50 protein-coding genes are annotated in these 48,087 nt (G+C 42.3%); 31 read left to right on the top strand and 19 right to left on the bottom strand.

Annotated elements, in window-relative coordinates:
• Positions 1 to 81: 81 nt before the first annotated feature.
• A complete protein-coding gene (locus L4C32_RS11530) occupies positions 82 to 732 on the bottom strand; it encodes a LuxR C-terminal-related transcriptional regulator (RefSeq protein WP_428197031.1) in 651 nt (216 codons plus the stop codon).
• A 222-nt stretch (positions 733 to 954) separates the two neighbouring features.
• Here L4C32_RS11530 and L4C32_RS11525 point away from each other — a divergent pair, with 222 nt between their 5' ends.
• The 21 genes from L4C32_RS11525 (at position 955) to tldD (ending at position 26,365) form a co-directional block, all read left to right on the top strand.
• On the top strand, positions 955 to 2,118 hold the full coding sequence (locus L4C32_RS11525; RefSeq protein WP_428197030.1) for an MFS transporter: 1,164 nt from the start codon (positions 955 to 957) through the stop codon (positions 2,116 to 2,118).
• A 156-nt stretch (positions 2,119 to 2,274) separates the two neighbouring features.
• Complete coding sequence (locus L4C32_RS11520) at positions 2,275 to 2,829, top strand: single-stranded DNA-binding protein (protein WP_428197029.1); 555 nt, start codon at positions 2,275 to 2,277, stop codon at positions 2,827 to 2,829.
• Positions 2,830 to 3,016: 187 nt separating this feature from the next.
• Positions 3,017 to 4,984 carry an RNase E specificity factor CsrD gene (gene csrD / locus L4C32_RS11515; RefSeq protein ID WP_428197028.1) on the top strand — a complete coding sequence of 656 codons (1,968 nt, stop codon included), beginning with the start codon at positions 3,017 to 3,019 and terminating at the stop codon, positions 4,982 to 4,984.
• Between the two features lie 158 nt (positions 4,985 to 5,142).
• A complete protein-coding gene (locus L4C32_RS11510) occupies positions 5,143 to 6,606 on the top strand; it encodes an MSHA biogenesis protein MshI (protein WP_428197027.1) in 1,464 nt (487 codons plus the stop codon).
• Positions 6,603 to 7,244, top strand: coding sequence for a type II secretion system protein GspM (locus L4C32_RS11505; RefSeq protein ID WP_428197026.1), 642 nt, complete (start codon positions 6,603 to 6,605; stop codon positions 7,242 to 7,244). The genes L4C32_RS11510 and L4C32_RS11505 overlap by 4 nt, the downstream gene beginning before the upstream one ends.
• The gene (locus L4C32_RS11500) at positions 7,237 to 7,584 is read left to right on the top strand and encodes an MSHA biogenesis protein MshK (RefSeq protein ID WP_428197025.1); all 348 of its coding nucleotides are present in this window, start codon (positions 7,237 to 7,239) and stop codon (positions 7,582 to 7,584) included. Before L4C32_RS11505 ends, L4C32_RS11500 begins: the two co-directional genes overlap by 8 nt.
• Before the next feature lie 12 nt (positions 7,585 to 7,596).
• Complete coding sequence (gene mshL / locus L4C32_RS11495; RefSeq protein WP_428197024.1) at positions 7,597 to 9,252, top strand: pilus (MSHA type) biogenesis protein MshL; 1,656 nt, start codon at positions 7,597 to 7,599, stop codon at positions 9,250 to 9,252.
• A 12-nt stretch (positions 9,253 to 9,264) separates the two neighbouring features.
• Positions 9,265 to 10,107, top strand: a complete 843-nt coding sequence (locus L4C32_RS11490) for an ExeA family protein (protein WP_428197023.1) — start codon at positions 9,265 to 9,267, stop codon at positions 10,105 to 10,107.
• Between the two features lie 2 nt (positions 10,108 to 10,109).
• Positions 10,110 to 11,231 carry a tetratricopeptide repeat protein gene (locus L4C32_RS11485; RefSeq protein WP_428197022.1) on the top strand — a complete coding sequence of 374 codons (1,122 nt, stop codon included), beginning with the start codon at positions 10,110 to 10,112 and terminating at the stop codon, positions 11,229 to 11,231.
• Positions 11,231 to 12,961 carry a GspE/PulE family protein gene (locus L4C32_RS11480; protein WP_428197021.1) on the top strand — a complete coding sequence of 577 codons (1,731 nt, stop codon included), beginning with the start codon at positions 11,231 to 11,233 and terminating at the stop codon, positions 12,959 to 12,961. The genes L4C32_RS11485 and L4C32_RS11480 overlap by 1 nt, the downstream gene beginning before the upstream one ends.
• Positions 12,962 to 12,973: 12 nt before the next feature.
• A complete protein-coding gene (locus L4C32_RS11475; RefSeq protein WP_428197020.1) occupies positions 12,974 to 14,197 on the top strand; it encodes a type II secretion system F family protein in 1,224 nt (407 codons plus the stop codon).
• Between the two features lie 167 nt (positions 14,198 to 14,364).
• Positions 14,365 to 14,808 (top strand): prepilin-type N-terminal cleavage/methylation domain-containing protein, encoded by a 444-nt coding sequence (locus L4C32_RS11470; RefSeq protein WP_428197019.1) that lies wholly within the window; start codon positions 14,365 to 14,367, stop codon positions 14,806 to 14,808.
• Positions 14,809 to 14,961: 153 nt separating this feature from the next.
• Positions 14,962 to 15,390 carry a prepilin-type N-terminal cleavage/methylation domain-containing protein gene (locus tag L4C32_RS11465; RefSeq protein WP_428197018.1) on the top strand — a complete coding sequence of 143 codons (429 nt, stop codon included), beginning with the start codon at positions 14,962 to 14,964 and terminating at the stop codon, positions 15,388 to 15,390.
• Between the two features lie 248 nt (positions 15,391 to 15,638).
• A complete protein-coding gene (locus tag L4C32_RS11460; RefSeq protein WP_428197017.1) occupies positions 15,639 to 16,682 on the top strand; it encodes a rod shape-determining protein in 1,044 nt (347 codons plus the stop codon).
• 30 nt (positions 16,683 to 16,712) lie between these two features.
• Positions 16,713 to 17,615 carry a rod shape-determining protein MreC gene (gene mreC, locus L4C32_RS11455; protein WP_428197016.1) on the top strand — a complete coding sequence of 301 codons (903 nt, stop codon included), beginning with the start codon at positions 16,713 to 16,715 and terminating at the stop codon, positions 17,613 to 17,615.
• Positions 17,605 to 18,093 carry a rod shape-determining protein MreD gene (gene mreD, locus L4C32_RS11450; protein ID WP_428197015.1) on the top strand — a complete coding sequence of 163 codons (489 nt, stop codon included), beginning with the start codon at positions 17,605 to 17,607 and terminating at the stop codon, positions 18,091 to 18,093. Before mreC ends, mreD begins: the two co-directional genes overlap by 11 nt.
• A 10-nt stretch (positions 18,094 to 18,103) precedes the next feature.
• Positions 18,104 to 18,676 (top strand): Maf family protein, encoded by a 573-nt coding sequence (locus tag L4C32_RS11445; protein ID WP_428197014.1) that lies wholly within the window; start codon positions 18,104 to 18,106, stop codon positions 18,674 to 18,676.
• Positions 18,677 to 18,687: 11 nt separating this feature from the next.
• Entirely contained in the window at positions 18,688 to 20,157 is a 1,470-nt protein-coding gene (gene rng / locus L4C32_RS11440) for a ribonuclease G (protein ID WP_428197013.1), read from the top strand.
• Between the two features lie 13 nt (positions 20,158 to 20,170).
• Positions 20,171 to 24,022 (top strand): YhdP family protein, encoded by a 3,852-nt coding sequence (locus L4C32_RS11435; protein WP_428197012.1) that lies wholly within the window; start codon positions 20,171 to 20,173, stop codon positions 24,020 to 24,022.
• 53 nt (positions 24,023 to 24,075) lie between these two features.
• Complete coding sequence (locus tag L4C32_RS11430) at positions 24,076 to 24,909, top strand: carbon-nitrogen hydrolase family protein (RefSeq protein ID WP_428197011.1); 834 nt, start codon at positions 24,076 to 24,078, stop codon at positions 24,907 to 24,909.
• 10 nt (positions 24,910 to 24,919) lie between these two features.
• A complete protein-coding gene (gene tldD, locus L4C32_RS11425; protein WP_428197010.1) occupies positions 24,920 to 26,365 on the top strand; it encodes a metalloprotease TldD in 1,446 nt (481 codons plus the stop codon).
• Positions 26,366 to 26,455: 90 nt separating this feature from the next.
• Here the strand turns inward: tldD and yjgA are convergent, their stop codons facing one another.
• On the bottom strand, positions 26,456 to 26,977 hold the full coding sequence (gene yjgA / locus L4C32_RS11420) for a ribosome biogenesis factor YjgA (RefSeq protein WP_428197009.1): 522 nt from the start codon (positions 26,975 to 26,977) through the stop codon (positions 26,456 to 26,458).
• Between the two features lie 137 nt (positions 26,978 to 27,114).
• Between yjgA and pmbA the strand changes: the two genes are divergently transcribed.
• Positions 27,115 to 28,458 carry a metalloprotease PmbA gene (gene pmbA, locus L4C32_RS11415; RefSeq protein WP_428197008.1) on the top strand — a complete coding sequence of 448 codons (1,344 nt, stop codon included), beginning with the start codon at positions 27,115 to 27,117 and terminating at the stop codon, positions 28,456 to 28,458.
• A gap of 88 nt (positions 28,459 to 28,546) precedes the next feature.
• Here the strand turns inward: pmbA and mgtE are convergent, their stop codons facing one another.
• From mgtE to L4C32_RS11355, 12 genes are all read right to left on the bottom strand, one after another.
• Complete coding sequence (mgtE, locus tag L4C32_RS11410) at positions 28,547 to 29,902, bottom strand: magnesium transporter (RefSeq protein ID WP_428197007.1); 1,356 nt, start codon at positions 29,900 to 29,902, stop codon at positions 28,547 to 28,549.
• Positions 29,903 to 30,008: 106 nt separating this feature from the next.
• A complete protein-coding gene (locus L4C32_RS11405) occupies positions 30,009 to 30,287 on the bottom strand; it encodes an HPr family phosphocarrier protein (RefSeq protein WP_428197006.1) in 279 nt (92 codons plus the stop codon).
• A 19-nt stretch (positions 30,288 to 30,306) separates the two neighbouring features.
• Positions 30,307 to 31,167, bottom strand: coding sequence for an RNase adapter RapZ (gene rapZ / locus L4C32_RS11400; RefSeq protein WP_428197005.1), 861 nt, complete (start codon positions 31,165 to 31,167; stop codon positions 30,307 to 30,309).
• Between the two features lie 5 nt (positions 31,168 to 31,172).
• A complete protein-coding gene (gene ptsN / locus L4C32_RS11395) occupies positions 31,173 to 31,670 on the bottom strand; it encodes a PTS IIA-like nitrogen regulatory protein PtsN (protein ID WP_428197004.1) in 498 nt (165 codons plus the stop codon).
• 2 nt (positions 31,671 to 31,672) lie between these two features.
• Positions 31,673 to 31,960: a ribosome hibernation promoting factor gene (gene hpf / locus L4C32_RS11390; protein WP_428197003.1), complete on the bottom strand. Its 288-nt coding sequence runs from the start codon at positions 31,958 to 31,960 to the stop codon at positions 31,673 to 31,675.
• Positions 31,961 to 31,985: 25 nt separating this feature from the next.
• Positions 31,986 to 33,473, bottom strand: a complete 1,488-nt coding sequence (locus tag L4C32_RS11385) for an RNA polymerase factor sigma-54 (protein ID WP_428197002.1) — start codon at positions 33,471 to 33,473, stop codon at positions 31,986 to 31,988.
• A gap of 90 nt (positions 33,474 to 33,563) precedes the next feature.
• Positions 33,564 to 34,289, bottom strand: coding sequence for an LPS export ABC transporter ATP-binding protein (gene lptB / locus L4C32_RS11380; RefSeq protein ID WP_428197001.1), 726 nt, complete (start codon positions 34,287 to 34,289; stop codon positions 33,564 to 33,566).
• Between the two features lie 9 nt (positions 34,290 to 34,298).
• Entirely contained in the window at positions 34,299 to 34,796 is a 498-nt protein-coding gene (gene lptA, locus L4C32_RS11375; protein WP_428197000.1) for a lipopolysaccharide transport periplasmic protein LptA, read from the bottom strand.
• The gene (gene lptC, locus L4C32_RS11370; RefSeq protein WP_428196999.1) at positions 34,777 to 35,340 is read right to left on the bottom strand and encodes an LPS export ABC transporter periplasmic protein LptC; all 564 of its coding nucleotides are present in this window, start codon (positions 35,338 to 35,340) and stop codon (positions 34,777 to 34,779) included. The genes lptA and lptC overlap by 20 nt, the downstream gene beginning before the upstream one ends.
• Entirely contained in the window at positions 35,337 to 35,912 is a 576-nt protein-coding gene (gene kdsC / locus L4C32_RS11365) for a 3-deoxy-manno-octulosonate-8-phosphatase KdsC (protein WP_428196998.1), read from the bottom strand. Before kdsC ends, lptC begins: the two co-directional genes overlap by 4 nt.
• Positions 35,912 to 36,883 (bottom strand): arabinose-5-phosphate isomerase KdsD, encoded by a 972-nt coding sequence (gene kdsD, locus L4C32_RS11360; protein ID WP_428196997.1) that lies wholly within the window; start codon positions 36,881 to 36,883, stop codon positions 35,912 to 35,914. The genes kdsC and kdsD overlap by 1 nt, the downstream gene beginning before the upstream one ends.
• A 20-nt stretch (positions 36,884 to 36,903) precedes the next feature.
• Positions 36,904 to 37,869, bottom strand: a complete 966-nt coding sequence (locus L4C32_RS11355) for a calcium/sodium antiporter (protein WP_428196996.1) — start codon at positions 37,867 to 37,869, stop codon at positions 36,904 to 36,906.
• 304 nt (positions 37,870 to 38,173) lie between these two features.
• Between L4C32_RS11355 and mlaF the strand changes: the two genes are divergently transcribed.
• From mlaF to idi, 9 genes are all read left to right on the top strand, one after another.
• The gene (gene mlaF, locus L4C32_RS11350; protein WP_428196995.1) at positions 38,174 to 38,980 is read left to right on the top strand and encodes a phospholipid ABC transporter ATP-binding protein MlaF; all 807 of its coding nucleotides are present in this window, start codon (positions 38,174 to 38,176) and stop codon (positions 38,978 to 38,980) included.
• A 13-nt stretch (positions 38,981 to 38,993) separates the two neighbouring features.
• The gene (mlaE, locus tag L4C32_RS11345; protein ID WP_428197032.1) at positions 38,994 to 39,764 is read left to right on the top strand and encodes a lipid asymmetry maintenance ABC transporter permease subunit MlaE; all 771 of its coding nucleotides are present in this window, start codon (positions 38,994 to 38,996) and stop codon (positions 39,762 to 39,764) included.
• Positions 39,765 to 39,766: 2 nt separating this feature from the next.
• Positions 39,767 to 40,264, top strand: a complete 498-nt coding sequence (gene mlaD, locus L4C32_RS11340; protein WP_428196994.1) for an outer membrane lipid asymmetry maintenance protein MlaD — start codon at positions 39,767 to 39,769, stop codon at positions 40,262 to 40,264.
• Complete coding sequence (mlaC, locus tag L4C32_RS11335; protein WP_428196993.1) at positions 40,254 to 40,901, top strand: phospholipid-binding protein MlaC; 648 nt, start codon at positions 40,254 to 40,256, stop codon at positions 40,899 to 40,901. Before mlaD ends, mlaC begins: the two co-directional genes overlap by 11 nt.
• Positions 40,898 to 41,200 carry an STAS domain-containing protein gene (locus L4C32_RS11330; RefSeq protein WP_428196992.1) on the top strand — a complete coding sequence of 101 codons (303 nt, stop codon included), beginning with the start codon at positions 40,898 to 40,900 and terminating at the stop codon, positions 41,198 to 41,200. Before mlaC ends, L4C32_RS11330 begins: the two co-directional genes overlap by 4 nt.
• Before the next feature lie 25 nt (positions 41,201 to 41,225).
• Positions 41,226 to 41,483 (top strand): BolA family iron metabolism protein IbaG, encoded by a 258-nt coding sequence (ibaG, locus tag L4C32_RS11325; protein WP_428196991.1) that lies wholly within the window; start codon positions 41,226 to 41,228, stop codon positions 41,481 to 41,483.
• A gap of 11 nt (positions 41,484 to 41,494) precedes the next feature.
• Positions 41,495 to 42,760: a UDP-N-acetylglucosamine 1-carboxyvinyltransferase gene (gene murA, locus L4C32_RS11320; protein ID WP_428196990.1), complete on the top strand. Its 1,266-nt coding sequence runs from the start codon at positions 41,495 to 41,497 to the stop codon at positions 42,758 to 42,760.
• A gap of 109 nt (positions 42,761 to 42,869) precedes the next feature.
• Positions 42,870 to 43,601 (top strand): 1-acylglycerol-3-phosphate O-acyltransferase, encoded by a 732-nt coding sequence (locus L4C32_RS11315; RefSeq protein WP_428196989.1) that lies wholly within the window; start codon positions 42,870 to 42,872, stop codon positions 43,599 to 43,601.
• The gene (gene idi / locus L4C32_RS11310; RefSeq protein ID WP_428196988.1) at positions 43,602 to 44,138 is read left to right on the top strand and encodes an isopentenyl-diphosphate Delta-isomerase; all 537 of its coding nucleotides are present in this window, start codon (positions 43,602 to 43,604) and stop codon (positions 44,136 to 44,138) included.
• Between the two features lie 10 nt (positions 44,139 to 44,148).
• On the opposite strand, the gene L4C32_RS11305 is transcribed toward idi, so the two are convergent.
• From L4C32_RS11305 to argF, 5 genes are all read right to left on the bottom strand, one after another.
• The gene (locus tag L4C32_RS11305; RefSeq protein WP_428196987.1) at positions 44,149 to 44,535 is read right to left on the bottom strand and encodes a RidA family protein; all 387 of its coding nucleotides are present in this window, start codon (positions 44,533 to 44,535) and stop codon (positions 44,149 to 44,151) included.
• 84 nt (positions 44,536 to 44,619) lie between these two features.
• Entirely contained in the window at positions 44,620 to 45,108 is a 489-nt protein-coding gene (locus L4C32_RS11300) for an arginine repressor (protein ID WP_428196986.1), read from the bottom strand.
• Positions 45,109 to 45,270: 162 nt separating this feature from the next.
• The gene (pyrI, locus tag L4C32_RS11295) at positions 45,271 to 45,735 is read right to left on the bottom strand and encodes an aspartate carbamoyltransferase regulatory subunit (protein ID WP_428196985.1); all 465 of its coding nucleotides are present in this window, start codon (positions 45,733 to 45,735) and stop codon (positions 45,271 to 45,273) included.
• Between the two features lie 16 nt (positions 45,736 to 45,751).
• Positions 45,752 to 46,681 (bottom strand): aspartate carbamoyltransferase, encoded by a 930-nt coding sequence (gene pyrB, locus L4C32_RS11290; protein ID WP_428196984.1) that lies wholly within the window; start codon positions 46,679 to 46,681, stop codon positions 45,752 to 45,754.
• A gap of 313 nt (positions 46,682 to 46,994) precedes the next feature.
• Positions 46,995 to 48,005, bottom strand: coding sequence for an ornithine carbamoyltransferase (argF, locus tag L4C32_RS11285; protein ID WP_428196983.1), 1,011 nt, complete (start codon positions 48,003 to 48,005; stop codon positions 46,995 to 46,997).
• Positions 48,006 to 48,087: the final 82 nt, after the last annotated feature.

The following is a 48,087-nucleotide window of genomic DNA, read 5'->3' as shown; positions in this document are numbered from 1 at the left end:
CAGAATATCTTATCAATTAGTCGTAACTAAGTATTAGACTTTCTGCAAGGAAAAGTATGAGTAAGGAATTAGTTATCTCTTTCAGCATAGGTGCTGCTTTGCCCATGCCATCGCTTGGAGGCGATTTCTGACCTCTAATTTCTTAAATATATTGTAGAGATGTGACTTAATCGTATGCTCACTAATAAAAAGGCGGTCTGCAATTTCAAGGTTAGAGGCGCCCTCTTTCAGGGTTTGAAGAATCTCAGTCTCTCTGCGTGTCAATTCAATATCCGTTGGCGGGTGGTAACTTTGAATACGAGATTCATTTTGATAGTAAGCGAGTAGTTGACCTAACACTTTGCGAGATAGCCAGTTTTCACCTAATAATATCTTCTCTAATCCGGCTGCTACTGTTTCAATTCGGTCAGAGCTTTGAAAGATACCGACAAGGTTTGGCCAGCTAGTTAATTCTTCTGTTTCAAGAGGTTGATCAGAGTTAAGGAGTACTGTCTGTTTGTGGTTAATGTGAGCAAAAATTAATGAATCCATCTCACTAATACTTTTGATAGCAGAAAGGTCAATCAAAAATATGATACGATCTTTGTCTAGGTTCAAAACAGTATGTTGATCATTTGAGATATCAAACAGCGAAATAGCCACGCCAACTTTAGAGTGTAGGTAGTGAAGTAGGGTGGACGATTGTAAATTGGCATTGGATACCAAGACTAGCTGCGCTGAAGGTGTTTTCATAATCTAAGCTATACCATTACATCTGATTAATGTTTGAACATCATACTAAAGTTGTGAAAATTTGAATACGAAATTAGTTTTTTTATGAGAAATAACTCATTACAATTGTGTTAATTTTGTAAAATTTATCAAAAGAGTTTGGCGTAATACACACTTTTTTGCAATTAAATCCAGTGTTCTATTTAGAATATAGATTCAATGCTATGAACGAGAAAATTATTAGTGAATAAAGTTGAAAGAACAACGGCGATATCATTGGCACTCGTCTTTGTATTTAGAATGCTAGGTTTATTTATGTTGATGCCAGTGTTGGCATTGTATGCGAATGATCTTAATGGTTATAGTTTAGCTTGGGTGGGCATTGCGATTGGGGCATATGGCTGCACCCAGGCGCTATTACAGATCCCTGCTGGTTGGTTATCTGATAAGTATGGTCGGAAGCCGATTATTATTATCGGTCTCTTGTTATTTGTTGTCGGCTCTATTGTGGCTGCAGAATCCTCATCCATTTACGGTGTTGCCTTAGGTCGTGCTATTCAGGGGATGGGGGCTATTGCAGCTGCGGTGTTGGCTTTAGCGTCTGATTTAACCAGGGCAGAGCAGCGAACCAAAGTGATGGCTGTTATTGGTATATCGATTGGTCTTTCATTTGCCGTTTCAATGATTCTTGGGCCTTTTCTCGCTGCGCACCTAGGTTTGTCTGGTCTATTTTATGTCATCGCTATCATGGCCATTATTGCGATCCTATTGGTTCTATTTGTAGTACCAACACCTATTAAAAAAAGTGATAAGAAAGCCGCTGACGTTAAACTATCAGGCATAAAAAAAGTGTTCTTGAATCCTAACTTATTAAAGCTGGATTTTGGTGTTTTTGTAATTCACTGCATTATGACGTCACTCTTTATTGCATTACCCCTCCAACTAGCAGCCCATCATTTGGCAGCAGATGAACACTGGCACTTCTATCTTCCTGTTTTTCTGTTGTCATTTCTCTCTTTAGGCCTACTAATGCGATTTGGTAAGCGTAATCAAAAAATCGCTAATTTACTTTCTCTAAGTTGCTTGATTGTTGGGGTCACAATTATTGGGTTTAACCCTAGCTCACTTTGGTTCATCGGCTTTGGTGCTTGGCTCTATTTTTCAGGTTTTAATTATCTTGAAGCCTCCATGCCTTCATTATTGAGTCAAATTGCTCCAGACAGTTATCGGGGCAGCGCATCCGGGGTCTACAGTACCAGTCAATTTTTAGGAGCATTTATTGGTGGTGTCGTCGGAGGGGGGATTATGCAGCTTTATGGTGCTCAAGCCATTTATGGGATGGCAGTTGCTCTTCTGATGTTTTTATTTGTTCTTTGGTATCGTGGATTTCAATCGATTGAAATATAAAGCTAAAAATGCATAGTTGTGTTAATTAATCTAAATTGCGATGGATGTTTCTGTTTTACTCTTTCTTGAGTAATAGCGATTATGCTAAAATGTCAGACCGTTTTAGATTTGTAACAGTGCAACTGCACATCATTTATTATTATTCAGGAGCTCGTTATGGCCAGCCGTGGCATCAATAAAGTAATTTTAGTTGGCAATTTGGGTAATGACCCTGAAATACGCTATATGCCAAGTGGCGGAGCGGTTGCCAATATTACGATTGCAACCTCCGAATCTTGGAGAGACAAAAGCAGTGGCGAGCAACGTGAAAAAACGGAGTGGCACCGAGTTGCTCTTTTTGGCAAGTTAGCAGAAGTTGCAGGTGAATATTTACGAAAAGGATCTCAAGTGTATATTGAGGGCCAACTGCAAACTCGTAAATGGCAAGACCAAAATGGACAAGAGCGCTATACTACAGAAGTCGTTGTTCAAGGCTTTAATGGTGTGATGCAGATGCTTGGTGGTCGTCAAGGTCAAGGTGCCCCTGCTGGTGGACAGCAACAAGGTAACTGGGGACAACCTCAGCAACCTGCAGCTCAGCAGAAGAATTTTGCTCCAAAACAGCAAGCTCCACAACAGCAACAGCCTAAAGTACAGCAGCAAGCGCCTCAACCGGCTCAGCAGCAGTACAATGAACCACCAATGGACTTTGATGACGATATTCCATTTTAATCAATCCGTTTTAATGGTATGAATTCCCTTAAAAACCCTCGTTTATCGAGGGTTTTTCTTTGCTTCCATTACAGCATGTATTCAAGAAACAGCGTGTTGGCTCACTAAGCTGGCTTTAGAGTGTTTAAAAACACATTTAAACGACTATTATTAGAATTATTAAATTATATGGCGGGTACTTAATAGAATGCGAAGCACTCCAAGTTTACGATTAAGTACGCGTTTGATCTCTTTTGTCACACTTACCGTTGTCGCTGCAACATTTATCCTTTTTATTGGAGGGGCGATCAGCTTTAAGCAGTTAGGCAATAACTACCTTAATCACTATCTGCTCAATATCGTAGAGATGATTGGGGAGGAGTTGGAAGATCTCGATGCTACGGAAAACAAAGAGAGTTGGTTGCCAAAACTGCTAAAGGCAAGCAATGTCGTTGAAGCCTCGATTATTAAAGACAAACAGCTTCTTTACTCCTTTAAAGACGAGGGGGTATATAACAGTGCTGCGTTATTCAGACAAACTTACCCATTAAAACAGCATCCAGGGTATTCCATTTCTTTTGCTGCCATTGCTCCCTACACCTCTGTGGCATACTCGATAGGGCCTCTTTTTTCCATTACTATTGCTATTAGTATTATTATTTTAGGATTGATATGGGGGGTAAACTGGCTCCGTCAACAACTATTAGGTTCTGAGCTTCTTGAAGAACGAGGCAGAATGATCCTCGCTGGTAAAGTCGATAAGTTTTCTATTGGTGATGATCTGGAGTGGCCTGCAACGGCGAGCTTTGCGTTAGATAAGTTAATCTCTGAATTGAAAGATGCCAGGCAAGAGCGGAGTCGTTTCGATACCTTTATTCGTACCCAAACCTTTTTAGATCAACTGACCGGATCGGCCAATAGAGTGCTGTTTGACAGTAAATTAGAGTCAATTTTACAAGATAAAGATAGCCAAGGTGCAGTCTTGGTATGTCGGCTGAGTCATTGGGGGGAGTTTAGAGATGAGGCTGGTAAGCAAGAAGGTGACGAGTTAATTGTGGAAGTTGGGGGAGTACTAACAAATCTGATTCAAAAATTTCCTGATGCTGTGTTATCAAGGTATTACAAGTCTGATTTTGCCATTCTTATTCCTCATCAGCGGGTTAAAGAGATCAAAGAGTTCGCGAATCAATGCATTAATATTTTAGAGAAAACATCCCCTCCTGAATTTTTTAATCAAGATGATTGGTTTCATATTGGTATCACTATGTTTAATGGTGGGGAAGAACGAAGTAAGATCCTAGAAGAGCTTGAAACTTCAGTGAAGACATCAGAGTTACAACTATGTAACGGTTGGACACTCTATAAAAAGAGCAATAAAGAGGAAGCGAGAAGTAATGTTCGTTGGAGAACGCTGCTCGATAAAACTTTTGACAATAAAACGTTATTTTTTCAGCGGCAAGCTGTGTATGAAATTGAAGGAAAAAATAGAACCCGAATACATGATGAACTGCTCACTCGTATTTATGATGAAAATGGAGTAGAAATAACGGCTGCACGTTTTTTGCCTGCTGTTGCACAAGTAGGGTATCAAGTCAGAATGGATAAGGTTGTGATTCAACATGCTCTATCCTCATTAAAGGAAAGCCAGTTCACTGAGAATATATCAATTAATTTGCACTCAGTGTCGCTGGGCAACCGTTCGTTTTCTCAGTGGTTAAGTTACGAATTATTGCAACTGCCTAGAGAGAGCCTGAGTCATTTATCTTTTGAATTTTCTGAAGGGCAGCTTTTGGCAAATTACGATGCTGCGAGGCCTGTGATTAAGAGATTATTGGGTTTTGGTTGCAGTATTATTGTTGATCAAGTTGGTCGAACGATAGTCAGTACTCACTATATTAAAGATATTAGAGTCTCATTTTTAAAGTTACATCGAAACCTGATTACTGATATCGATAAGCGTCAAGAGAATCAACTATTTGTTAGGAGCCTCATTGGGTCCTGTGCTAATACTGATACTAAAGTCTTAGCGGTTGGTGTCGACAACCAAGATGAGTTGGATATTTTACAACAATTGGGTGTTGCTGGGGCACAAGGGGAACTTTTTCATGTTGAGGATAAACCTAAAGAGCGTTTTATGAAATTTAGGTTGCCAAAAAGACGAAGTCGATGGGGATAAGTGAGTTTATATTTTTTAATATTCAATTAATGTAGTATCAATTATAACGTTAATACGTCAATTATAGTAAAGTGTTACAATATAATCATACTATTCAAATAGTTATATGTGTAAGTTATGAATCGAGTTTTCATTATGTTTTGGGTCAATGGCTGTTTATGAGTAATTCATCTTTTTTTAGTAAGTTTAACTTTTCTAAGCAAGCGCAAAGTAGACTCTCAATAGTCATACTCTCTGATGGTATTTATGCCGCGACGAGCAATGTCAGTAATCAATTTGAGCAAAGTTACTTTGTGCCCATCTCAGATCCTAGTCATTGGATGAATTCTCTAGTTTCATTAATCCATCAAAATGCTCTCGAGCATCGTCAAGCCAACATCATTTTAGGCTCTCACCTCTACCAAGCTTTCCAGATAGACACGCCCGATATACCCAGAAGTGAATATCAGGGGGCGTTGCCTTTTTTAGTTAAAGACTTGGTCACTGAACGACTTGGCGATATTGTGGCTGATGGTTTCCCACTATCACCGTTAGGTAAGTTGCAGACGTATGTAACTAAAAGACAAGTTATCGAGTCAGTGAGCAAAATTTGCCATGAGAATGATATATCTCTACAGCGAATTGTTCCTGAAGATATGGCTTGGGGGGTAGTGAATAAAGAGTCAGAAAGTTACATGCTTTTGTATCGTGATATTAAGTCTGACTTTAAACTATCCGCTTATAAAGAGAGTAATATCTGCTTCAATCGTTCGTTGAGGGGAGTAACTCCCCCCTTAACAGGCGCTAATTTGAATAGCTTACAGCTAGATGCATTAGCACTAGAGTTGCAGCGTTCATTAGACTATTTAACCTCTCAGCTGCAAAGTGTTGCGATTAACAACCTCTACTTTATGTGTGATGGCGAGGAGCCACTTCAATTAACAGAGGAGTTACAAGCGAGATTAGGGGTAAGTGTTAAGCAATTGCCTTTAGCCGAAGATGCATTAAAGAGTTGTGGTGATACGCTTGCATGGTCTGGTTTACAACTCACCGATGACGGTGTCAATTTATATCCAGAGCACCTGAAACCAACATTTGATCACTTTACGTTTAAAAATGTTGTGATTGGCTGGGTTATTCTTGGTTTTGTTATGGCTATTGTTTCCTCCGTCATTCTCTTTAATCACTCTGAAGAGTCAAAAAAACTCACTCATTTGACCGCGGAAAGCCAGCAGCAGATGCTAGAGTTAGAGCAATTAAATAAGAAATTAGCATTACATAAACCATCGGCTTCCAAAATAGCGGCGGTGGAACGGTTAAAGAAAGATATTAAAGCTAAAGAGGCGTCATTTAGGGCAATAGATCAGTTGGATAATAGTTCTCAAATCGGGTTCTCCGGAGTGATGAAAAGTTTAACGACGATTGGAAAAAACGATATATCACTGTCAAAAATATTTATCCAAGGTGAGAGTATGAGTTTTTCCGGATTAGCTCGAAATGCCACGGTAGTTCCAAAGTGGATTCAAGCCTTTAAATCTGAAATGCATTTAGTCGGAAGAACCTTTGGCAAACTCTCAATTCTTCATGATGAAAATGGGCGTGTTACTTTCACATTAACCACTAAAGATGGAGGTGAGAAATGAACAGTCCATGGCACGGTCTCAATGAAAAATTCAGTCAATTAAATCGCAGGGAAAAAATACTCATTCTAATTGTGGGCTGGGTATTAACACTATTTATGGCCTTCACCTTTATTCTTGAGCCTCAGTTAACGTCTTTAACTGAAGTGAAAAGAGAGGTGGAGAGTGAGAAACAAACAATTAATATCAATAAGCAGCAGATTGATTTGGCCTTGTTGCAACTAAAACAGGATCCGAATAAGAGTATTGATACAGAGTACCAACAGCTGACTATAAAAAGCCAAACTCTCTCTTTTGAGTTGTCTGAGGTTGTGGCTAGCCTTGTGTCTCCCAGCCAAATGGCAGTGTTATTAGAAACCGTTTTGCAAGGCTCAACGAACTTACAACTGGTATCTTTAGAGTCCTTGCCTGCTGAGCAGCTCATTGATGGGGAGAATAATGCTGGATATTTTGTGCATCCGGTAAAAATTGTCTTACAAGGTAAGTTTTTTGATATTGATGCTTATTTATCACAGTTGGAGACACTACCTGTGAACTACTATTGGCGGACTTTTGATTATGAAGTTGAGAAGTATCCAATCGCAGCGTTAACACTGGTTGTTTATACGTTAGGCTCAGATGAGGACTTTATTGGTGGTTAAGTATAAATATCTATTATTGATGATCTGTGGAGTAAGTGTTGTTGCTCAAGCGGAAACGACAGTGAAAACGCAACATGATCCCACTGAACCATTAGGGTGGATGACTCCGAAACAGGTCGTCACAAAGAAAGCAACACCGAGAGAAAAAGTACCAACGCTGCAGTTGTTAACCTGCATTAATGAACAACCTTGCAGTGCCGTCATAAACAGTAAGATGGTTCATAAAGGTGATAATGTTTCTGGGTATAAAGTCGTTAATATTGATGACAAACGTGTGACTATAAAAAAAGGCTCCAGAACATGGAAGTTAGAACTTTTTTCATCAGATATCAAACAGTAAGGTTTAAAGAAGATGCGTAAATTCGTGGTAGGAATTGTGATAGTTTCATTGACAGCATGTTCAATGGGGCATCGAGAACCAGAAGAGATTAAACAGGCTTTAGACCAGTCAATTAATGATGCTAACAAACGCTCATTACAAGAGTTACCCGCTTCTGTTCAAGCGGACTTAATGCCTTCACTACATGCAGAGTCTAGTGATAGCCAAAAACTGCTTACTCGTTTTCGTATTCAAGCGAATGGCATTAGCGCAAAATCGTTCTTCGGCAGTTTAGTTAAAGGTACTGAGTACAGTGCGGTAATTCATCCAAAAGTGAGCGGTAACATTACGTTAAATTTAAATGATGTCACCATGGATGAAGCCTTGAATACCATTCAAGATATCTATGGGTATGAAATCAATAAGAAAGATAAAGTTATTCAGATATTCCCGGCGGGTCTAACTACGGTCTCCTTACCTGTTGATTATTTGCAGATGAAGCGAAAAGGGCGCTCTTTAACCTCTATTCGTACTGGTTCGATTACCAACAGTGATGATAACAACTACAGTAGTTCATCTGACAGTGATTCTGATAGTGATAATTCTTCAAGCAGTAGCTCATCAAACAGCAGCACTGGAAACTCTAATACTACCGATGGCGGAACTGAAATAGAGACCGTGAGCGAAAGTGATTTTTGGACTCAGATTGAAAAGTCGATAGGCACGATGATTGGCTCAGGTAAAGGACGCAATGTGGTGGTAATGCCTCAAGCGAGTGTCATTACGGTTACTGCTTATCCTGATGAATTAAGAAAAGTGAAAGCGTTTTTAGGGCTGTCTCAACAACGTATGCAGCGCCAAGTGGTGCTTGAAGCTAAGTTATTAGAAGTGACGTTAAGTGATGGTTATCAACAAGGGATTAACTGGTCAAACATAAGCAGTTCAATTGGTGGTACTACCATCGGTATTTCACAGGATCTTGTGAGCTCAACGTTACCAGGTATGGATGCGATTGGCACTTTACTGGGCGGCCAAACTAACATTACGGTTTCTGATGGTAACTTTTCTGCAGTCATGAGTTTTATGGATACTCAAGGTGACTTGAATGTGTTATCCAGCCCAAGAGTGACTGCAATTAATAACCAAAAAGCGGTGATTAAGGTTGGTACTGATGAGTATTATGTTACTGATGTATCAAGTGTTACTGGCAGCAGTGATAATTCAAATGCCTCTCCAGATGTTGAACTTACACCATTCTTTTCTGGTATCTCTTTAGATGTGACACCGCAAATTAGTGATGATGGCCAGGTTCTTTTGCATGTACACCCAGCGGTTATTGATGTCGAGACAGAGATCAAAGAGATTAATCTTGGAGATGTTGGCGGTATTTTACAGCTCCCTCTAGCCAAAAGCTCGATTCGAGAGTCTGATTCCATCATTCGTGCAAAAGATGGAGATGTTGTGGTGATAGGTGGCTTGATGAAGTCGCAAACGGTTGACCAAGTGTCGAAGGTACCTTTATTTGGGGATATTCCTGGATTAGGACATTTATTTAGAAATGTAACAAAACTAACCGTAAAAACCGAGTTGGTGATTCTGTTAAAACCCACCATTGTTGGCGTAGATACGTGGCAGCAAGAGATTGAGAAGTCTCGCGATATGCTACAAGAGTGGTTCCCGGATGAGTAAAGAGTAGTTTGTATGTATGAAGCACATTATGGGCTGAGCCAACTTCCTTTTACGTTGACACCTAATACGTCACTGTTTCATGGCCTTATACCACATTATGAAGCGATTCAAACCGTTCTTGCTGCCATAAAAATGGGAGAGGGCGTAATGAAGGTAACGGGTGAAGTCGGTACAGGAAAGACCTTAGTGTGCAGAATGCTTATCAATCAACTGCCTGCTGATATTGAACTCATATATCTACCCAATCCAGTTATGGATGGCCATGAACTTCGGCAAGCGATGGCAAAAGAGTTATGGCTGGATACGAGTGGCGATGGTTATGCATTGCTGGATCGAATCCACGAAAAGCTGATTGATCTTCAAGCGAAAGGTAAATCAATTGTTGTGCTAATCGATGAAGCACAAGCATTGAGTGATGAGACTTTAGAGACGCTTAGATTATTTGGAAATCTAGAGACGGATTACAAAAAACTGTTACAGATTGTTCTATTTGGTCAACCAGAATTGAATGACAGGTTAATGCAGCATAATTTAAGGCAATTTAGACAAAGAATCACATTCTCAGCAGATTTGAGAGCGCTCTCGTTATCTGAAACGGTGGCTTATATTGACTTTCGTATCGAACAGTCAGGTGGAGGAAAGAGTCTATTCCCACTCTCCTATAAAAAAGCGGTTTGGATTGCCAGCGGTGGAATACCAAGGGTCGTTAATAAAATATGTCATAAAGCGCTGCTATTAGGCTTTACTCATCACCGTTCAGCATTAATTCGTGATGATATTTATCATGCGATTGTTGATACTTCAGATACTTTGAAACCTAAATACCGATTCCCATTATTGTGGGGGTGGAGCTAATAATGAGTGCAATTAATCAAGCCTTATCAGATTTAGATAAGCAGCCTCAAAGCGATGACATGAAGCAGCCATTAATTAAGGCTGAAGTGAAAGAGGTTCGTCGAACCGGTAAAATTAGCGCGTTATTAAGTGCTGCCATTTTATCACTGCTACTAGGAGGCTGGGCAGTAAGTAGTACGCTTAAGCAGCCAAAGGAAGCGCAGATTACACCATTGAAAGGTGACACGGAGATAGCCAGTGTCGCTTCACAATCGGTTGAATTAGTAGAAAATGAGCCGTCAACGAAGCCCTCTCCAACACATAGACAGGTTAATTCAGAAATAGAGATCTATGACAAACCAGATTTGATACTGATTAAGCAGACAGTGATAGACAAAAAAGAGACCATTAAACAACGTGACTCTACTGTTGTGAAACCGGCGTTAATAGAGCCCATTTCGATTGCTGCGGTTGAGTCACCGAAAAAAAGAGCCATGCCGGCAATAATGCTGAAAGAGAGTATGAGTGTACAGCAGGTAGAGTTAACGCCTTCTGAACTGGCTAAGAAAGCGGTTGCTCTAGCTGAAAAAGCGCTTGAGGCGAATGACTCTGTAGCGGCAATCAAAGCATACAATGAAGCGCTCGGATATGTACCTAGTGATGAACGCTCAAGAATGAAAATGTCAGCATTGCTGTATGGTAAGAAGCAGTTGCAAGAGTCAGTTAAAGTGTTGCAGCAAGGGATCAAAAGAGATAATGACAGTATCAAACTTCGTTATGCTTTGGCTCAGTTACTGGTTAAAGAGGAACAACCTGAAGCGGCTTTATCGGTGCTTGAATATGTTCCACTCAATGTCACCATTGAATATATTGCATTAAGAGGGGCTCTGGCTCAGCAGATCAAACACAATGATTTAGCGATTGAAAGTTACCGTATGTTGGTAGAGAATGAGCCCGAAAATGGCCGCTGGTGGTTAGGTTTGGCGATTACCTTAGAACGAAATGGGGAACTATCCCAGGCACTGGCTGCTTATCAGAAGTCCATGCTCAATGCCGGGTTATCATCAAGCTCTCAAGCATTTGCAAGAGATAGAGTCGCGATCTTATCTGAGCCTGATACAACAACTAACGAGGGAGTAGAGTAATGCAAATCAAGCTACGAAAAAGACTTGGTGACCTTTTAGTTGAAGAGGGAATTGTTTCAGAAGAGCAAGTATCACAAGCGCTAGTGGCCCAAAAAAGTAGTGGCCGAAAACTAGGTGCAACCTTAATTCAGCTAGGTTTTTTAACCGAAAAGAAGATGCTAGATTTCCTATCTCAGCAGCTCTCCATTCCGCTTATCGATCTTAATCGTGCTGAAATTGATGCCTCTGTGGTGCAGTTATTACCTGAAGTGCATGCTCGTCGTTTAAGAGCGCTAGTGATCAGCCAAAATGGAAATACATTACGTGTTGCGATGAGTGATCCCGCGGATCTTTCTGCCCAAGAAGCGGTATTAGGTCAATTGCAGCAATACCGTATTGAGTTGATTATTGCTTCAGAAAAACAGCTCGTTGACAGTTTTGATCGCTATTATCGTCGGACTAAACTGATCGCCTCATTTGCGGAACAGCTTCAGGCTGAGCATGATGATGACGCGGGCGAAGAGTTTGATTTTTCGTTTAGCAGTGAAGAGAGCGAAGAAGTTACGGTTGTTAAACTGATCAATTCTCTATTTGAAGATGCGGTTCAAGTGGGGGCATCGGATATTCATATCGAGCCAGATTCTAATGTGTTGCGTATTAGGCAGCGTGTGGACGGTGTCTTATCTGAAACTCTGCTCAACGAAGTAAATATCGTCTCAGCGTTGGTTCTGCGTTTAAAGTTGATGGCCAACCTCGATATTTCTGAGAAGCGATTACCACAAGATGGGCGTTTTAATATCAAGGTTCGTGGACAGTCTGTCGATATTCGTATGTCAACCATGCCAGTCCAACATGGCGAGTCGGTGGTGATGCGTCTGTTAAACCAATCTTCCGGTATTCGACCACTTGAAGAGTCAGGTATTCCTGCTGAGATGTTAGTGTCGTTAAGAAAACAACTTCGCAGACCCTATGGCATGATTTTAGTGACAGGGCCTACGGGGTCCGGTAAAACGACCACACTTTATGGTGCGCTGAATGAACTCAACCAGCCTGGTAAAAAGATCATTACCGCAGAGGATCCTGTCGAATACCGTCTCTCACGTATTAACCAAGTACAGATCAATCCTAAGATTAATTTGGATTTCTCAACGGTCCTTCGAACCTTCTTACGTCAAGACCCCGATATTATTCTGATCGGTGAGATGCGTGACCAAGAGACGGTTGATATTGGACTAAGGGCGGCATTAACTGGTCACTTAGTCTTGTCGACACTGCATACCAATGATGCCGTAGACAGTGCCATCAGAATGATCGACATGGGGGCCCCGGGTTATTTAGTCGCCAGTGCAGTTAGAGCGGTTCTGGCTCAACGATTAGTGCGCAAAGTATGTCCGGAGTGTGCGCAAGTAGATCCGCTTGATGAAGCGCGTAAAAGTTGGCTTGAAACCCGGTTTCCTCGGCAAGTTAATGCCATTTTTAAACGTGGTGCAGGTTGTCAAAACTGTAATTTAACTGGATATCGTGGCCGAGTTGGTGTTTTTGAACTGCTGGAGTTCGATCAAGATATGATGGACTGCTTAAAAAGTAATGATGCAGTGAGTTTTAATAAAAAGGCTCGTGAAAACAAAGATTATAAACCACTGCTCGTGTCTGCGATGGAACATGCGTTAACCGGTTTGGTCAGTTTAGATGAAGTGATGGCACTCGGAGAAGCAAACTCTGCCAGTGCGATTGAACCCATCATGATGTGATTGAGATAAAGAATGGCCAGTTTTAAATATCAAGGGCGAAATGCCAAAGGTGCGGTGGTAAAAGGGGTGCTGGAATCAGCATCGCAAGAGTCCGCGGTCGAAAAGTTAATGAATGATGGCATTATTCCGACCGCTATTGATGAGCATGTCGAGTCTGCTGCTTTCTCATCGATTGATTTTTCGAACCTGCTTAAAACCCCAATGCCTTTAGATGTGTTGGTTATCTTTTGTCGTCAGTTGTACAGCTTAACGAAAGCGGGCGTACCTCTTCTGCGTTCGATGAGAGGTTTATCTCAAAGTACAACGAATAAAGAGTTAAAAAACACGTTAGAAGCCGTGACTGCCGATTTAACTAACGGGCGTAGCTTGTCATCATCAATGCAACAGCACCCATTGGTTTTTGGCCCTCTATTTGTCTCTATGATTCATGTTGGTGAAAATACCGGTCGCTTGGATCTCTCCTTAAAGCAGCTTGCCGATTATTTTGAGCAAGAGATGGAGACCCGGAAAAGAATTAAATCGGCAATGCGTTATCCGTCGTTTGTCATTATTGCTTTAGTGATAGCGATGGTGATTCTTAATTTAGAAGTGATTCCGCAGTTTGCCACGATGTTTGCTCGTTTTGAGGTAGAGTTGCCGTTGCCAACTCGATTCCTAATAGGGATGTCCAATTTCTTTGTCAACTATTGGCCAATGATGTTAGCTGCAACTTTTGGTGCAGGCTTTGCATTTAAAGCTTGGATACGAGGTGCTCAGGGCAGAGAGACTTGGGACAAAATACAGTTAAGGATACCGATTGTAGGGGATATTACCAATCGTGCTCAAATGTCACGTTTTGCACGTACGTTTGCTTTGATGTTGAAATCGGGGGTGCCACTGAATCAATCAATTACACTTTCCGCTGAGTCTCTAGGTAACAAATATTTAGAGAACCGTCTAGATGAGATGCGAAGAGGCATCGAAGCGGGTAACAGTGTTGCTGTCACCGCAGCGCAGACCAATATCTTTACGCCTTTGGTTCTGCAGATGATATCGGTCGGTGAAGAGACGGGACAGATTGATGACCTGCTGTTTGAAGTGTCTGATTTTTATGACAGAGAAGTGGACTATGATCTGAAAACATTAACCGCTCGTATTGAACCACTGTTGTTAGTCGTAGTGGCTGGAATGGTCTTAGTGCTTGCTTTGGGTATATTCCTACCGATGTGGAATTTACTGGACGTTGTCAAAGGTTAGCTAGCTTCATCACACTGAATAATAAACAAAGTATACATAAATATTAGAACGGAGTAGTGTGTGATATTGTTTCAATTTTTACATGGCTCTGACGAAGTGCTGTGTTAAAAGCGTAGCATTATTGCATTGAGAACGTTTCAACCGTTAGTTAATTAAAGAGAGATAAAATGAAAAAACAAGCTGGTTTTACCCTAATTGAATTAGTGGTTGTGATTGTTATTCTAGGTATTCTTGCCGTGACTGCAGCACCTAAGTTTTTAAATTTACAAACCGATGCACGATCTTCTGCTCTGCAAGGTTTGAAGGGAGCGATGCAGGGGGCTTCTAGTATTGTTTATGCTAAGTCAGCCATTGAAGGCGAAGAGACTAAAAACAGTGGTCTAGCGGGTGATATTACAACAGCTTATGGCTACCCTACTGGTGACGATAGCGGTATTGGTAAAGCTGTGACTGGTCTGAGTGATTGGGATAAATTAACCACTGCTGTCAGTGGTGCTGATATCTCATACAGCTTTGATGGTAACTCAAAAGCGGACTGTAGTGTCTCATATACTGCCGTTTCGACTAGTGGTGGCGTGCCAACCATTGAAGTTGCTGAGAGTGGCTGTTAAAACATAAACCCATTAACTATTATTTAGCCAGCTTGATTGCTGGCTTTTTTATGCGAATTGTGAATATAGATTGTTGTATTGGTACGCCGTTTTGTATTACTATTATAATTCAGACAAAGTATTATTAATGAAACAGCTTACAAGGTGATGGTAATGAAGAAACAAAGTGGTTTTACTCTAATTGAGTTAGTAGTAGTTATTGTTATTTTAGGTATTTTAGCTGTGACAGCCGCACCTAAGTTTCTTAATCTACAGAGTGATGCACGTAAATCGGCACTGCAAGGTCTAAAAGGTGCGATGCAAGGCGCTGGTACCATCGTATACGCCAAAGCGGCGATTGATGGCAAAGAAACATCAACAACAGCAGTTGATGTTGCGGGTATTATGGCTATTTATGGATACCCTACAGCAACTTCTGCAGGTATTGGCGCTGCAGTTCCTGGCCTTTATACTGATTGGACAGAACTTACTTCTGGTGTGTTTACTTTTAAAGACGCCACTGAAACTGAATGTGCAGTGACCTATGTCGCCCCGACTGCAGTAGGTGTTCCAACAATCACTATTGATGATGACAAATGCTAACTAAATTTAAATGATGATTAGGCCTGCTTTTTAGCAGGCCTTTTTTATGCCTGAATAATATTGAAATGACTGCAATGAATGGTAGGCATAAGTATTCATTATGGCTATTTGTGGCAGTTCTCACTAAAAAAACGATAATTTTATTGATTTAGTTCAGGATTGGACTTTAAGCTCTTGCTGTAACGGCTTGGCATTGGTACATTTAGCAGAGTATTGATATTAACCCGCTTTTAGGATTTACGAAGATTATGTTTAAAAAACTTCGTGGCATGTTTTCAAATGATCTCTCTATTGATCTAGGTACTGCCAACACACTGATTTATGTAAAAGGACAAGGTATTGTTCTTGATGAGCCATCTGTAGTAGCCATTCGACAGGATCGTTCAGGTTCTACTAAGAGTGTTGCAGCTGTTGGGCATGAAGCGAAGCAGATGCTAGGTAGAACGCCTGGAAATATCTCCGCGATTCGTCCAATGAAAGATGGCGTTATTGCTGATTTTTATGTCACTGAAAAGATGCTCCAGCACTTTATTAAACAGGTACATGACAACAGCATTTTACGACCTAGTCCTCGCGTTTTGGTCTGTGTTCCTTGCGGTTCCACCCAAGTTGAGCGTCGAGCAATTCGCGAATCAGCGCAAGGTGCTGGTGCGCGCGAAGTCCACTTGATTGATGAGCCTATGGCGGCGGCTATTGGTGCTGGCCTTCCGGTTTCGGAAGCGACGGGGTCTATGGTGGTTGATATCGGTGGTGGTACCACTGAAGTAGCCGTTATCTCACTGAATGGCGTGGTCTATTCCTCTTCAGTACGAATCGGTGGTGATCGCTTTGATGAAGCGGTGATTAACTATGTTCGTCGTAATTACGGCAGTTTGATCGGTGAAGCAACCGCTGAACGTATTAAACATGAAATTGGGTCGGCTTACCCAGGTGATGAAGTAGGTGAAATAGAAGTTCGTGGTCGTAACCTTGCTGAAGGTGTACCTCGTAGCTTTACCTTGAACTCCAATGAGATCCTAGAAGCATTACAAGAGCCTCTAACCGGTATTGTTTCTGCTGTTATGGTTGCTCTTGAGCAGTGTCCACCAGAGTTAGCGTCTGATATTTCAGAGCATGGAATGGTACTAACAGGCGGTGGTGCGCTGCTGAGAGATCTTGACCGTCTATTGACCGAAGAGACTGGAATTCCGGTTGTGGTTGCTGAAGATCCACTTACTTGTGTTGCTCGTGGTGGCGGTAAAGCTCTCGAAATGATTGATATGCACGGTGGTGATCTCTTCAGTGAAGAGTAAGTTCCAAACTTACCAATTAGGTTATATGCAATGAAGCCAATTTTTGGTAGAGGACCCTCTCTACAATTACGCTTGTTTATTGCGGTAATTATATCGGCCAGCTTAATGCTGGCCGATAGTCGTTTAAATACATTCTCAGATGTACGATATTTCCTCAATAGCTTAGTCGCCCCGCTGCAATATGCTGCAAATCTACCACGAACCATGTTTGATGGTATGTATGATCGTTTTAGCAGTCATCAGCAGTTAATGGATCGCAACGTCAGCATGCAACGAGAGATGTTGGTGTTAAAAAGTGATCTTATTTTGCTAAAACAGCTGCAGCAAGAGAATGGCCGATTGCGAGACCTGCTCGGTTCTCCATTTATTCGTGATGAGCGAAAGATGGTTGCTGAAGTGATGGCGGTAGATTCTGACCCTTATAAACACCAAGTGATGATCGATAAAGGGTTAATAGATGGTGTCTATTTAGGCCAACCTGTCATCAATGACAAAGGGATCGTTGGCCAAGTTATCTATGTTGGAGCTCACAACAGTCGTGTGCTGTTACTGATCGATGCAAACAACGCCATTCCTGTGCAAGTCGTGAGAAATGATATTCGAGTGATAGCCTCAGGTAGTGGTCAGATGGAAGAGTTGCACCTGGAACATATCCCCACCAGTACCGACATCCGAATTGGTGACATGTTAGTCAGTTCGGGTTTAGGGGGGCGGTATCCAGAAGGGTATCCGGTCAGTTATGTCACCAACGTAGAGTTGGATAATAAACGCCCGTTTGCAAGAGTAACGACTGAACCTGCCGTCGAGTTTGATCGCCTTCGGTACCTTCTTCTTGTTTGGCCGACAGAACCCGAGGTCGATTTAGCCCTCCCCGAGGAAGAAGAGACATCTTTGCCTGACACTGCGAAAGAGGTAAAAGAGAGTGGCGAATAGATATACCAAAGGCCGATTGGTTATTTGGACCTCAATTTTGATTGCGCTGATATTTCAAGCAGCACCATGGCCTGGAACCTTAGAGGTTCTGCGTCCTTCATGGGTATTACTAGTGATGTTCTATTGGGTATTGGCACTGCCACATCGAGTGAATGTTGGCACCGCAATGATCATTGGATTGCTGTGGGATCTTATTTTGGGTTCCACCTTAGGTGTGCGCGGAATGATGATCGCTATTGTGGTGTACATTGTCGCATTGAACTTTCAAGTGTTGCGTAATATGGCGTTATGGCAGCAAGGGGTTCTGTTTGGTGGACTTACCATGGTCGCCAAAATTCTGGAGTTCTTTGGTGAGTATTTAGTCAGTGATGTTGTATTTAACCCACACCTTTTATGGTCGGGTGTGATTAACGCAATATTGTGGCCTTGGATGTTCTTATTAATGCGCCGAATCCGTCGTCATTGGTCAATTCGATAGTAGGTAAAATATGGAAACCTTGGATCTCTATCTCGCTTCAGGCTCACCTCGTCGAAAAGAGCTACTGCAACAACTGGGTTATCAGTTTGATATCCTTAAAGTGGATGTCGAAGAGAAACAACAACAGGGCGAAACTGCCTCAGACTATGTGGAACGCCTAGCTCAAGATAAAGCGCAAGCGGGCGTGAATGCGATTCAAACCTTAACTCCTGTACTTGGGGCCGATACGATTGTTGTGGTGGACAGTCGAGTATTAGAAAAACCCCGCGACCTAGATGATGCGAAAGAGATGTTGATGCTGTTGTCAGGAAGAGAGCATCAGGTGATGACGGCGGTTTGTATTGCCAATAAACATAAAACAGCCACGGTTTTAGTTACGACCTCAGTCTGGTTTAAGCCTCTTTCAGAACAAGAGATTATTAGCTATTGGCACAGTGGAGAACCCTGTGACAAAGCGGGCGGTTACGGTATTCAAGGGGTAGGCGGCAAGTTCGTCACTCGTATTGAAGGTAGTTATTACGCCGTGGTTGGATTGCCCTTAATGGAAACTGACCAGCTATTGACAGAATTTAAACATATTTAGGAAGGTTCACTATGAGTACAGAGTTATTGATCAATGTGACACCGAGTGAAACACGCGTCGCGATGATTGAGAGTGGCGTTCTTCAAGAAATCCATGTCGAGAGAGAATCAAAACGAGGCATTGTCGGCAATATTTATAAAGGAAAAGTCAGTCGAGTACTACCTGGCATGCAGGCGGCTTTTATTGACATCGGTTTAGAAAAAGCCGCATTTTTGCACGCTTCAGATATTGTTCCTCATACCGAATGTGTTGCTGAAAATGAGAAGCGTCAGTTTCAAGTTAGAGATATCTCTGAGCTAGTCCGTCAAGGTCAGGATATCGTCGTGCAAGTGGTTAAAGATCCACTTGGTACAAAAGGGGCACGTTTAACCACCGATATCACTCTGCCATCGCGTTATTTAGTCTTTATGCCAGGGGCAAGCCATGTGGGAGTTTCTCAGCGAATTGATAGTGAAAAAGAGCGAGAACGACTAAAGAAAACAGTCTCATCTTACTGTGATGCCACAGGGGGCTTTATTATCCGCACAGCGGCAGAAGGTGCGTTAGAAGCTGAGATGTCTCAGGATGCTAAATTCTTGAAAAGATTGTGGCAGAAGATCATCGAACGAAGAAAAAAATACAAAACTAAGTCAATGCTTTATGGTGAATTAGGTCTGGATCAACGTATCTTACGTGATTTTGTAGGAACTGAACTGGACAACATTCTGGTTGATTCAAAAATGGCTTTTGAGAAGCTGTCTGAGTTTACCTCTGAATTTGTGCCTGAATTAACGGAGAAATTGCAATATTACTCAGGTAATAAGCCAATTTTTGATATGTATGAAACTGAGAATGAGATCCAACGGGCGCTTGATCGTAAAGTTGAATTGAAATCAGGCGGATACTTAATCATTGATCAGACAGAAGCGATGACAACGGTTGATATTAATACTGGTGCCTTTGTTGGACGAAGAAACCTAGAAGAGACTATATTTAATACTAATATCGAAGCGACACAAGCGATTGCAAGACAGCTTCGCCTTAGAAATTTAGGTGGCATTATCATCATCGATTTCATTGACATGATTTCCGATGAACATCGTAGTCGAGTGTTAAACTCACTGGATGTCGCATTAAGTTATGACCGAGTAAAAACCAATATTAATGGTTTCTCTCAGTTAGGCTTGGTCGAGATGACCCGTAAAAGAACCCGTGAGAGTATTGAACATGTTTTATGTTCTCAGTGTCCGACCTGTGAAGGACGCGGTGCAGTTAAAACCATAGAAAGTGTCTGTTATGAAGTCTTGAGGGAGATCACCCGGGTAAACCGAGCTTATGACGCCGATAAATTTGTCGTTTACGCCTCATCCTCAGTGGCTGACGCCTTAGAGGGGGATGAGTCCCATGCTCTTGCTGAATTAGAGGTCTTTATTGGTAAGCAGGTTAAAGTCCAAGCAGAGCCGCTTTATATCCAAGAACAGTTTGATGTAGTGATGATGTAAGAGAGAACAATAGGTGCTTTCAACGACGATCCGAATAGAACGCTTTGTAATGTGGCTGCTGCTCACTATTTTTGTAGTGGCAGCACTCTCTATTACCGCTTTAAGAGTGGCGTTGCCGAAACTTAACCAGTATCAAGTCGAGATTCAAACTTGGCTATCGGATCGAACTGGCTTTGAAGTGACTATTGATTCTGTACAGGGGCGCTGGCGCAATACCAACCCCTCTTTAAATTTATCGGGTCTAAAAGTCGTTGTTCCAGGCAGTGATAAGCTTTTATTGGATATCGATAATATTGAAGTTCAAGCTAACCTCTTATCATCACTGCTTATTTGGAAACCGCAGCTTGCCGATTTGAGGCTTTCAGGGGTAAAGGCGGACTTCACTGAACTGCCAGGTCAGAATGCATCGTCCTCCACCTCTGCCGGAAACTCACTTTTTGACAATATTGAACAGATATTTTTAGTTCAACTCGTTCATTTCTCTCTGTCTGACTCGCAAGTTACCTTTACCTCATTAAGTGGTGAAGAGCGCTCATTGGATATCAACTCGCTAAAGTGGAAAAATGCAGAGAGAACGCACCTCGTTGAGGCGACGTTAAGCATTGCTGATAGTGAATTGAATCGATTAAAAGTGATCGCTAATTTCAGCGAAAAAGGGACCATAGATTCACTGGACGGTGATTTTTACCTACAAGCTAATGATATTCAAGTTACCCCCTGGCTAAACCGCTATCTACAAGATGAAACGGGTATTACTACGGGAGATCTAAGCATAGAAGCTTGGGCAAGTTTGCAAGGTGGGCAACCGATAGATGCCATGGTTCAAGTGTCACCTTCGTTGATTGAGTGGAAGGATGGCAAGCGCGAACACTCATTGGCTATTCAAAATGGCTTGCTACAGCTGTTTCCGACCGAAGCGGGTTGGGATGTTTACGCTTCAAAGCTGAATATTGAAAGCGATAAGAACAGATGGCCTGAACTGTCCGCCGCATTCTCTTGGAGTCACGATCAGTGGTTGCTTAACATCAATGAGCTGTCGTTGGATAGGATCAAGCCCCTCATTTCACTTATTCCTGAATCAGCATCGATAGATAACTGGATTAAAACATTAGGACCACAAGGCCAAGTTGGTGATGTGCGCATTGCAAAAAGAGATCAGGAAGAGCCCTATTTTTCTGCGTCTATCACTCAGTTTGGTATTCAACAGTGGGAGTTATTACCAGAAGTTCATAAACTGAATATTCAACTGGCAGGCAACACTGAAAAAGGTGAAGCGAAGGTGACACTGCTGGATGATAAACTTCCTTATGGTGAGGTGTTCCAAGCCCCTTTGAACATTAAATATGGGGAGGTCATGGCTTACTGGACTCTCAGCAACGATGGCTGGCAGTTGTGGTCAGATAAAATTGATGTGACAACCCCCGATTTGCAAGCGATAGGTGAGTTTAGGCTGGATTTTCCCTATGAGAGCTCAGCGGTCCTCTCTTTTTATGGTGAAGTGGATGCTTATAACGCAGGGGAAACATGGCGTTACCTACCGACGTTAGCTCTCGGCCAATCACTGACTGATTACCTATCCACTGCAATTCAAGGGGGAAAAGCAAAAACAGCTCAACTGCTATGGTATGGCGAGTTAGCGGATTTTCCATATGAAAAAAATGATGGAATTTTTCAAATTGAAGTGCCCCTGCAAGAGGCGAAATTTAGTTTTGATACGGCGTGGCCAACCATAGAGGATCTTCAGCTTGATCTTACCTTTAAAAATGCCGGCATGTATTTTGATTCCCGCTCCGCCAAATTGATGGATGTGGAAGCGACCCGAGTTATTGGTGTAGTGGAAGAACTAGGTGAAGAGGGGCGCTTGATGATCACGGCCAATGCCAAGTCTTCAGGGGAGTCCGTGAGAAATTACATGACGGCCAGCCCGTTAGTTGATTCCGTTGGTGTGGCGTTAACCACCTTTCAAGTGGAGGGTGATGTCACCACAGAATTTCAGCTTGATATTCCATTTGATGGTTCGGTAGTACGTTCTTGGGGATACGCTGATCTGAATAATAATCAAGTAGATATCCCTTTTCTTTCTATGGCGCTGTCATCGGTGACTGGACGGGTCAATTTTGATGATGATGTCATTAATGGGAAAGGACTAGAAGCTCTGCTACTTAAACAACCGATCTCTGTTGATTTTAATGGAGAAGATCGATCGAAAGGGTATGCGGTTGATATTAATGCTTCAGGACGTTGGAAAGTAGAACCGTTAAAACCCTATATTGATCATCAGGTTATGGCTCGTGTGAGTGGTGATATTGACTGGAACAGTAGCATCGATGTTCAGGTAGAAGATATTGGTTTCACTTATCAGGTCGATCTGCTAGCCAACCTACTTGACGTTGAAAGTTTCCTTCCTTATCCACTGAATAAATCACTCTCTGACAGTGGAAAGGCAAGAGTTCAAGTATCTGGTAATAAACAGGCTCTATCTGGACGAGTGACTTTGCCTCAAGCAAAATATCAAGCTGAGATCGATATCAGTGATCAAAAACCAGTGATTGATGCGAGTAATGTCGTCATTGGTAAGGGAAATTTTAAAGTCAGTCCTGTGGTGGGGCATTATGCATCAGTGAATGCGCCGCAGTTTAATATGGATGCGTGGTTTGATCTGTTCCCCCTCTTTTCTGATGTAACACCGTCGGCCTCTGCTGAGGGTAAATTACCAGTTATTCCTATGCCAGAGAAGATTGCTGTTAACGTTGAAGAGCTGACTCTAGCCAGTTTGCAATGGCATGATGTTGAGAGTGAAGCACGAAAAAAATCGTTAGGATGGTATGTTGCTCTTGATAGTCGAGAGGCAAAAGGTGAGTTGCGTTATCGTGAGGGCTCACCTTTAGTTGTTCAATTAGATAGCATGCATCTCTATCTGCCAGCATTAGATTCGGAGGGTGACGATAAGATACATCATGCTAAAAATGAGCAGCCGTTGATCTCTAAACTGGATAGTCAGTTGCATCAGTATATTCCGAGTTTAGATTTTTCGATTAAAGATGCATGGTTACAAGGGTATAAACTTGGCCAAGTAAATTTGCAATTGAGACGAGAGAAAGAGAAGTTGATCTGGCAAGAGTTTTCGGTGACCAGTGGTAAAAATCTCTTTCATTTGCAGGGGCAGTGGAGTTTAAATGAGCAGAAAAATTACTCACATTCAGATTTTAACCTAACCATTAAAGGTGAAAATAACTCTGAACTCTCCGAACGTTTCGGTATTAGCTCGGGCATCCAAAAAGCCCCATTCTCTGCAACGGCTAATCTGGATTGGGATGGTACGCTGTGGTCGATGCGAGTGGATACGTTAAATGGTAATGTCAAAACGAAATTTGGCAGTGGGACGATTACCGATGTCAAAGGTGCGGCAAGATTATTAGGACTATTTAGTTTAGATTCGATCATTCGTAAAATGAAATTAGATTTCACCGATGTGTTTGATGAGGGAATGGCGTTTAACTCGATTACTGGTGATGGAAAGATGCATAAAGGGGTGTTTGTCAGTAATAATTTAATCATGGATGCTGTGGCTGGCGAGATGGTCATTAAAGGCAGAGCCGATTTGAATACACGATTGGTTGATGCCGAAGTGAAATTCACGCCCGATTTAACATCAGGGATTCCGATTTTAACTGCATTTGCCGTCACTCCCGTAACAGCCCTGTATGTCTTAGCGGTTACGACTGCTTTATCTCCAGTTATTGATGTCATTACTCAAGTTCAATATGAAGTAAAGGGGCCTTTAGATGCTCCTACCGTTAAAGAGTTATCAAGAAGCAAAGGCGAATACCGTTTGTCTGAAGATGAGTTGAAATCAGGTCAGTAGTATCTGGTGCTGGTTAAATTGTCTTGCGACGATGAATTATAGGGATTGGAATAATGGCAAAAGTAGGTGTGGTCCAAATGTGCTCAGGCGCGGATCCTGACAGAAATTTACAACAACTCAGACGCAGTTTAAATGGACTTCATTTGCAAGGTGCTGAGCTGGTGGTCACGCCAGAAAATTCCATTGTATTTGGGTCATCTGGAGAGTATGAACGCTATGCTGAGCCGTTAGATAATGGACCGATTCAATCTGAACTTAAAGAGATGGCGAGCCATTTTGAACTCTGGTTAATTGTGGGCTCGTTACCCATTCGGAAAAGTAACGGTAAGATCGCGACCACCTGTTTGGTGATTGATGATAGCGGTGAAATAAGAGCTTCATATGAAAAGCTTCATATGTTTGACGTGGACGTGGAAGACAAGCATCACAGCTACCGAGAATCGGATACCTTTGAAGCGGGAGAGGCCATTAAACTGGTCGATACCCCAATTGGTAGAGTAGGATTATCGATCTGTTATGATGTGAGGTTCCCACACTTATACAGTGAATTAAGACGTCAAGGCGCAGATATTATCGTGGTGCCAGCAGCTTTTACTAAAGTGACTGGTAGGGCGCATTGGGATGTGCTGTTGCGAGCGAGAGCGATTGAAACGCAGTGCTGGGTTATTGCTGCTGCTCAATGGGGGGAACACAATGCTGAGCGTGAGACTTGGGGTCATTCCATGATTATTGACCCGTGGGGAAGCATTGATAAAGAACAAAAAGAGGGGACCGGTGTGTTGGTTTCCGATATAGATATTGAGATGAGTAATACTATTAGGCAACGAATGCCAATTACTGATCATGTCCGCTTTGAAAGTAGCATTAAGTTAATCAAAAAAAATTAAGAGAATCTCAATGAGTTCATACAGTGTAGAGCAAACGTTATTAGAACAGTCAGGGCTTGGCCAAGAAGAGCTAAGTCAAACGTTAAGTATAATTACATCTCGACAAGTTGATTACGCGGATATCTTCTTTCAGTCTTGCTGGCACGAATCTTTAGTACTTGAAGAGAGTATTATTAAAGATGGATCCTTTAATATTGATAGAGGGTTAGGTGTTAGAGCCGTTGCGGGTGAAAAAACAGGTTTTGCCTATTCCGATCAGATTAACTTAGCATCTTTACAACAGAGTGCTAAAGCGGCACGAGGTATTGTGCATCAAGGGGCCGATGGCAAAGTGAAAACCTTTGCACCATCAACATCAAGTGGTATCTATGCGCCAATGGATCCTCTCAAAAGTTTAGACAAACAGGCGAAAATAGCTCTGCTTGAGGAGATAGATCGTTACATCAGAACGAAAGAGCCTTTAATTCAAGAGGTCTCCGCCAGTATTAACGGCGTTTATGAAGAGGTGCTAGTAGCAGCAACGGATGGCACATTTGCGTCAGACGTTAGGCCTTTGGTTCGTTTATCTATCAGTGTATTGATACAGAAAGGTGATAAGCGAGAGAGAGGCAGTGCTGGCGGTGGTGGACGCTACGGTTATGATCACTTCCTTAATGTGGAAGGAGACAAAACGGTTGCACTGCATTTTGCTGATGAAGCGATACGTCAAGCATTAGTTAATTTAGAAGCCGATGCGGCACCTGCTGGAACCATGCCGGTCGTATTGGGTTCTGGTTGGCCAGGTGTGTTGCTGCATGAAGCCGTTGGACATGGACTTGAAGGCGATTTTAACCGCAAAGAGTCATCAGTATTCTCGGGTAAAGTGGGAGATAAGGTTACTTCTTCACTGTGTACTATTGTGGATGATGGAACGCTTGTTAATCGTCGAGGTTCATTGAATATTGATGATGAGGGCACGCCGTCGCAATACAACACACTGATCGAGAATGGTGTGCTGAAAGGGTATATGCAGGATAAACTGAACGCACGTTTAATGGGGGTTAACCCTACGGGGAATGGACGCCGTGAATCTTACGCTCACCTTCCTATGCCACGTATGACCAATACTTATATGTTACCAGGTGAACATACACCTGAAGAGATCATCTCAACGGTTGAGAAAGGGATCTACGCTCCGAATTTTGGTGGCGGACAGGTGGATATTACCTCTGGTAAGTTTGTCTTTTCAGCCTCTGAGGCTTATTTGATTGAAAATGGTAAGATCACCAGACCTATTAAAGGAGCGACATTAGTCGGCTCGGGCATTGAAGCGATGCAACAGGTCTCTATGGTTGGTAATGACTTGTCATTAGATCGCGGTGTTGGTGTGTGTGGCAAAGCAGGACAAAGCGTCCCTGTTGGTGTCGGCCAGCCGACACTGAAATTGGATGCATTGACTGTGGGTGGAACTGAATAGTTAATAGCCACTCTAGTTTCAGCAAAAAATGGTAATAAAAAAGAGCGATTAATCGCTCTTTTTTTGTATAAGACCTAGCCTAAATACGCTTTATTTAGTCGATAGCTCTTTTAATACCTGAAATATTTCACGAAATGCTTTAGGCGCCTTATTCTGAGTCTTCTCTTTCACAGCTTGACGAGCAAGCTGTCTAAAGCGTTGACGATCAGCATCTGGGTGCTGGTTCATCACCTCTTCAATTGCCGCATCACCTTCTGCAATAATTCGGTCTCGCATTGCTTCCATCTTATGCAGCTCAACAGTCGCTTGAGAGTGTTTATTGTGGTGTTTATCTAAGGCGGCTTGAATCGGCTCAGGGTCTTCAGAACGCATCAGTTTTCCAATACGTTGAAGTTGACGTCGTTTCGCTTCATTTTTAAAACGTTGTGCATCAACTACGGCATCAAAAAGGGTTTCAGATAGTGGAAAGTTAGCCAAAATACTGGGCTTGAGTTCAACCAGTTGTTCACCTAGCTTTTGCAAATCGTTCATGTCCTGCTTCATCTCGGTTTTACTGACCCAAATGATCTCTTCTTCCTCTTCCCAAGGCGCTTTTTGATTTTTACGGCTCATAGTTGCTCTTCTCGTAACAGTTTGATACCCATAAAAGGGTCTATGGCACTATTTTAGCAAGTTTCATGACTAAATGGGCGCTATTTCGTTAAATAGGGTGTTATCCTTATTATATCTGAAATAATTGAAGTGGTTTTATGAACGCAATAGAGCAAGTAACACGTCAACGAGCTGAATTAGAAACAGCAGTAGCCAAAGCGTTAGAGATGGCGGGGGCCAAATCAGATGCAGCTGAAGTCGCTATCACTAAAACAACAGGCATTAGTGTATCAACGCATGACTGTGAAGTGGAAAATGTCGAGTTTAATAGCGATGGTGCGTTAGGCATTACGGTCTATTGTGATCAAAGAAAAGGAAGCGCTTCTACCTCAGACTTAAGCGATGAAGCGATCAAACAAACCGTCAATGCAGCGTTAGATATCGCACAATTTACTTCTCAAGACCCGTTCGCAGGTCCTGCCCCAAAAGAGTTGATGGCTTTTGAATACCCAGATCTAGACCTATTTCACCCTGATGAGCCCGAGCCTGATTATGCGGCGAGAATTGCCATTGAAACTGAGCAAGCTGCTTTAGCATACAGTGATAAAATTAAGCAGAGCGATGGGGCAAGTTATGACAGCCACTACGGCGTGAAAGTATATGGCAATAGTCATGGCATGTTAGGCAGTTATGCGTCGAGTCGTCATAGCGTGAGCTGTTGTGTTATTGCAGCAGATAAAAATGGCAATATGGAGCGTGATTATAGTTACTCTGTGGCACGCCATCGTGATGACCTATGGAAACCTCAAGTGGTAGGCAGTGAAGCGGCTAAAAGAACCATCAGTCGCCTAGATGCTAAAAAACTCAGTACGATGGAAGTTCCTGTGATGTTTTCAGCAGATGTAGCTACCGGATTATTAGGTCATCTTGTGATGGGGATCAGTGGCGCCAATTTATACCGAAAATCGACGTTTTTATTGGATAAGCTAAATGAGAAAATATTTCCTGATTGGTTCAATGTTAGTGAACGTCCTCATATCCATAAAAGCCTAGCTAGTAGCCCCTTTGATAGTGAAGGGTTAATAACCCAAGATCGAGAGATCATCACGGATGGTGTATTGGCGACCTATCTGATGACGAGTTACGCGGCGCGTAAATTAAAGATGGAACCAACAGGTCATGCTGGTGGTATCCATAATTGGTTTGTGAAATCAACAGGACAGAATTTTGAACAGATGCTAAAGCTGATGGACAAAGGGTTATTGGTGACAGAGCTAATGGGTCAAGGTGTGAATACTGTGACTGGTGATTACTCTCGTGGGGCTGCGGGATTCTGGGTTGAAAATGGTGAAATCCAATATCCAGTGACCGAAATTACCATTGCTGGAAACTTAACGAATATGTTTAATCAGATTGTTGCTGTTGGCAGCGATGTTGAAACACGGTCGCAAATCCAAACCGGCTCTATCTTAATTGAGTCAATGAAAATTGCCGGTGAGTAGCTCTGTGACTTGATAAGTTAGGCATAATAAAAAACCGAAGCATTAAAAAATGGCTTCGGTTTTTTTGTGTCTGAACATTCCATTCTAACTAGATAAATATGGTTGCCAATCCCAAAAAGACAAACAGCCCAAGAACATCGGTAATGGTGGTTAGTGCCATTCCCCCCGCAAGCGCAGGGTCGATTTTTAACTTCTTGAGAATTAATGGGATACCAACCCCAGCAATGCCCGCAACAGTCAAATTAGCCATCATAGCGGCAGCAATGATAAGCCCTAAGGTTATATCGCCTTTCCATACCACCACAATACCACCGATAATCGATGCCCATAACACACCGTTTAAGACACCGATGGAAGCTTCTTTCATAAGTAGAGAACGTTGGTTACTCTCACCTATATGGCCAACAGCAAGGCCTCGAATGACCAGAGCAACGGTTTGATTGCCTGCAACGCCACCCATAGATGGAACAATCGTCATTAAAACTGCAATCGCTGCCATCTGTTCAAGTGTGGCTTCAAACATGTTAGACACAGATGCGGCGGTCAGCGCGGCAAGAACGTTAACGCCTAACCAGACACTTCTTCTGCGGGCAGATTTGACGACAGGCGCAAAGGTATCTTCATCATCGTCCATACCCGCCATGCTCATCATAGTATGGTCGGCATCTTCACGGATAACATCCACGACGTCATCAATGGTAATACGACCAACAAGGTGTTCATTCTCATCAACTACGGGAGCAGATACCCAATTTCGACGCTCAAATAATTTAGCCACTTCACCAGTGTCCATATCTACTGGGATCGCTTCGTCGGCATCTTGCATGATATCCAGCACCGTAATTTCAGGTTGGGTTGTAACCAAAGAGGTGATGGATAAGTGACCAATCAATCGACTATTTTCATCGATAACATATAAGGCGTCAGTGGCTTCAGGTAGTTCTCCACGCATACGTAAATAACGGAGTACCACTTCGACTTCAACATCAGCCCTAATGGTGATCACGTCAATATTCATGATACTGCCAGCAGTATCCTCTGAATAGGAGAGCGCGGTTTCGACACGATCACGGTCAATGACGTCCATCTGATCCAGGACTTCACGCGATACGTCATCAGGAAGGCTTCGTAGGACGTAGGCGACATCATCTGTCTCCATCCCTTCCGTTGCTTCAGCAAGCTTCTCCGGAGCCATTTGAGATACGATTCCGTCTTTTACATCCTCAGAAAGTTCATCGAGGATCTCGCCGTAATCTTCAGGATCGGTCAATTGCCATAAGACATCACGGCTTTTTCGAGGTGAAGCTTCTAATAGGTGTGCAATATCCTCGGGTTCCATGTCTAGAAGCTGGCGTCTGACATGAACAAACATCCCATTTTCTAGAGCGTTTGATACATCTTGGAGTGTTTGGTGGGTTTGGTCGAATTCTTGTTGCTCTGCCATAGGCTCGCCTCCTATTCAATGCGCTGAATAGTAACGCAAATCAGAGCAACGTGTAAGTTATTTTAGCAGCACTCAATAACTAAATAGTTAATAAATAAGAATGGGATTAACGCTCTTCATCAAATCCATCTTCTATCAGCTGGCAGATAGCATTGAGTGCGCTCTCCGCTTCAGGTCCAGTCGCCATAACATCAACGTGTTGGCCTTGAGCTGACTCTAGCATTAATAAGCCCATCACGCTTTCAGCCATCGCTTCTTTCTCTTCACTTTTAATCGTGACACTTGCATCAAAGCTTTGCGCTAATTCAACTAACTTGATAGCCGCTCTGGCGTGTAGGCCCAAACGATTACGAATTAATACATTTTTATGAGTGATAGTCTGCATGGTATCTCAATGTGTGTCGTTATCGTCTTTCTAACGTTTTATGACGAACTTGAACCTGTTTACCTTGGCTTTTGAAGTATTCCGCTAGCTGTTGAGTGATATAAACCGAGCGGTGTTGCCCGCCAGTACACCCTATAGCAACGGTTAAGTAGCTGCGATTATTTTTCTCTAGCGAAGGCAACCAGCTTTCAAAGAATGCCTGAATTTGTGACTGCAATTGATTCACTTCGTCAAAATTAGAGAGGTACTCCTGCACTGGCGCATCTAACCCTGTCATCGGCCTGAGTGTCGGCTCCCAGTGTGGGTTAGGTAAAAATCGGACGTCAAATACATAATCGGCATCAGTCGGAAGACCATATTTAAAACCAAAAGACTCAAACACCATCACAAGTTCTTTTGACTCTTGGCCTAACACTCGAGAACGCAGAGTTTCACTTAAATCATGTATGGAGAGAGAGGTGGTATCAAGGACAAGATCGGAGCGACCTTTTAGTTGAGACAGGATCTTTTTCTCTAATTCGACGGCTTGTTCAAGAGATACTGCATTTTTTTGGTTACTTTGCGAGAGAGGGTGAAGTCTTCTTGTTTCGCTGTATCGTTTTACTAACTCTTTTTTCTCTGCATCTAGAAAAATCACATTGAGATCATGCAGTGAGTTCAGTTTGTTCAGTGTGGTTTGTAGTGAGGTAGGATCTTTGGGTAAGTTTCGAATATCGATACTGACAGCGATGTTTTGGCCACTTTCGCTGATCGAGTCAATGAATTGATCGAGTAAATTGACGGGTAAATTATCAACACAATAGTAGCCAAGATCTTCAAATACTCTCAGAGCCACTGATTTCCCAGCGCCTGAACAGCCACTAACAACCATTAATTTCATGATATTTAACCAATATTTCCTGCAGTTTGAGTAGGAGTGAGCGAGTCATTATTGATCGTCTCCCCAACCATAATAGTAAAGAGTTGCTGGTCATCCTTAGCGGCTCTTAACTGCTTCAGGACTTTTTTATCACTCAGCCTCTCTGCCATTTTCGATAAGGTTTTTAAGTGCTCTTTACATTGTGAGTCAGGAACAAGCAGTGCAAACAGAAGATCAACTGGCATATTATCGATAGCATCAAATTCAATCGGTTCTTTGCATTGAATTAATACTGCGACCGCTTGCTCACTGTTGAATATTCGGCCATGGGGAATCGCAATGCCATTCCCGATGCCGGTACTGCCCATTTTTTCTCTGGTGAGCATGCAGTTAAAGAGATCTTTTTCATTATCACCAAGCTCTGCAGCGGCAAGTTGACTAATTAATTCGAGAGCACGTTTTTTACTGCTGCACTGGACCGCACTTTTGGTACAGTCCAATGATAATACTTGGTTAATTTGCATGATTAGTGATTACTTAACTTTTCTTTATGTTTATTGAGCTGACGTACAAGCTTATCTACTAAGCTGTCGATCGCTGCGTACATGTTATCTGAAACGGAAGAGGCATGTATTTCGCCTTGATTCACATGGAGAGTAGCTTCAGCAATTTGCTGATCTTTTTCTACTTTCAAAACGACATGAGCATTATTAATATGCTCAAAGAAACGCTCTAATTTTTTAAATTTAGAATTTACACTGTCATGTAATGCTTCAGTCAGTTCGATGTGGTTGCCGGTTAAGTTAATTTGCATAGACTCTTCCTTCAGTTGTGTTTCGCTACAGTAGCTGTTTACGCTGATTTGATGGCGGAATCCCCAGGGACTCTCTGTACTTAGCGATAGTACGTCTTGCCACCATAATACCTTGTTCTGATAGCAGAGCTGTGATTTTGCTATCACTTAATGGTTTTGCTTGGTTCTCTGCTGAAACCAGCTTTTTCACTAACGCTCTGATTGCGGTCGATGAACACTCACCGCCATTATCGGTACTAACATGACTTGAAAAAAAGTACTTCAATTCAAAAATACCACGTGGAGTATGCATGAATTTTTGTGTCGTGACTCGTGAAATCGTCGATTCGTGCATCTCTACTTCAAGGGCGATGTCATTTAATACCATAGGTTTCATTGCCTCTTCACCGAGCTCGAAGAAGGCTTGTTGTTGTTCGACAATACAACGTGCCACTTTGAGTAAGGTTTCATTTCGGCTTTCTAGGCTTTTTATTAACCACTTGGCTTCTTGAAGATTGGTTTTAATAAAGTGGCCATCAGCGCTGTTACGCGTGCTTTTGCCCAATGCGGCATATTGAGCGTTTACTTTGAGCTTAGGCGCGCTTTCTGGATTGATGGCGACTACCCACTTTCCATTCTCTTTAAAGACAGTGACATCAGGAACCACATACTCAGTATCACCATGAGCAATGTTGTTGCCAGGCCTTGGGTCCAGATCATGGATTAATGTCATGACCTGTTTTAATTCTGCCTCTTTAAGCTTAGTTTCTTTTGCTAATTGACGGTAATCACGGTTACCAAGCAGAGCGATATGATTCTTAATGATGGATTGAGTTTCAGATAACCAAGGCGTCTCTTTTGGGTATGTTGCTAATTGTAGCAGTAAACACTCTTGTAAATTTCTAGAGCCGACGCCGAGCGGATCAAACTGCTGTACTCGTTTAATAACGGCTTCAATCTCATCGAGTTCGACCTCTTCTGAGCCCATGCTATCTAGAATATCCTCAGCACTGACGGTGAGATAACCATTGTCATCAATGGCATCAATAATAGCGATGGCAATGGAGAGGTCTATATCACTAAAAGGCGTTAAGTGAACTTGCCACATCAGGTAGTCTTGAAGACTTTGTGTGGTTTCACCTTGATAGATAGGCATCTCGTCATCAGCAGAGATTCCTGTACTGCCAGTATTAGCACTGTATACATCTTCCCAGGTGGTATCGATAGGAAGATCTTCACTCATATCATTTTTTTCTAATGCATCAGCACTGTCTATTTGTTCGGGTTCGCTGGTCACTTCTGCGGTGGCCGCACTCTCACCCGTGTTGTTGTTCTCTTCTTGGTTCTTATTGGCGTCTTCAGTGGCTGATGTCTCTTGGCTATCTTCGATTTCAAGTAGTGGATTTGAGTCTAATGCGTCTTGAATCTCTTGCTGAAGTTCTAGCGTAGAAAGCTGCAACAAGCGAATGGCTTGCTGTAGTTGAGGCGTCATCGCTAGTTGTTGACCTAGCTTGAGCTGAAGAGTTGGTTTCATGTATATTGCGCACCTTGTTATTATCAATTATTGCACAGCTTATAGAACTCATAATAAATCAAATCACTCAGTTATGTTCTATTTTAATCACTAGAGTTTGAACTGGTCACCTAAGTAGACTCGTTTAACATGTTCATCATTCAACACCTCTTCTGGGGTGCCGTTGGCAATTAAGTGGCCTTGACTAACGATATAAGCGTGCTCACAAACATCAAGAGTCTCTCGAACGTTATGATCGGTAATTAGCACACCAAGACCGCGATCTCGTAAATGCTCAATGATTTTTTTGATGTCGATAACTGATATCGGGTCAACCCCAGCAAAGGGCTCATCAAGTAGAATAAACTTTGGATTAGCCGCTAATGCACGAGCGATTTCAACACGACGTCGCTCACCACCGGAGAGGGCCATGCCGTTACTGTTACGAATGTGTTGGATGTTAAACTCATCCAGCAGCTCTTCGAGTTTATCCTGTTTTTCGGTTTTGGTGATGTCATTACGAGTTTGTAGCACAGCCATGATGTTGTCATAGACAGAGAGCTTTCTAAAGATTGAGGCTTCTTGAGGTAGGTAACCGATGCCCATCTTTGAGCGATTGTGCATCGGTTGAACACTAATGTCTTCGCCATCGATGGTAATCTTGCCTTCGTCACGGGCCACAAGTCCAACAATCATGTAAAAAGAGGTGGTTTTTCCTGCACCATTGGGGCCAAGAAGACCGACAATTTTCCCAGACTCTACTTGTAAACTTACGTCTGAAACCACTTTTCGTCCACTGTAGGTTTTTGCCAAGTGTTCAGCTTTTAATATCGCCATAATGTATTCTTATTTGTTCAGTTGACTAGGTTGGAGCACTGTGGTCACACGTTTTTTGTCACTGCTATTGGCAATCAGTTTTTGACTGCCAATGTGATAAGTGATTTTATCCCCTTCAATGGTGCTGTCATCTTGAGATATTTGCGCTTCACTGGTCATTAACAAGACATCTTTTTCAATTTCGTAGCGCAGTTTTAAAGCGTGCCCTTTTAAGGTTTTCCCATCATCTGTCAGCTGAGTAAACCGGGCGGGCTTACCAAACGCCTCTAAAATTTCACGACCTTCTTTACCGTTAGGGCGAATCACAATCAGTTTATCAGCCCAGATATTAATGCTGCCTTGTTTTAACGTCACGTCTCCGGTGAACGTTACTCGGTTTGACTTCATATCAAAGTTCTGGGTATCAGAATCAATATAAATGGGCTGCTCGGTGTCCGTGCTTAGGGCCCAACTACTGAGCGACGTTAAACATAAACAGGCAATTAAACTAATTTTTCGGAGCTTCATATCTACCTTGTACACTGTTATACAGTTCAGCATTGTGGCTATCAAAATTGCCTTTCATTGCATGACCCATAGTTTCGAACATTGGACCGACAAGAAATACATCCTCTTCGGTCATGAAATCTTTCGTGATCAACTCAAGCTGTAAACTTTCGGTTTTCATGGTGGTGAACGTGGCATCAGGTAATAAATTATGGACCACTACATCTCCTTCCATAAGCAGTTCATTTTTTTTGCTTAGGGTGGCTTGGTTAGAGGTAATACGCCACTCTTCAGTCTCACCCTCTCTATAAATGGTAAAGACAGGCTGATAGAAGTGAGTCTCCCCACTTTGGGAGAAATACTCTAGATGTGTTGAGTAGACTCGATAGTTTCTAATACCACTTTCATTGAAGCTAGTATTCGTTAAGTTGCCCCCTGTAAAGATAGGAAGCTCTTTATCTGGCGCGATCTGTTTTTCTGGCTGACTATTTTTATCATACAAATAGTAGCCTGACCAACTCCCCACCAGAAGAAGCAAAACAAAGAGCAGCCTCGATAGGCTCATATACTCAAACCTTTGTGTTTTTCTAACTCCCCTTTAGCTTGCAAGATAAGATCACACACTTCTCTTACTGCACCAAAGCCACCTTGGATAGAGGTTACGTAGTTTGCTCGTTGCACAAGCAATGGATGCCCATCCGCGACACTAACCTTCAATGCTACTTCATTCATCACTGGCCAATCAATTAAATCATCACCAATATAGCCTGTTTGTGATGGAGATATATGTAATTTTTCAATGAGATCTTGGTAAGCCTTTAATTTATCATCTTGTCCTTGATAAATATGCTTAATACCAAGCGCCGTCATTCGGTTCTCTACGATAGCGGACTTTCGACCTGTAATGATGGCAACTTCGACGCCTGAATTCATTAATGACTTGATGCCATATCCATCTCGAGTATGAAACGTTTTTAGCTCCTCACCGTTGTTTCCCATGTAGATTCTGCCGTCAGAAAACACGCCATCTACATCGCAAATGAGCAGTTTTATCTCTTTGGCTATATTAAGTAGATTGGGAGATACCTTTTTATAAAGGGTATCAATTAAGGCTTCAATTTTAAGGGGCTCGGTCATTACATGACTCCTGCTTTTAATAGATCATGCATATTCAGTGCACCAACTAAGCGTCCATCTCTGCACAGTAGTAAGCCATTTTTTCGTTTCTCTTCCATGAGGTTTAAACCATCAACCGCCAACATGTCCGGGCTAACTACCGTTGGATTTTTGGTCATCACTTCACCAATGGTTTGGGTGTGAATATCAATGCGGTTATCGAGGATGCGTCGTAAATCACCATCGGTGAAGATACCGATTACACGCAACTCTTCATCAACAATGGCAGTCATGCCTAACCCTTTTTCAGAGACTTCAAGCAGGGCATCTTTGATCAATCGGTCAGCAGCAACCATAGGTAATTTACTGCCCGTATGCATAATGTCATTTAATTTTAGCAGCAGTTTTCGGCCTAGGGCTCCGCCAGGGTGAGAAAGGGCAAAATCATCAGCAGTAAAACCTTTCGCCTGCATTAAGGCGATCGCAAGAGCATCCCCCATCACTAAGGTTGCTGTGGTACTCGAGGTTGGAGCCAGCGCCAGTGGACAAGCTTCTTGAGGTACGGTGATCTGCAGGTGGAAATCGGCGACTTCCGCCATGCTTGATGAGGGCTTTCCTGTCATCGTGATGATACTGATACCGAGACGCTTTATGACTGGAACCAGAGCTAAGATCTCTGAAGCTTCACCAGAATTAGAGATCGCAAGGACGACATCACCTTTTTCGACCATCCCTAAATCGCCGTGGCTAGCTTCGCCAGGGTGAACAAAGAATGAAGAGGTCCCGGTGCTGGCCAACGTTGCGGCAATTTTTTTACCAATATGCCCTGACTTCCCCATTCCCATCACAATCACTTTGCCTTTGCACTGCAGAATCATCTGGCATGCTTGAGAGAAATCATCATTAATGTAACGAGATAACTGAGTAAGTGCCTCTATCTCAATCGTTAATACGTTTTTACCAGCTTTACAAAAATCAAAGGTATTCGACATGTTAATAGGTTCCTTATCGGTTAAGCGGTCATGTTATAAAGAAGATAGGCTTGATATACAACGAAGCAGCACAGTAATACTCCACCTTCTATTCGGTTAATGCTTCTGCTTTTCCCTAGCGCCATAATGAGTAGTAGTATAGACATGGCTAACATGACGTAGAAGTCACGATTCATCGCTAATGCATTGATGGTTGATGGATGTATCAGACCTGGAATACCCATTACCGCGAGAATATTAAATACATTCGATCCGATGATATTACCGACGGCCATATCATCTTCACCTTTCATGACACCGGCAAGAGACGCCGCAAGTTCTGGAAGACTGGTACCAATTGCTATAATGGTCAAGCCAATAACCAACTCACTCATGCCGAAATATGTGGCGATAATGACGGCAGAGTCAACTAGAGTGTCAGCAGAGAAAGGAAGAACGACGAGTCCAACGGCAATCCAAAAGAGAGCTTTACCGTTACTGACGCCGGTAGGGATCTCAGACTCTTGTTCTTCAATAAAAGCGTCGTTATTCTTTTTTTCAGATCGGCTTATTTGCAGCATCGCAAGGATAAAGGTGATGAACAGAATCACCAGTAAGACGCCTTCGTAAAAGCCTAGGTAGTTATCCCATAATAGTAAACCAGCGACTACAGTAACCGCGAGCATTAATGGCAGTTCTCTGCGAATAACTCCTGAACTGATAGAGAGAGGTTTCACTAATGCGGTGATACCAAGAATTAATGCAATATTAGCAATGTTTGAACCGAGAACGTTACCTACAGCGGTATCCGTTTTTCCTTCCAATGCAGCCGCCGCCGATACCATCATTTCAGGAGCAGAAGAACCCATTGCGAGAATCGTCATACCGATCACAAGGGGAGAGATGCCATAGTTTTTTGCTAACGCGGCTGAGCCATAGACAAGTTTGTCAGCACTCCAGACAAGTAGCACTAATCCTACGATTAGAAAAAGAACGGCTTCTAGCATCGTGTTTCCTCTGAAATTAAATAAGTATTGAATGGTTCTAAGGCGCCAATTCTGACGGTTAGTCGAGCAAAATGGAAGTGTTTAGCCTAGCAATTTTCTAACCGTGCTTGAAAAAATGAATGAACAGAATAAATTAAACGGCTTAAGTGCGTAGAATAGAGACTTTGTACGATGTTTATTAAAGGATTTCATTGCATGTGTCTCTATTTTATTTAGAATTAATTGATAAATATTATCAATACGTTGATCGCGCCTTTATTCATCAGTGCAATTATTGATTTTTTTTTACGCTTAATAGGTTGGTATGGACGCAGTAGAAAACTTAGTTACGATCAGGAATTTACGCTTTCAACGAGGCTCGAGAGTCATTTTTGATGATATCAGTTTACAGGTACCAAAAGGCAAAGTGACAGCCATTATGGGACCTTCTGGTATCGGAAAAACCACACTGCTTCGCTTGATTGCTGGGCAGATACTCCCCTCTTCTGGTGATATCAGGTTTGCAAAGTGGGACATTCCAACGCTTGGACGGACTCAACTTTATCAAGCAAGAAAAAGAATGGGGATGTTATTTCAATCAGGCGCTCTGTTTACCGATATGAATGTTTTTGACAATGTCGCTTTTCCTATCAGAGAACATACTCAGCTACCTGAAAAACTCATCCACACGCTGGTACTGCTTAAGCTTGAAGCGGTAGGCCTTCGTGGTGCAGCGGAGTTAATGCCCAATGAGTTATCCGGTGGAATGGCGAGGCGAGCAGCGTTGGCTCGATCTATTGCTCTTGATCCTGAGTTAATCATGTTTGATGAGCCTTTTGTGGGACAAGACCCTATCACAAAAGGTGTTCTGGTTGAGTTGATCAAAAACTTAAACAGCGCATTGGGGCTGACTTCTATTGTGGTCTCTCATGATGTGCCTGAGGTGATGAGTATTGCCGATCAGGTTTATCTGTTGTCAGAGGGGAAGGTGATTGCGCAGGGGGAGCCACAAACCCTGCTTGATAACTCCGATCCAAAAGTACGGCAGTTTTTGGACGGTATCGCCAATGGACCTGTGCCGTTCCGCTTTCCTGCCAAAGAGATGTCAGAGGATCTTTTTAATCATGATTAATAGTGTATTGAATATGGTGGCAAATCTTGGTAGGCAAGGGGTGGAAACTTGTCAGTCAGTAGGAAAGGCAACACTAATGCTAGTGGGTGCCATTGTTGCAAAGCCACAGCCAACAAAAATGTTCCCTTTAGTGGTTCGTCAGCTCTACTTTGTGGGGGTTCAATCTTTAGCCATCATTATTATCTCTGGGCTGTTTATTGGGATGGTATTGAGCTTACAAGGCTATATTGTATTAGTGGATTATGGTGCTGAGACCAGTTTGGGTCAGATGGTGTCACTGTCGCTGTTGAGAGAGTTAGGGCCCGTAGTGACCGCGCTGCTTTTTGCTGGACGCGCTGGCTCTGCCTTGACGGCTGAAATTGGGTTAATGAAAACCACAGAGCAACTTTCTAGCCTTGAGATGATGGCCGTAGACCCACTAAGACGAGTGATTGCGCCACGGTTATGGGCTGGCATCATCTCTATGCCGCTGCTGGCGATGATTTTTATTGCTGTGGGGATCTGGGGTGGACAGATCGTCGGTGTTGATTGGAAAGGCATTGATCATGGCAGTTTTTGGTCTGTCATGCAAAACTCGATTGATTTAAGATACGACATTATTAACAGCTTGATCAAATGTGTGATTTTTGCTTTTACCATAAGCTGGATTGCACTGTTTAATGGATATAACGCAATACCTACCTCGGAAGGGATCAGTATTGCAACAACAAAAACGGTTGTTCACTCTTCACTGATCGTTTTAGGGCTTGATTTTGTGCTTACTGCACTGATGTTTGGGAATTAATCATGCAACAGACTCGTAAATTGGAACTTTGGGTTGGCACTTTTATGCTGATGGGGATCACCGCTATTTTAGTTATCATCTTGAAAATTGCAGATGTAAAAAGCTTTGGTGATGGTGAAACGTACATACTTAGAGCGCAATTTGACAACATCGGAGGTCTAAAAACTCGCTCACCAGTGAAAGTAGGTGGTGTCGTAGTGGGTCGAATTACTAAGATTTCATTGGATACTGATGAGTATCTACCTGAAGTCGAAATGTCGATAGATAAGGCGATGGGATACTTTCCAGAAACGACCTCGGCTCAAATCTTAACATCAGGGTTAATCGGTGAGCAGTACATCGGAATTCATCCCGGCTTTGTCGATGAAGACATTGAGATGCTCGTAGACGGTGATTATATCGAAGATACTAAGTCTGCTTTGGTATTAGAAGACATGATAGGGCAAGTGTTGTATAGCGTCGGTGGAGACAATTCAAAAGAGGGGACTGATGATGAATAAGATCGTCGTAATTATTTCATTGACGATGAGTTTACTCTGTTTTCCTGTTTCATCGGCTGAGGTGGATAAGACCAAACCGTACGAGATGATAGAGATTGTTGCTGCGAATACCTTTGATCGTTTAAAAGCGGAGCAACTAGAGATACAAAAAAATCCCGAATTGTATAAGGTGATTGTGAATGAAGAGCTGATGCCTTACATCAATGTAAAATATGCAGCCTATTTACTATTAGGTCCGGAATTAAAAAAAACCAACGCTGAAGATAGAAAAGAGTTTGTGAATGCTTTTAAAGCCTATCTAATTTCTTCGTATGCCCAAGTTCTTACTCAATATAGCGATCAACAAATAAAGTTTGATCCTGCTAAAAAAGTGTCGGATAAAAAGTCAATCACTACCGTTCGTTTAGAGATCGTAGATAGCAATAGACCGAATATTAAAATAGCCTTTAAACTCAGAAAAAACAAAAAAAATGGTCAGTGGCAGGGGTATGACATTATTGCTGAAGGGGTGAGTTTACTCTCGAGTAAACAGGCTGAATGGAAAGGGAAAATTCGTACTCAAGGAGTCAGCACGATAAGTGACGAGTTGCATCAACTGGCCCAAGCACCGATTCGATTAGAAGAAACAACCCAATGATAGAGAGTAACTGGCAAGCCCATAGTTCACACCATTACTCCTTAAAGGGGACCGTTGACCGTGACACGGTCCCAGGTATTTGGGGGCATATACAAACATGGACACCGAGCGAAAAATCGATAAAAGTCGACTTATCTCAGCTAAAAAGAGTGGATTCTGCAGGTTTAGTTCTCCTTTTACATTTATTAGAGCATGCAAAAAAATCAAATTGCCATATAATGCTCGATTCCGTTCCTGACCATCTGCTGACACTAATACAGTTAAGCAATGTAGAATTATTAATCGCAGATCATATCTGACGTCTTGCATATTATAGGTACTCAAGTGGATAGCGCTGAAATTAAAGAAATTTTGGAAACACAACTTCAACTTCAAGAAGTTCATGTAAAAGGTGAAGGTAGTCACTTTGAAGTGATTGCAGTTGATGACATATTCAATGGAATGAATCGCGTTAAAAAACAACAGACCATCTACGGACCTCTGATGGAGCAGATCTCATCGAACGCTATTCATGCTCTTACCATTAAAGCATTTACGCCAGAAGAGTGGGCGCGTGATAAAAAATTAAATATGTCATTCTAAGAGGCCAACGAGTGCATAAATTTCGAATTCAAGGCAGTGACCGTCCACTAAGTGGCGAAGTTACTATCTCAGGCGCTAAGAACGCCGCTTTACCGATTCTATTTTCTGCAATTTTAGCAGAAGAACCTGTAGAAATTGCTAATGTACCTAAACTGCGCGATGTGGATACTTCCATGGAGTTACTAAGACAGTTAGGTGCAACGGTTTCTCGCAATGGCTCTATCCATGTGGATGGTAGTCAAATTAACGAATACTGTGCCCCTTATGAGCTGGTTAAAACCATGAGAGCATCTATATGGGCGTTAGGTCCATTGGTGGCTCGTTTTGGTCAGGGACAAGTCTCTCTGCCAGGCGGTTGTGCGATTGGAGCAAGACCTGTGGATCTTCACATCCATGGTTTAGAGCAGCTAGGTGCCACCATTACGCTTGATGATGGTTATGTTAAAGCGGAAGTGGATGGACGCTTACAAGCGGCTCACATCGTGATGGATAAAATTAGTGTTGGTGCCACCGTGACGATCATGAGTGCAGCAACATTAGCTGAAGGTACGACTGTTATTGATAATGCAGCTCGTGAGCCAGAAATTGTGGATACTGCCGATTTTTTAAATACCATAGGTGCAAAAATAACGGGTGCTGGTACTGATACGATCACCATTGAAGGGGTTGAGCGTTTAGGTGGTGGCTACCATGCTGTGGTACCAGATCGTATAGAGACTGGAACCTTTTTAGTCGCTGCAGCGGTATCGGGCGGAAAGATTACCTGCTTGAACACCAAACCTCACTTATTAGAGGCGGTATTGGCTAAGCTTGATGAAGCTGGTGCCAGTGTTGAAACCGGAGAGAACTGGATCACTGTTGATATGACAGATAGGGAGCTAAAAGCGGTAACGATTCGTACGGCACCGCATCCCGGTTTCCCAACGGACATGCAAGCTCAGTTTACTCTGCTTAATATGATGGCTTCAGGCTCAGGCGTAATCACTGAAACGATTTTCGAGAATCGATTTATGCATGTTCCTGAACTACAGCGTATGGGGGCACATGCCGATATCGAAGGTAATACGGTTATTTGTGGAGACACTGATGGCTTAAGTGGAACTCAAGTGATGGCAACAGACTTACGAGCATCTGCAAGTTTGGTTATTGCTGGCTGTATTGCAAAGGGTGAAACGATTGTTGATCGAATTTATCATATCGATCGTGGTTACGATAAAATTGAAGATAAGTTAACGGCACTTGGCGCAAATATTGAGCGTTTTAGAGAGGCAAGTTAACCGCTTTTAGTTTTAAATAAAAATATGAAAAAACCGAGATCTGGCGATCCCGGTTTTTTACGTTTAGACTCCTTATTTTCAAGGAGACGTTGTTGTCTAGGAGAGAGAGATGATCGCAATTTTGCGTATATTGGCACTGGTTATATTTGCCCTGTTTACTTTTGTTTTTGGTTGTACCTATTGCCTATTTAGCCCTAGAAATCCAAAACATGTAGAAACATTTGCCCATCTATTTAGCAAGATGTCGATTATCTTTGGTATCAAACTCGAACTCCGAGTCCCAGAAGGCGCAAAAGAGCAAGGTCCAAGTGTTTACGTTGCTAATCATCAAAATAACTGGGATCTCTTTACTATTTCAGGTGTTGTTATGCCTAGAACGGTAACGGTGGGTAAAAAAAGCTTAGTGTGGATCCCACTGTTTGGTCAGCTTTACTGGATTACTGGCAATATCTTGATCGATCGCGCTAACAAAAGTAAAGCGGCGGGTACGATTGCTCAAGTTGCGAATAAAATTAAAGAACGCTCGGTCTCTGTTTGGATGTTCCCTGAAGGGACCCGATCACGTGGTCGTGGGTTACTTCCGTTTAAAACCGGAGCCTTTCACGCTGCTATTGCTGCTCAAGTTCCTGTTATACCAATGGTTTGTAGCACAACACACAATAAAGTGAAGTTGAACCGTTGGAATAACGGCCACGTTATTGTTGAGATTTTACCCCCTGTTAGCACTACGGGTTTCAGCAAAGAGAGCGTTCGCGAGTTATCTAACTTATGCCGAGATAAAATGAATCAAAAGCTTGAAGAGTTAGATGCAGAAGTTGCGCAGTTAGAGAGCGTAAAATAATTGAATACTCATGATGTGGTATTAGTTGACCGTACTGGTCAGCCTATCGGTAGCATGGGAAAGATGGCTGCGCACCAGAATGGTGGTCAACTCCATCTGGCCTTTTCTGTCATGTTATGTCGAAGTGGGGCTGATGGACGGGAATACCTCCTCCAACGTAGAGCGAAAGGGAAATACCACAGTGGCGGTTTATGGACCAATACGTGTTGTTCACATCCTTATATGGATGAATCTATTGAGAATGCTGCTCGACGACGGTTAACACAGGAACTGGGAGTTAAGCTTAACGTTTCGACACCATTGACGGCTATTGGCTCGTTTATCTATTGTGCAGAGCTCGATAACGACTTAGTGGAGCATGAGTTTGATCATATTCTTATAGGAGAAGTCTCTGAGTTAGTGCTTGAATTAAACCCAGAAGAGGTGAGTGAAGTTCGCTGGTGGAGTGAGCAGGAAATCGTGACACAGCTGAAATTAAAAAAGACACCATTCACCGTATGGTTTCATGATGTCTTTCAAGCAATTAGAGCATTATAATAGTAGAGAACTATCGAACCGCAATTGCTTCAATTTCAATTTTCACATCTTTTGGTAAACGAGCGACTTCAACACATGAACGAGCAGGGTAGTTCTCTACACCACTTTGATCGAAGAAGTTACCGTATACTTCATTCACGGCACCAAAGTCATTAAGGTCTTTTACAAATACCGTCATTTTTACAATATCTTTTACTGTTAGACCTGATGACTCAACGACAGCTTTTACATTTTCAAGAGACTGACGAGCTTGCTCTGAGATATCATCAGCGACTTCGCCTGTAACAGGGTTCACTGGGATCTGACCAGAAGTAAAAACCATGTTCCCTAAATCAACACCTTGTACATATGGACCTATTGCTGCTGGTGCATTTTCGGTATGAAGAATTTTTGTCATTGTAATTTTTATCCTTATCATGAAGTTAATATTCAGCGTATATCTTCCCATAATATAAGCGATTATTTGCTTAGGTAATAGTTATCATTTCACTGGGAAGCCTAAGCGCTCTCTCACGACTCTCTCGCACTCATCAATTTCATTCACATCTCTTGGTGCGATCATTACGGTATCATTTCCACCGACAGATCCTAGGATCTCTTGATGTGGTTGTGTATCGATTAGTCGACCGACAAGTTGTGCTCCACCTGGATGGGTTTTGACAACCACCACCAACTGATTGTGTGTCACGTATTCGATTTGAGATAAAATCGATGAACTGATCTGTACCGGCTCACTTTCAACGGTTAGGCAGTAGACCTTCTTACCGTGAGCGTTGGGAACTTTAACCACATTCAAACGTGAGAGCAATCGTGAAACTGTAGATTGGCTAACATCAGTAAAACCAAGGTTGAATAATCCGACTCTTACTTCATCTTGAGTAGTAAAACTTTGTTGTTGTAGTAGTCGTTTACATGCATGAAAAATTGTATCTTCACACGTGTTTGTTTTTGGGTGGGCATTAATTGTCATCAACCATTCCTTGCTAGTAATAGGTTGGAAATAAACACTAGAGATTCAGGATTCTATCAGGTTAATTCATTAGAAAATTTGATGAATATCACCGAAGAAGATGACAATGAATAAAAAAAAGCCTTACATCTGTAAGGCTTTTTTTACAATATATCGAAGTGGTTACTTTCTGTCAGTCACAATCTCTCTTGCAAACACTTTTTCACAATATTTACATTTCAGTTGGATGTCTTCTTTTTTAGTAATCACACTAAAGCTGCTCTCAACAGGTTCACCGTGAGTAATACAGTTACTGTTTGGGCATTCAAAAACATTGGTAATTTTGGTTGGCAAAATCAGAGGGATTTTTTTCACCACATTGTAATTTTCAATTTGGTTTACTGTTGCTTTCGGTGCATAGAGCGCGAGTTTACTTGCCTGATCTTCAGAGACAAACGTATTTTCAAACTTGAGCAGATCTTTGGCGCCTAATAGCGATGAAGGTAAGTTTAACCCTATGGTCACTTTTTCTTTCGATTTGTGCATTTGAAACAGTTTTAATACTTTTATGCCAATATTGGCTGGGATGTGGTCTATAACAGTACCATTCTTGATCGCTTCAACGCGTAATTGGTTCTCTTTTACCATGATAATATCTCCTACTTTAAAGCGATTGATTAAGAACTAGAGCTAATAGTGCTTCACGTGCATACACGCCATTTTCAGCTTGTTGGAAATAGTAGGCGTGAGGGGTTTTATCTACATCTACCGCAATTTCGTCAACACGTGGCAGTGGGTGCAACACTTTTAAATTGGGTTTTGCACTTTCAAGCATGTCCGCATTTAAGATGTATGCTGACTTAATGTGTGCATATTCTGACTCATCAAAACGCTCTTTTTGAACACGAGTCATGTACAAGATATCAAGCTCTGAAATAACAGAGTCCATCTCTTTTAATACTTGGTACTCAATGCCTGCTTCATTTAGATCTTCACAGATATAATCCGGCATCTCTAACACTTCAGGAGCAATGAAGTAGAATTTAACATTATTAAACTTTGCTAGTGCTTGAGTTAATGAGTGAACGGTACGTCCGTACTTAAGGTCACCAACAAATGCGACGTTTAGATTATCTAATGTACCTTGTGTCTCATAGATAGAGAATAGATCAAGTAGAGTTTGGGTCGGATGCTGGTTTGCTCCGTCGCCGCCATTGATGATTGGCACACCATTTGAGAACTCCGAGGCTAAACGAGCGGCCCCTTCTTGTGGGTGTCGCATGACGAAGGCATCAACATAAGAGGCAATCACTTGCACGGAGTCAGAGAGCGTCTCACCTTTTTTAGCCAGTGATGTGTTACCACCGTTATCAAAACCGATTACCGTGCCACCAAGGCGTTGAATTGCGGTTTCAAATGATAAACGTGTTCGTGTTGAAGGTTCAAAGAAGCAACTGGCGACAACTTTATTTTTTAGCAGCTCAGGGTTTGGTTCTGCCTTTAATCTACCAGCAGTTTCAACGATAAGTTCAAGTTCATCTCTTGATAGCTCTGGTATAGAAATGATGTTTTTTTGATACAACGAATGCGTCATGGCTGTCTCTTCCTTATTATTGTTGATCACAGTGATAATTTTTAGACAAAAAAAAGCCTCCAATAATTGGAGGCTTTTAATTGAATTTTATTTTGAAAACAGTAAATAGGATAACCAAAAAAGATATCCCGCCAACCCTGCTTGGGGTCAGTCGCTGAGATAACTTTTGCATGTTTCTTATGTTGGTCATTGTGGCTTCCTAATTAATTGCACCGAATTATACCGACAGAAATTTTCAGCGCAAGCGTTTGCGTAAAAGAAAACAAAAAAAGAGCTGTCACCAGCTCTTTTTGTATAGAGAACTAATCAGTAATTAGCTTCCTAGTGTAGCAACCATGATTGCTTTGATTGTGTGCATACGGTTTTCAGCTTCATCGAATACGATAGAGTGCTTAGACTCAACCACTTCGTCAGTCACTTCAACACCATCTTTCAGCATTGGGTATTCTTGAGCAAGTTCTTTACCAACAACAGTGTCTTCACCGTGGAATGCTGGTAGGCAGTGCATGAATTTAACATTTGCGTTGCCTGTTGCTTTTAGCATTTCCATGTTCACTTGGTAAGGCATCATTAGGTCGATACGTGCAGCCCAAGCTTCTTTTGCTTCGCCCATTGATACCCAAACATCAGTGTATAGGAAGTCACAATCTTTAACGCCTTCTTTAACGTCTTCAGTTACTGTGATTTTTGCACCAGTTTCAGCAGCAATTTCGCGACACTGTGCAACTAGCTCTTCTTCAGGCCAGAATGCTTTAGGAGCAACTAGACGGATATCCATGCCCATTTTAGCAGCACCAACCATTAGAGAGTTACCCATGTTGTTACGAGCATCGCCTAGGTAAGCGAACTTGATTTCGTGTAATTGCTTGCCAAGACCGTGCTCTTGCATGGTTAGGAAATCAGCAAGGATTTGAGTTGGGTGGAACTCGTCAGTTAGACCATTCCATACTGGAACACCAGCGTGAGCACCAAGCTCTTCAACGATCTCTTGACCGTAACCACGGTATTCAATGCCATCGTACATGCGGCCTAGAACACGTGCAGTATCTTTCATTGACTCTTTGTAACCGATTTGAGAACCAGAAGGCCCCAAGTAAGTTACGTTTGCGCCTTGGTCATAAGCGGCAACTTCAAATGCACAACGAGTACGAGTAGATGCTTTTTCAAAGATAAGCGCAATGTTTTTACCAGATAGACGAGGTTGCTCGTAACCGTTGTACTTCGCTTTTTTAAGATCAGCGGCAAGCTCAAGCATGTGCTGAATTTCACGTGGAGTGAAGTCTAGAAGTTTTAGGAAGTTACGGTTGCGTAAGTTAAAAGCCATGATGTGTTCCTTAATATTTTAAATAATGAGTCTGGTGAATAAATCACCAGGCTATATACGTTATTTATACTTAAATTAATAT

Source organism: Aliivibrio kagoshimensis, assembly GCF_050337105.1.
Lineage (GTDB): Bacteria > Pseudomonadota > Gammaproteobacteria > Enterobacterales > Vibrionaceae > Aliivibrio_A > Aliivibrio_A kagoshimensis.
The sequence above is the reverse complement of the archived record's forward strand: the minus strand, read 5'-3'. Positions and strand labels throughout refer to the sequence as shown.

Bases quoted from the DNA above. Each gene is read 5' to 3' on its own strand.
- L4C32_RS11530 (WP_428197031.1), bottom strand. From the start codon at position 732: ATGAAAACACCTTCAGCGCAGCTAGTCTTGGTATCCAATGCCAATTTA.
- L4C32_RS11520 (WP_428197029.1), top strand. From the start codon at position 2,275: ATGGCCAGCCGTGGCATCAATAAAGTAATTTTAGTTGGCAATTTGGGT.
- csrD (WP_428197028.1), top strand. From the start codon at position 3,017: ATGCGAAGCACTCCAAGTTTACGATTAAGTACGCGTTTGATCTCTTTT.
- L4C32_RS11510 (WP_428197027.1), top strand. From the start codon at position 5,143: ATGAGTAATTCATCTTTTTTTAGTAAGTTTAACTTTTCTAAGCAAGCG.
- L4C32_RS11505 (WP_428197026.1), top strand. From the start codon at position 6,603: ATGAACAGTCCATGGCACGGTCTCAATGAAAAATTCAGTCAATTAAAT.
- mshL (WP_428197024.1), top strand. From the start codon at position 7,597: ATGCGTAAATTCGTGGTAGGAATTGTGATAGTTTCATTGACAGCATGT.
- L4C32_RS11490 (WP_428197023.1), top strand. From the start codon at position 9,265: ATGTATGAAGCACATTATGGGCTGAGCCAACTTCCTTTTACGTTGACA.
- L4C32_RS11485 (WP_428197022.1), top strand. From the start codon at position 10,110: ATGAGTGCAATTAATCAAGCCTTATCAGATTTAGATAAGCAGCCTCAA.
- L4C32_RS11480 (WP_428197021.1), top strand. From the start codon at position 11,231: ATGCAAATCAAGCTACGAAAAAGACTTGGTGACCTTTTAGTTGAAGAG.
- L4C32_RS11475 (WP_428197020.1), top strand. From the start codon at position 12,974: ATGGCCAGTTTTAAATATCAAGGGCGAAATGCCAAAGGTGCGGTGGTA.
- L4C32_RS11470 (WP_428197019.1), top strand. From the start codon at position 14,365: ATGAAAAAACAAGCTGGTTTTACCCTAATTGAATTAGTGGTTGTGATT.
- L4C32_RS11465 (WP_428197018.1), top strand. From the start codon at position 14,962: ATGAAGAAACAAAGTGGTTTTACTCTAATTGAGTTAGTAGTAGTTATT.
- L4C32_RS11460 (WP_428197017.1), top strand. From the start codon at position 15,639: ATGTTTAAAAAACTTCGTGGCATGTTTTCAAATGATCTCTCTATTGAT.
- mreC (WP_428197016.1), top strand. From the start codon at position 16,713: ATGAAGCCAATTTTTGGTAGAGGACCCTCTCTACAATTACGCTTGTTT.
- L4C32_RS11445 (WP_428197014.1), top strand. From the start codon at position 18,104: ATGGAAACCTTGGATCTCTATCTCGCTTCAGGCTCACCTCGTCGAAAA.
- rng (WP_428197013.1), top strand. From the start codon at position 18,688: ATGAGTACAGAGTTATTGATCAATGTGACACCGAGTGAAACACGCGTC.
- L4C32_RS11430 (WP_428197011.1), top strand. From the start codon at position 24,076: ATGGCAAAAGTAGGTGTGGTCCAAATGTGCTCAGGCGCGGATCCTGAC.
- tldD (WP_428197010.1), top strand. From the start codon at position 24,920: ATGAGTTCATACAGTGTAGAGCAAACGTTATTAGAACAGTCAGGGCTT.
- yjgA (WP_428197009.1), bottom strand. From the start codon at position 26,977: ATGAGCCGTAAAAATCAAAAAGCGCCTTGGGAAGAGGAAGAAGAGATC.
- pmbA (WP_428197008.1), top strand. From the start codon at position 27,115: ATGAACGCAATAGAGCAAGTAACACGTCAACGAGCTGAATTAGAAACA.
- mgtE (WP_428197007.1), bottom strand. From the start codon at position 29,902: ATGGCAGAGCAACAAGAATTCGACCAAACCCACCAAACACTCCAAGAT.
- L4C32_RS11405 (WP_428197006.1), bottom strand. From the start codon at position 30,287: ATGCAGACTATCACTCATAAAAATGTATTAATTCGTAATCGTTTGGGC.
- rapZ (WP_428197005.1), bottom strand. From the start codon at position 31,167: ATGAAATTAATGGTTGTTAGTGGCTGTTCAGGCGCTGGGAAATCAGTG.
- ptsN (WP_428197004.1), bottom strand. From the start codon at position 31,670: ATGCAAATTAACCAAGTATTATCATTGGACTGTACCAAAAGTGCGGTC.
- hpf (WP_428197003.1), bottom strand. From the start codon at position 31,960: ATGCAAATTAACTTAACCGGCAACCACATCGAACTGACTGAAGCATTA.
- L4C32_RS11385 (WP_428197002.1), bottom strand. From the start codon at position 33,473: ATGAAACCAACTCTTCAGCTCAAGCTAGGTCAACAACTAGCGATGACG.
- lptB (WP_428197001.1), bottom strand. From the start codon at position 34,289: ATGGCGATATTAAAAGCTGAACACTTGGCAAAAACCTACAGTGGACGA.
- lptA (WP_428197000.1), bottom strand. From the start codon at position 34,796: ATGAAGCTCCGAAAAATTAGTTTAATTGCCTGTTTATGTTTAACGTCG.
- lptC (WP_428196999.1), bottom strand. From the start codon at position 35,340: ATGAGCCTATCGAGGCTGCTCTTTGTTTTGCTTCTTCTGGTGGGGAGT.
- kdsC (WP_428196998.1), bottom strand. From the start codon at position 35,912: ATGACCGAGCCCCTTAAAATTGAAGCCTTAATTGATACCCTTTATAAA.
- kdsD (WP_428196997.1), bottom strand. From the start codon at position 36,883: ATGTCGAATACCTTTGATTTTTGTAAAGCTGGTAAAAACGTATTAACG.
- L4C32_RS11355 (WP_428196996.1), bottom strand. From the start codon at position 37,869: ATGCTAGAAGCCGTTCTTTTTCTAATCGTAGGATTAGTGCTACTTGTC.
- mlaF (WP_428196995.1), top strand. From the start codon at position 38,174: ATGGACGCAGTAGAAAACTTAGTTACGATCAGGAATTTACGCTTTCAA.
- mlaE (WP_428197032.1), top strand. From the start codon at position 38,994: ATGGTGGCAAATCTTGGTAGGCAAGGGGTGGAAACTTGTCAGTCAGTA.
- mlaD (WP_428196994.1), top strand. From the start codon at position 39,767: ATGCAACAGACTCGTAAATTGGAACTTTGGGTTGGCACTTTTATGCTG.
- mlaC (WP_428196993.1), top strand. From the start codon at position 40,254: ATGATGAATAAGATCGTCGTAATTATTTCATTGACGATGAGTTTACTC.
- L4C32_RS11330 (WP_428196992.1), top strand. From the start codon at position 40,898: ATGATAGAGAGTAACTGGCAAGCCCATAGTTCACACCATTACTCCTTA.
- L4C32_RS11315 (WP_428196989.1), top strand. From the start codon at position 42,870: ATGATCGCAATTTTGCGTATATTGGCACTGGTTATATTTGCCCTGTTT.
- L4C32_RS11305 (WP_428196987.1), bottom strand. From the start codon at position 44,535: ATGACAAAAATTCTTCATACCGAAAATGCACCAGCAGCAATAGGTCCA.
- L4C32_RS11300 (WP_428196986.1), bottom strand. From the start codon at position 45,108: ATGACAATTAATGCCCACCCAAAAACAAACACGTGTGAAGATACAATT.
- pyrI (WP_428196985.1), bottom strand. From the start codon at position 45,735: ATGGTAAAAGAGAACCAATTACGCGTTGAAGCGATCAAGAATGGTACT.
- pyrB (WP_428196984.1), bottom strand. From the start codon at position 46,681: ATGACGCATTCGTTGTATCAAAAAAACATCATTTCTATACCAGAGCTA.
- argF (WP_428196983.1), bottom strand. From the start codon at position 48,005: ATGGCTTTTAACTTACGCAACCGTAACTTCCTAAAACTTCTAGACTTC.